The following is a 52,499-nucleotide window of genomic DNA, read 5'->3' on the forward strand; positions in this document are numbered from 1 at the left end:
GTCCTGGACGGGGCGCGCCACCTGGCGCTGCTGGAGAGCCTGCACGCCCTCCTGGCGGACCCGCCGCTGGCCGCCGCGGCGAGCCGCCCGCCGGCCCGGACGATGACGAAGGCCGTGCTCAAGGACTACCGGCGGCTTGACGGGCGGATCACGGCCGCGCTGGCACTGCCGCCCGGCGCGGAGCGCGACGAGGCCCTGCACGGTGCCCGCAAGGCGGCCAAGCGGGTGCGGTACGCGGCGGAGGCGGCCGGCCCGGCGCTGGGCCGCCCGGCGGAGAAGTTCGCCACCCGTATGAAGCGGGTGCAGCAGCTGCTCGGCGACCACCAGGACAGCGTGCTGGCCCGTGAGGCGCTGCGCGACCTGGCCGTACAGGCGCACGGCGCGGGGGAGGGCGGATTCAGTTTCGGACTGCTGTACGGGCGGGAGGAAGCGGCGGCGGCCGCCCGGGAGCGGGAGCTGCCCGAGGTGTGGCGCAAGGCGTCGAAGCCGGGCCACCGCAGGAAGCTGCGCGGGTGACGCGCCGCGCGTGCGGCGGCCGTTCACCGCCGCACGCGCCGGTGACCCACCGTCCGCATGTGGTCACCCTTTGCCCACCGGGGCGGTACCCGTCAACAGGGCCGCGCTCCCGGGGTACGCTGGATGGTCACCCCTGCCAGCTCATGAAAGACGCCGCGATGCCTGTCGAGACGGTCTTCCCGCGCCTGGAAGCGCTTCTCCCGCATGTCCAGAAGCCCATCCAGTACGTCGGTGGAGAGCTCAACTCCACCGTCAAAGACTGGGATTCCTGCGATGTGCGCTGGTCGCTGATGTACCCGGACGCCTACGAGGTCGGGCTGCCCAACCAGGGCGTCATGATCCTCTACGAGGTCCTCAACGAGCGCGAGGGCGTGCTCGCCGAACGCACGTACAGCGTGTGGCCGGACCTCGAAGCGCTGATGCGCGAGCACGGCGTACCGCAGTTCACGGTCGACGCGCACCGCCCGGTGAGCGCCTTCGACGTCCTCGGCGTCTCGTTCTCCACCGAGCTGGGCTACACCAACCTGCTCACCGCCCTGGACCTGTCGGGCATCCCGATCGAGGCCAAGGACCGCACGGAGGACCACCCGCTGATCCTCGCGGGCGGCCACGCGGCGTTCAACCCGGAGCCGATCGCCGACTTCCTGGACTGCGCGGTGGTCGGCGACGGCGAGCAGGCCGTGCTGGAGATCAGCGACATCATCCGCGCCTGGAAGGCCGAGGGCCGGCCGGGCGGCCGTGACGAGCTGCTGTTCCGCCTGGCGCGGACCGGCAGTGTGTACGTCCCCAAGTTCTACGACGTGGAGTACCTGGCCGACGGGCGCATCTCGCGCGTCGTGCCCAACCGCTCCGGCGTCCCGTGGCGGGTGTCCAAGCACACCGTCATGGACCTGGACGAGTGGCCCTACCCCAAGCAGCCCCTCGTCCCCCTGGCCGAGACCGTCCACGAACGGATGTCGGTCGAGATCTTCCGTGGCTGCACCCGCGGCTGCCGTTTCTGCCAGGCCGGCATGATCACGCGCCCCGTGCGGGAGCGAAGCATCACCGGCATCGGCGAGATGGTGGACAAGGGCCTGAAGGCCACGGGATTCGAGGAGGTCGGCCTGCTGTCGCTGTCCTCCGCGGACCACACCGAGATCGGCGACATCGCCAAGGGGCTCGCCGACCGGTACGAGGAAGACAAGATCGGCCTGTCGCTGCCGTCGACCCGCGTCGACGCCTTCAACGTCGATCTTGCCAACGAGCTGACGCGCAACGGCCGTCGCTCGGGACTGACCTTCGCGCCCGAGGGCGGCAGCGAGCGGATGCGCAAGGTCATCAACAAGATGGTCTCGGAAGAGGACCTGATCCGTACGGTCGCCACGGCCTACGGCAACGGCTGGCGGCAGGTGAAGCTGTACTTCATGTGCGGTCTGCCCACCGAGACCGACGAGGACGTGCTCCAGATCGGTGACATGGCGGTCAACGTGATCGCCAAGGGCCGCCAGGTCGCCAACTCCAACGACATCCGGTGCACCGTCTCCATCGGCGGCTTCGTGCCCAAGCCGCACACGCCGTTCCAGTGGGCGCCGCAGCTGTCCGCCGAGGAGACCGACGCGCGCCTGGAGAAGCTGCGCGACAAGATCCGCGGCGACAAGAAGTACGGCCGCTCCATCGGCTTCCGCTACCACGACGGCAAGCCCGGCATCGTCGAGGGCCTGCTCTCGCGCGGCGACCGCCGCGTCGGCTCGGTCATCCGCGCCGTCTACGAGGGCGGCGGCCGCTTCGACGGCTGGCGCGAGCACTTCTCGTACGACCGCTGGATGAAGGCCGCCGAGGAGACGCTGCCCGAGTACGGCGTGGACGTCGCCTGGTACACCACCCGCGAGCGCACGTACGAGGAGGTCCTGCCCTGGGACCACCTCGACTCCGGCCTGGACAAGGACTGGCTCTGGGAGGACTGGCAGGACGCCCTCGACGAGACCGAGGTCGAGGACTGCCGCTGGACCCCGTGCTTCGACTGCGGCGTCTGCCCGCAGATGGACACCGAGATCCAGATCGGCCCGACGGGCAAGAAGCTGCTGCCGCTCAGCGTCGTCAAGTAAGCGTTACCGGCACCCGCCCCGGCCCGGCCCCCGCAGCGATGCGGCGGCCGGGCCGCGGCATGTGCGCGTCAGTGCCCATAACGGGCGCGAGGGGGAAGAAGCCGCATGGAGCCCACCGACGGTCCTTCACTGGCCAAGGGGCATGAGCTGCCCAAGGGGCACGAGCCGTCCAAGAGGCGCGAAGGGCACCGGGTGCCCGACCGCTACGCACCGGGGGAGGGCTGTCTGACCCGGCTGGTCCGGATGCCGGTGCGCATCGTCGTACTGGTGCTCGTGGTGCCGGTACGGATGGTCTGGGACGTCCTCGCAGGCTGCGGCCGGGCCCTGCACCGTGGGGTGCTGCGCCCGGTGGGCCGCGGCCTCGCCCGGCTGGGACACGCCCTGGTCGTCGTGCCCCTGACCTGGGTGTACCGATGGTTCCTCACACCGGTCGGGCACGGCATCGCCTGGACGGCACGGGCCTTCGGTACGGCACTGGCCTGGCTGGCCAAGGCGCTCTTCTACTGGCCGTGGGCCGCTCTGTGGCGGTACGTCCTGGTGCCCCTCGGCGTGGGCACCGGCGTGGCCGTGGCCTGGCTGGTCCGGTACCTGATCGTGGTTCCTGCGCTCTGGCTGTACCGCTGGGTGCTCACCCCGGTGGGACACGCCTTCGCGTGGCTGGGCGGCGGCCTCGCCCGGCTGGCCCGCGGGCTCGGCGCGGGCATGGCCTGGCTCGGCCGTCACCTGATCGTGCTGCCCGCCCAGTGGCTCCACCGCCACGTACTGACGCCGGTCGGGCACGGTATCGCCTGGCTGGCCCGCGGCATCGTGGCCGTCGCCGCCGCACTCGTACGGTGGACGGTCGTCGTGCCGGCCGTCGCGGTGTGGCGGTACGTCCTCGCCCCCGTGGGCCGGGCGGTCGGCGCCGCGGCGACCGTCCTGGCGCGCGAGACCGGCGCGGCGTTCGCGCACTGCTGGCGGGTGGCCGGGCACGTCTCCCGGGCCGTCGGCCGCTTCCTCGGCACACTCCTGCGGTGGATCTTCGTCGAGCCGTTCCGCTGGGTGTACCGCACGGTCCTCACCCCGCTGGGCCATGCCGTGCGCGACGGCCTGTGGCGCCCGGTGCGGGGCGCGGTACGGGTGGCGGGCCGGTCCGTGCGCCGCGCGCTGGCCGCCGCCCGGCAGTCCGTACGCCAGACCCGCGGGGAGATCCGGCGGGCCCTGTTCGGGGCACCGCGGACGCCCGAGCGCGCCGTGGTGCCGGAGCCCCGGCGGGAACCGGCCGTACCGCAGGCACGTACTCTAGGTAAGACGTCCGGGCGCGATGTGTCCCCGCCCTCGCGGGGGCCCGGACCGGGCGACGCCGGATAGGTGTCATCCGGGACCATCCCCGCCCCGCGCGGGGTGACGTCCGGCAGCGCCCTCATACCAAGGAGAAGTAACACTGGGCAAGCGACAGCCCGAAGGCCCGCCGCCCGCACCGGCGGTGCAGCGCATCCGACTGCGCTACACCAAGCGCGGCCGCCTCCGGTTCACCAGCCACCGCGACTTCCAGCGCGCTTTCGAGCGGGCGCTGCGCCGCGCCGAGGTCCCCATGGCCTATTCGGCGGGCTTCACCCCGCACCCCAAGGTGTCGTACGCCAACGCCGCGCCGACCGGTACCGGCAGCGAGGCCGAGTACCTGGAGATCCAGCTCGCCGAGCGCCGCGACCCGGCCATGCTCCGCGAACTGCTGGACGTGTCGCTGCCCGCCGGTCTGGACATCACCGACGCGGTGGAGGCCCACACCTCCGGGCTCGCCGACCGGCTCCAGGCCTCGGTGTGGGAGCTGCGGCTCGACGGCGTCGCGCCCGACGAGGCGGCGAAGGCCGTCGAGGCCTTCCTCGCCGCCGAGGAAGTGCAGGTCGAACGCCGTACGAAGAACGGTATGCGGACCTTCGACGCGCGGGCCGCGGTCGCCCGCCTCGAAGCCGCCGCCTTCGAGGGCGATAGGCCGGACGGCAAAGCCTGTGCGATACTGCGGCTGGTTGTTCGGCATTTGACACCTGCCGTACGACCCGACGACGTCCTGTCCGGCCTCCGAGCTACGGCCGACCTGGCGCCGCCGGTCCCCGCAGCGGTGACCAGGCTGGCGCAGGGGCTGCTCGATGAGGAGACCGGCGCGGTGACCGACCCGCTCGCGCCCGACCGCGACGCTGCCGAGGCCGGCACGACAACGGCCGCCGGCTGAGCGCCGCGAGGCGCCGGACGGTCCTGCTCAGGATCGCCGTCGTCGCGTCGCCGACCAACCAGGGAGCCACCCCGGTCCGGCAGGCGCACTGACCAGCAGACTTTCGCCGGTCCTCGACATAAGGACCCGGCGAGCGAGACGACAGCTCCCGTGCGGCGCCCGCGCCCCGGAGGGCGGCACCGCGCACTACACGCGGGCCGCGTCCGGAACAAGGCGCGGCGCCCGGGAGCGTGACGGGAGAACCGCCCGAATGCTCGAACCCATTGAGCCCAACGAACCCGGCGGCCCTGCGGAGCAGTCCTCCGAGGGCAGCACCCCCAGCGACACGCTGCCGCCGCGCCGTCGGCGCCGCGCCGCCTCCCGGCCGGCCGGCCCGCCCTCGGCGGCGAGCGCTGCCACCGAGTCCGCGGTGACCGCCGACAGCGGCGCCGCGGCGAACGGCACCAAGGCCGCGGGCGCCGCACAGGACGACCCGGCCGACGCCTCCACGGTCGTCTCCGGCGACGACGCCAAGCCGGCGCGCACGCGCCGCCGTGCCACCCGTAAGGCCACCGCTCCCACGGGCTCCCCGCAGGCCGCCGAGGCCGTGGAGACCGCCCCCGAGGTACCGGCCGCCACCCCGGCCCCGCAGGAGACGCAGCAGGCCACCGAGGACGCGGCGCCGAGCGCCCGCCCCCGCCGCCGCGCCACCCGCCGCGCCTCCGCACCGGCCGGCTCGCCCGCCGCCGAGGCGCCCGCGGCCGCGCCTGCCGCACCGGCGCCGCAGGCCGCCTCCGCCGACGAGGACACCGAGCCCGCCGCGGAGCAGCCCGCCACACCGGCACAGCCCGCGTCCGACGACGCCAAGCCTGCCCGTACGCGCCGCCGTGCCACCCGTAAGGCCACGGCCCCCGCGGGCTCCCCGCAGGCCGCCGAGCAGCCGGCCGCGGCTGCCCCGGCACCGGCACCGGCCGAGGACGAGGCCGAGGAGACCGACGAGAGCGCGGAGGCCGCCGCGGCCCCGGCGCCCGAGGAGACCCCGGCCGCACCCGCCGAGGACACCAAGCCTGCCCGTACGCGCCGCCGTGCCACCCGTAAGGCCACCGCCTCCGCGGGCTCCCCGCAGGCGGGCGACGCCGCGGAGAGCGCCCCGGCCGCCGCTGCCGGGACCCCGGCCGACGAGCAGCCCGCCGCCACGGCCGGTGACGCGCCGCGCCGCCGCGCGCGCCGCCGGAGCGACCGCGCTGCCGAGGCCGCGCAGCCGGAGCAGCCCGCCGCCGAGCAGCCGCGCGCCGAGGCCGAGGCCGCGCCGGAGGAGCCCGTCCGAGGCTCCCGCCGCCGCGAGCGTCGCGCGCCGACGGCCGTGTTCCAGGCGCCGGTCTTCACCGAGCCGATGTTCCAGACCCCGGAGACCGCCGCTGCCGCCGCGGCAGCCGCCGCCGAGCAGGCCGCCGAGGAGCCCGCCGCCGAGCAGGACGAGCAGCCCGCGGCCGGTGGCCGCCGCCGTCGCCGCCGGGGCGACCGCGCCGCCGACGCCGAGCAGCAGCAGGCCGTCTCCGCCGAGCAGACGCCGGCCCAGGACGTCCAGGCCGCGCAGGACGCGCAGGACGAGGACGACACCGAGGACGACACCGACGACGAGCGTGGCGAGGCCGCGCAGGGCGACGACGAGTCGGGCGACCGCCCCTCGCGCCGCCGTCGTCGAGGTGGCCGCCGCCGTCGTCGCGGTGAGGCCGCCGACGGCAGCGACGAGCAGACCGGCGAGGTCCGGCAGCCCGACGCCGGGCAGCCCGCCGCCGAGGAGGAGCAGGCCGAGCAGGGCGCGCCCGCCGAGGAGGACGACGAGCAGCAGGGCGGCGGCTCCAGCAGCAGCCGCCGGCGCCGTCGCCGCCGGCGCCGCAGCGGTGACCTCGGCGACGGGGACGCCGCCCAGGGCGGCGACGACCCGGAGCGTACGGTCGTCAAGGTCCGCGAGCCGCGCAAGAAGGACGAGCCGTCCGACGAGGTCCAGTCCATCAAGGGCTCGACGCGTCTGGAGGCCAAGAAGCAGCGCCGCCGCGAGGGCCGCGAGCAGGGCCGCCGCCGGGTGCCGATCATCACCGAGGCGGAGTTCCTGGCGCGCCGCGAGGCCGTCGAGCGCGTCATGGTCGTCCGCCAGAGCGGCGAGCGCACCCAGATCGGCGTCCTGGAGGACGACGTGCTCGTCGAGCACTTCGTCAACAAGGAGCAGGCGACGTCGTACGTCGGCAACGTCTACCTCGGCAAGGTGCAGAACGTCCTGCCCTCGATGGAGGCCGCCTTCGTCGACATCGGCAAGGGCCGCAACGCCGTGCTGTACGCGGGCGAGGTCAACTTCGAGGCGCTCGGCATGGCCAACGGGCCGCGCCGCATCGAGACCGCGCTGAAGTCCGGCCAGTCCGTGCTGGTGCAGGTCACCAAGGACCCGATCGGCCACAAGGGCGCCCGCCTGACCAGCCAGGTCTCGCTGCCCGGCCGCTACCTGGTCTACGTGCCCGAGGGCTCGATGACCGGCATCAGCCGCAAGCTGCCGGACACCGAGCGGGCGCGGCTGAAGCAGATCCTGAAGAAGATCGTCCCCGAGGACGCGGGCGTCATCGTCCGTACCGCCGCCGAGGGCGCCAGCGAGGACGAGCTGCGCCGCGACGTGGAGCGCCTGCAGGCGCAGTGGGAGGACATCCAGAAGAAGGCCAAGGCGGGCTCCACCAGCTCGCCGAGCCTGCTGTACGGCGAGCCCGACATGACCGTCCGGGTCGTCCGCGACATCTTCAACGAGGACTTCTCCAAGGTCATCGTCAGCGGTGACGAGGCCTGGGAGACCATCCACGGCTATGTCTCGCACGTGGCGCCGGACCTGGCCGACCGCCTCCAGAAGTGGACCTCGGACGTCGACGTCTTCGCGACGTACCGCATCGACGAGCAGCTGATGAAGGCGCTGGACCGCAAGGTCTGGCTGCCCTCCGGCGGTTCGCTGGTGATCGACAAGACCGAGGCCATGGTGGTCATCGACGTCAACACCGGCAAGTTCACCGGCCAGGGCGGCAACCTCGAAGAGACCGTCACCAGGAACAACCTGGAGGCGGCCGAGGAGATCGTGCGCCAGCTGCGGCTGCGCGACCTGGGCGGCATCGTCGTCATCGACTTCATCGACATGGTGCTGGAGTCCAACCGGGATCTGGTGCTGCGGCGGATGCTGGAGTGCCTGGGCCGCGACCGCACGAAGCACCAGGTCGCCGAGGTCACCTCGCTGGGCCTGGTCCAGATGACCCGTAAGCGGGTCGGCCAGGGCCTGCTGGAGTCCTTCTCCGAGCCGTGCGTGCACTGCAACGGCCGCGGCGTCATCGTCCACATGGACCAGCCGTCCACGGCCGGTGGCGGCGGTGGCGGCAAGCGCAAGAAGAAGGGCAAGTCCGGCGGCTCCGGCCAGGACCACCAGCAGCACGACCACCAGCACCACGACGAGCGGCAGGACGCGGAGACCGCGCGGGCCGACGAGCACCCGGAGCTGGAGCCGGTCGCGGTGACCGAGGCCGAGCTGCAGCCCGCGGTGGCCGACACCGACGAGTGGTTCGGCAGCGCGGCGGAGGCCGAGGCGGCAGCCGGTGGCGTACGCGGCCGCGGCCGTCGTCGCGCCAGCCGCAAGGTGTCCGCCCCGGCGGGCGCGCCCAAGGCCTCCGAGGCCGCTGCGATCGTGGTGGAGTCCGAGCCCGCGCCGGCACCGGCCCCCGAGCCGGAGCCCGCCGAGGCGCCGGCACCGGCCGCGGAGCCCGCGCCGGCCAGGCCGCGCCGTCGTGCGACCCGTAAGGCGTCCGCTCCGGCGGGCTCGCCCAAGGCCGCCGAGGACGCTCCGGTGGCCGAAGCCGCGCCCGAGCCCGTCGCCGAACCGGCCGCCGAGCCGGTCGTCGAGGCGACCGTCGACGCCGCCGCGCCCACGGACGCCGCCCCGGCGGACGAGGCCGTGAGCACGGACGCCGCCGAGGTTGCCGAGGAGGCCGCCGAGGAGGCGCCCGCCAAGAAGACCGCGGCGAAGAAGGCGGCCAAGAAGGCGCCTGCCAAGAAGACCGCGGCCAAGAAGGCGACCACGGCCAAGAAGACGGCGGCGAAGAAGACCACCGCCAAGAAGGCCACGGCGGAGAAGGCTCCCGCCAAGAAGGCCACCACCAAGAAGACCACCGCGAAGAAGACCACGACGAAGAAGGCGGCGGCCAAGAAGACCGCTGCCGCCGAGCAGGCCCCGGCCGCGTCGGTGTCGGCTTCGACGGAGGACTGAACCGGCCGGACCGTGTCCCCGGGCCGTGCGCGGCCCGGGGCCGGTTTGACCCCCCGGTCAAGGCCCCGTAACCTTGACCACCGGCGTCTGTAGCGCGCCAAACCCCTGAGCAAACACCTCCCGGTCCGCCGGGAGAGGCCGCTCGTCCACTCGGATTCCACGGGATCGTCACGAACCCGTGTGAGCGGCTGGCATCAGAGGTCCCGTTCCTAGCGAGAGAGAGTTCCGCGTGTACGCGATCGTGCGCACCGGCGGCCGGCAGCAGAAGGTTGCTGTCGGTGACGTCATCGAGGTAGACCGCATTTCCACCAGCAAGGTCGGCGAGACCGTCGAGCTCTCCACGCTGCTGGTCGTCGACGGTGACGCGGTCACCAGCGACCCGTGGGTCCTGGCCGGCGTGAAGGTTCAGGCCGAGGTTGTCGACCACCACAAGGGCGACAAGATCCGGATCCAGAAGTACAAGAACAAGACCGGTTACAAGAAGCGGATCGGCCACCGCCAGCTGCACACGGCGCTGAAGATCACCGGCATCGACGCTCCGGCGAAGTAAGGGACTGAGGAGACATGGCACACAAGAAGGGCGCATCGTCCACTCGGAACGGTCGCGATTCCAACGCTCAGCGGCTCGGCGTGAAGCGCTTCGGCGGTCAGGCCGTCCTCGCCGGTGAGATCCTGGTCCGCCAGCGCGGCACCCACTTCCACCCGGGCACGGGCGTCGGCCGCGGCGGCGACGACACCCTGTTCGCCCTGGCCGAGGGTGCGGTGCAGTTCGGCACCCACCGTGGCCGCAAGGTCGTGAACATCGTCCCGATCGCTGAGTGACCCACCACCTCAGCATCGAGCGATAGCTCAGCAGCACCACATCCGAGGGCGGACCGCCTCTCCCCGCAGTACGCGGGAAGGCCGGTCCGCCCTTGGCGTGTTAGTACAGAGACATTCCCGTCGTATCTGGAGGCATCCCCACCATGACCACCTTCGTGGACCGCGTCGAGCTGCACGTCGCCGCGGGTAACGGAGGCCACGGCGTGGCCTCCGTGATGCGCGAGAAGTTCAAGCCGCTCGGCGGCCCGGACGGCGGCAACGGCGGCCGCGGCGGCGATGTGACCCTGGTCGTCGACCAGGACGTCACCACGCTCCTCGAATACCACCACCACCCGCACCGCAAGGCCACCAACGGCCAGCCCGGCGCCGGCGACCACCGCGCCGGCAAGAACGGCCAGGACCTCGTCCTGCCCGTCCCGGACGGCACCGTCGTCCTGGACCGCGCGGGCAACGTGCTCGCCGACCTGGTCGGCCAGGGCACCACCTTCGTCGCGGGGCAGGGCGGCCGCGGCGGCCTCGGCAACGCCGCGCTGGCCTCCGCCCGCCGCAAGGCCCCCGGCTTCGCGCTGCTCGGCGAGCCCGGCGAGGCCCGCGACATCGTGCTGGAGCTCAAGACCGTCGCGGACGTCGCGCTGGTCGGCTACCCGAGCGCCGGCAAGTCCTCGCTGATCTCGGTGCTCTCGGCCGCCAAGCCGAAGATCGCCGACTACCCCTTCACCACCCTGGTGCCCAACCTCGGTGTGGTGACGGCCGGTTCGACCGTCTACACCATCGCGGACGTGCCCGGCCTGATCCCCGGCGCCAGCCAGGGCAAGGGCCTGGGCCTGGAGTTCCTGCGGCACGTCGAGCGCTGCGAGGTGCTGGTGCACGTCCTGGACACCGCGACCCTGGAGTCCGACCGCGACCCGGTCTCCGACCTCGACATCATCGAGGCGGAGCTGGCCCAGTACGGCGGCCTGGACGACCGGCCGCGGGTGGTCGTCCTCAACAAGATCGACATCCCGGACGGGCAGGACCTCGCCGACATGATCCGCCCCGACCTGGAGGAGCGCGGCTACCGCGTCTTCGAGGTCTCGGCCGTCGCGCGCACCGGCCTCAAGGAGCTGTCGTACGCGCTGGCCGGCATCGTCGCCGAGGCCCGCGCCGCCAAGCCCGTACAGGAAGCCACCCGCATCGTCATCCGCCCGAAGGCCGTGGACGACGCGGGCTTCACGGTCACGCCGGAGGGCGAGGGCTTCTTCCGCGTACGGGGCGAGAAGCCCGAGCGCTGGGTGCGCCAGACGGACTTCAACAACGACGAGGCCGTCGGCTACCTCGCCGACCGTCTCAACCGACTCGGCGTCGAGGACGAGCTGCGCAAGGCCGGCGCGCACGCCGGCGACGGCATCGCGATCGGCCCCGAGGACAACGCGGTCGTCTTCGACTGGGAGCCGATGATGGCGGCGGGCGCCGAGATGCTCGGCCGCCGCGGCGAGGACCACCGCATGGAGGCGCCGCGGCCCGCCGCGCAGCGCCGCCGCGACCGCGAGGCGGCGCGGGACGAGGCGGAGGACGAGTACCAGGACTTCCGTCCGTTCTAGTCGCCGCCCGGCGCACAGCCGACGGCACGGGAAACCGGCGGGCATCCGCCGGTTCCCCTGCCGTAGATTGCGGTGGTACGGAAAACACCCGTACGGAAGCTCCGCACACGGAGACGTCCCGTAGGGGGACCGTCCCGTACACGGAGCCGTCCCGTACGCGGCGGTGCACAGGCGAGCACAGGGGTAGGCAGTGGCAGGCGCAAGGCAGGACGTGACGGACGCCCGCAGGATCGTGGTCAAGGTCGGTTCGTCCTCGCTGACCACGGCGAGCGGCGGCCTGGACGCCGACCGGGTGGACGCCCTGGTGGACGTGCTGGCCAAGCACCAGGACAAGGAGATCGTGCTGGTCTCCTCCGGTGCCATCGCGGCCGGCCTGGCGCCGCTGGGCCTCGACCGGCGCCCGCGCGACCTGGCCCGGCAGCAGGCCGCCGCCAGCGTCGGCCAGGGCCTGCTGGTCGCCCGCTACACCGCCTCCTTCGCGCGCTACGGCCGCCGCGTCGGCCAGGTCCTGCTCACCTCGGACGACACCAGCCGCCGCGCCCACTACCGCAACGCCTACCGCACCCTGGACCAGCTGCTGGCCATGGGCGCCGTGCCGATCGTCAACGAGAACGACACCGTCGCCACCGACGAGATCCGCTTCGGCGACAACGACCGGCTCGCCGCCCTGGTCGCCCACCTCGTACGGGCCGACCTGCTCGTGCTGCTCTCGGACGTGGACGGGCTCTACGACGGCGACCCGAGCACCCCCGGCACCTCCCGTATAGCCGAGGTACGCGGCCCGGCCGACCTGGAGGGCATCTCGATCGGCAGCGCGGGCCGGGCCGGCGTCGGCACCGGCGGCATGGTCACCAAGGTCGAGGCGGCCCGGATCGCCGCCGCGGCCGGCGTCCCGGTCGTGCTGACCTCCGCCGTGCACGCCGCCGACGCGCTGGCCGGCGGCTCCACCGGCACCCACTTCCTGCGCACCGGCCGGCGCTCCGCCGACCGGCTGCTGTGGCTCGCGCACGCCTCCACCCCGCGCGGCGCGCTGGTCCTGGACGAGGGCGCCGTGCAGGCCGTGGTCGAGCGGCACTCCTCGCTGCTGCCGGCCGGTATCGCCGCGGTCGAAGGGGAGTTCAGCGCCGGCGATCCCGTCGAACTGCGGGACCCCGAGGGGCGCGCCGTCGCGCGCGGCCTGGTCAACTTCGACGCGCGGGAGATTCCGCGGCTGATCGGCCGCTCCACCCGCGACCTCGCCCGAGAGCTGGGGCCCGCGTACGAACGCGAGGTCGTGCACCGCGACGATCTGGTCGTATTGCACCACTGACGGCCGTCACAACAGGAAAACAAGTGGCAGGGAAAGGTCCAAAGACCAGCCTTTCCACGGAGACCTTCTCGAAAATGCCCCCGCGACGGCCCGCGGGCTGGTCAACTTTGTTGCGGGGACGGCGTCAGGGGAGCGCCGTCCGCCGCGCGCGAGTGCGCGCTGGGCGCAGCAGTGCCGGACACTGCCGATCGGCTCCGCCCCCGTACGAGCGGAGCGATACGCATAACAGGAGGCCGCCGGTGAGACGAGGGCGCTCAGGGGCGCTGCCCCGAGGGACGGCGGAGCGCACACTGACCAGCGTCGGGACCGCCGGACCGGCCGGCGGCCCCGCATCCGACGACCGTGCCGGGCCGGACCCGTCGGCGGCCGAGCGGCCGGCGGCCGAGCGGCGCGAGGCGTCCCGCCTGTGGCACGTCACCCTCAGCGTCTCGGGGGCCGAGGCCCCCGTACAGGAGGTCCGGCGGGCCCTCGAACAGCTCGCCCACGACCACCCCTTCCTGCTGACCAGCCGCTACGCCGGCGACCACGCCGAGATCCGCTACTGGGAAGAGGCCCGCGACCTGCACGACGCGGCGGCGGTCGCGCTGCGGCTGTGGGGCGAGCACCGCTCGACGGCCGGGCTGCCGCCGTGGGAGATCGTGGGCCTGGAGGTCGTCGACCGGGAGACCTATCACCAGCGCGTTGCCGAGGGGTACGGGCCGCCGCCCGCTTCCCGGGTGGGCGTGCATCCGTACTGAGGCTGTCGGGGTGGGGGCGCGTCCGTACCGGGCCCGCTCCGGCGGGCGTACTGAATCCGCTCCGGCGGGCGTGCGTCCCTACTGACACGCGTACGGGCGTGCGGCCGTACGGGCGCGTGGCGACCCGTCTACGGGCGGGCCACGGACCGCCGCGTCCCGTCAGGTGGAACACGGCGGGGCCGCGGTCCGCCGCCCGGCTAGGCTTTCCGCCATGACCAGCGAATCAGCGCACTCCTCACCCGTCACCGAAACCGCCCGGCGCGCCAAGGAGGCGGCGGCCGTCCTGGCGCCGCAGCCGCGCACCGCGCGCGACGGCGCGCTGCTCGCCATCGCCGACGCCCTGGTGGCCCGTACCGAAGAGATCGTCGCCGCCAACGCCGGGGACATCGCCAAGGCACGGGCCGCGGGCACCGGCGAGTCCCTCGTGGACCGGCTCACCCTCACCCCGGAGCGGGTCACCGCGATGGCCGCCGACGTCCGGGACGTGGTGGCGCTGCCCGACCCGGTGGGCGAGGTGGTGCGCGGCTCCACGCTGCCCAACGGCCTCGACCTGCGGCAGATCCGCGTCCCGCTGGGCGTCGTCGGGATCATCTACGAGGCCCGGCCGAACGTGACCGTGGACGCCGCCGCGCTGTGCCTGAAGGCCGGCAACGCGGTGCTGCTGCGCGGCTCGTCCTCCGCCTACGCCTCGAACACCGCCCTCGTGGAGGTGCTGCGGGACGCGGTGGCGAGCGTCGGCCTGCCCGCCGACGTCGTGCAGCTGGTGCCGGGGGAGAGCCGCGACTCGGTGCGCGAGCTGATGCGGGCGCGCGGCCTGGTCGACGTGCTGATCCCGCGCGGCGGCGCCTCGCTGATCCGTACGGTCGTCGAGGAGTCCACGGTCCCGGTGATCGAGACCGGCACCGGCAACTGCCATGTGTACGTGGACGAGCACGCCGACATCGACATGGCGCTGGACATCCTGATCAACTCCAAGGCCCAGCGGCCGAGCGTCTGCAACGCCGCCGAGACGGTCCTGGTGCACGCCGGCATCGCCGAGACGTTCCTGCCCCGGGCGCTGGAGGCGCTGACCCAGGCCGGGGTGATCGTGCACGGCGACACGGCGTGGCAGCAGGCCGGCCCCGGCCTGGTCGCGCCCGCCACGGACGAGGACTGGGCGGCCGAGTACCTCTCGTACGACATCGCCGCGGCCGTCGTGCAGGACCTGGACGCCGCGGTGGCGCACATCCGGCGCTGGTCCTCCGGCCATACCGAGGCGATCGTCACCACCTCGCAGCCGGCGGCCCGCCGCTTCACCCAGCTCGTGGACGCGACGACCGTCGCGGTCAACGCGTCCACCCGCTTCACCGACGGCAGTCAGTTCGGGTTCGGCGCCGAGATCGGCATCTCGACGCAGAAGCTGCACGCCCGCGGACCGATGGGGCTGCCCGAGCTGACCTCGACGAAGTACATCGTCACGGGAGACGGCCACACGCGCTGAAGCACGTCGGCGCGCGAGACGGCCCCATGCCCTGAAGCATGTCGTCACGGGGGACGGCCCCGTGCCCTGACGGTACGGGCGGGGAGCGCGGCGGCCCGCGGCCGAATTCCCGTGCTCCCCGCCCAAAAACGCCCGCCCCGGGCTAGTCTGGACGGGTGCCGGACGACGTGGGGGGCAAGCCGTTCCCGGACGGCGAGGAGCCCGACGAGCACAGTCAGCCGAGCCACGGGGAAGCGGACGAGGAGTTCGCCGCCGTGGTCCTCGACGAGGACTTCGTGCGGTCCGCGCGCTTCCACGAACCCACCGCGGTGGAGCGGTTGCTCGCCGCCGCCCAGGCCCGCGCCGAGGCCGACGCGGCCCGCGCCCGCCCCGGCTACGGCGCCGACCCCGACGACCCGGACGCCCGGCCGCGCACCACCGGCCGCCGCTTCGGCCGGGACCCCGGCGACGCCCGCCGGGACGGCCAGGACCCGGACGCCCACGGCCCGTACGGCCCGTATGGTCCGTACGGCGGGGCCCTGCGCCCGTACCGCGGCAGCGTCCGCTGGCACCGCCCGATGGCCTGGGTGCTCGCCGTCATCATGGGCATCGGCCTGGTCGCGCTCGCCTTCTCCGCGGTCTACCGCGGCGCGTCCGGCGGCCGCACGCAGAACCCTTCGCCACCGCCCGCGACCAGCGGTATGGACGGCGTACCGCCCGCCCGCTCCAGCGTGCTGCCCTCGGCGTCCGCTTCGGCCGAGTCGACGCCGCCGCCCGCGCCGGCCACGCCGCGCGCGCACTGAACGGCTCCGCCGGGCTGCACGGCCCCGGAGGGCTGTTCGGGTCTGGTGAACCGACCGGTTCCGGTGTGCCGAGCAGGGCCGGAGAGCTGAACGGTTCCGGTGTGCTGAGCGGATCGGTGCGTTGGCGGGGGCGGCTGCCCCCGCGCCCGGCGCGCCGCAAGCGGGGGGCGCAGCTCCGCTAGGACGGGCCCCGGAATCCGCCGAACTTGTCCCGTACCAGGGCGTTTATCGACGCCTCCGCAGACCTACTCTTGTGGTATGGCCGGTGCTGGTGACCCTCCCGAAGGGACCCCCGAGGGCGCCGCGGGAGGCGGAGAGGACGAATACCGATCCGTCGTCTTCGACGAATCGTTCGTACGGGCTGCACGCCTTCAGGAGTACTCGGCGAGGGAGCGCATGGAGGACCACGCGCGGGCCGTCCGCACCCGGCACGCCTGGGCACGGCTCGGCGGCGCCCGGCAGGCCGTACTCCTCGCCCTGCTCATCGTCATCGCCTTCGGCACCGCGATCTACATGGGCGTCCGCCACCCCTACCGGCCCCCCGAGCCGATGGCGGCGGAGCCGCTGCGGTCCACGGTCGTGCCGCTGGCGCCGACCGGCGCCGTACCGGGCGGAAAACCGGCCGACCTCTTCGCGCGTAGCCCCGCGGCGCAGTACCGCGTGGGCGCGGCGGGCGTCAACCTGCCCGTCGTCGAACGGACCGAGCACTTCTCCGACGGCCAGGTCGTCTCCGCCCTGACCCTCGCCAAGGACTACATCGTGCGCTCCTCGATCGACCCGGCCACCCTGACGGGCGGGTCCGTCCGGCCGGTGGGGCTGCTGGTCGAACCGGGCCAACTCGACCAGTTCGACCGGAGTCTGGCGCATCCGGCCGACGACGGGCGGCACGCGGCCACCGGCTGGCTGCTGCGCTTCGACCCGGCGCGGGTGGAGCTGGCCGATCCCAACGTACGGGTGAGCGGCACCCTTTCGGCCACCGAGGCCGGCTCGGACGCGCTGGAGATCAGCGCCGACTTCACCTTCGCCTACGCCGTGCGCCCGGCCGCCGCCAAGGGCAGCGCGGCGCAACAGGCCGCGGCTGCCTCGCTGTTCACCGTCCGCCGGGAGCTGCGCTTCCGCGTCGGCCGCGACGACCTGGGCGAGCACCGCCTGGAGGTGCTGCAGAGCAACCTCCAGGCGGGGCCGATGTCCTGCTCCGCCGACGCGGCGAGCGCGCTGCGCCCGCTGCTCGCGGGGCAGCGCGCCACGGACACCGGGCCGCAGGGCACCGACCCGTACGCCCGCGACCGGTCGAACACCGGGCTGTGCGGGAAGCTGGCTACTTCCCGGCCGAGTCCGGCCCCTGCGACCCGTTAGAGCCGTCCGAGCCGTTCGTACCGCCCGAGCCACCCGTACCACCGGAGCCGCCGGGCCGGGAGCCGCCGCGGAAGACCGTGTCCCGCAGCTTGCCGCCGAGGTCGCCGGCGCCGCCGGCGATGTCGCGCACCAGGCCCATCAGCGGGTCCTTGCTCGTGCGCACCGACTCCGCGTAGTGGGCGGCGGACTCGCGGAAGGAGTCGGAGACCGAGGTGTCCTTGTCCTCGTCCTTGCGCGGGTAGTGGCCGTCCATGATGCGCTGGTAGTCGCGGCTGGCCGCCCACTTCTTCAGCTCGGCCGCCCGCACCGTGGTGAAGGGGTGGCTGCGCGGCAGCATGTTCAGCACCTTCAGCACGGAGTCGCGCAGGTCGCCGCCGGCCTCGTACTCCTCGGCCTGCTTGAGGAAGGCGTCCACGTTCATCTCGTGGAGGTGGTTGCCGCCGGCCAGCTTCATCAGGCCGCGCATGGAGGCCTGCAGGTCCTGCCCGACCAGCAGACCGGCCCGGTCCGCCGACAGCTCCGACTTGCGGAACCACTCGCGCAGCGCCGTCACGATCGCCATGATCGCGACGTTGCCCAGCGGAATCCAGGCGACCTTCAGCGCGAGGTTCGTCAGGAACAGCAGGATCGTGCGGTACACCGCGTGGCCGGACAGGGCGTGGCCGACCTCGTGGCCGATGACCGCGCGCATCTCCTCCTCGTCGAGCAGCTCGACGAGACCGGTGGTCAAGACGATGATCGGCTCGTCCAGGCCGATGCACATCGCGTTCGGCTGGGGGTCCTGGTTCACGTACATCGGCGGGACCTTCTCCAGGTCCAGTATGTAACAGGCGTCCCGCAGCATGTCGTTGAGATGCGTGAACTGCTGGTCGCCGACGCGCACCGAGTCCGACAGGAACAGCAGCCGCAGGCTGCGCTCCGGCAACAGGCCGCTGAGCGTCTTGAAGACGGTGTCGAACCCGCTCAGCTTGCGCAGGGCCACGAGCGCGGAACGGTCCGCCGGGTGCTCGTAGGCGCGGGACGAGATCCCCGGGAACCGCCTGCGGTCCCGGCCCGGTACGCGCTCGCTGCCGCCTGGGCTCTCCGTCATTGGGGCCTCCCCCTGTTCGACTGCGTGTGTCTCAGACTAGAGGACGCCGCTGACAGTGATTTGGATGCCCAGGCGTACGCTGGCGAGCGCACCAGGGCCCGCAGATGCCCACATGCCCGTACAAAGGGAGCGCTTCAGTCATGCCGAACACGAGCGTGCTGCTCGCCGCCGCGGCGGAGACCTCGAAGAACGACGGGCCGGGGTGGATCCTGCGCACCGTTCTGATCGTCGGCGTCCTCGGCGCGGTGTTCCTCGCGTGGGTCCTGCTGCGCAATTACGGGAAGGACAACGACGACGGCCGGGAGTGACCCCGCCCCCGCCCGGCCGGCCCACCCGTCCGACGGCCCGGCGCGGCCCCGCGGACGGACGTCCGCACGCCCTCCCGGCGGAGTCGGCGTGAGACGCGGGTGAGCTCGCGCATACGATGTGGCGGAAGTCTCTGTCCGACCCCATCCCGGATTGGTTCTGCCGACGATGAGCCTGCACACCACCGCACAGCACCTGGTCACCCTCGCCGAAGGCGGTCAGGAGGGCGGCGCGCACGAGAGCCTCAACCCGTTCGTCACGGGCGGCGGCGCGCTGATCGCCCTGCTCCTGCTGCTCTGGATCACCACCCGCTTCAACCGGGACCGCTGAGGGCGGGCACCGGGACCCCGGCACCGTGCTGCGCCCAGTAGGGTCTGCACGCATGGGAGAGCAGACAGGGCCCGTGAAGCGGCGGCTCGGAGTGATGGGCGGGACGTTCGACCCGATCCACCACGGACACCTGGTCGCCGCCAGCGAGGTGGCCAGCCAGTTCCACCTCGACGAGGTCATATTCGTGCCGACGGGGGAGCCGTGGCAGAAGAGCCACAAGACCGTTTCACCGGCCGAGGACCGCTATCTGATGACGGTCATCGCGACCGCGTCCAATCCGCAGTTCTCCGTCAGCCGCATCGACATCGACCGCGGCGGCAAGACGTACACCATCGACACGCTGCGGGAGCTGCACGACCAGCACCGTGACGCGGACCTTTTCTTCATCACCGGCGCCGACGCGCTCGGCCAGATCCTGACCTGGCACGACGCGCCGGAGCTCTTCTCGCTCGCCCACTTCATCGGGGTGACCAGGCCCGGGCACATACTCGCCGACCCCGGGCTTCCCGAAGGGGCGGTGTCCCTGGTCGAGGTGCCGGCCCTGGCCATCTCCTCGACCGACTGCCGGGCGCGCGTCGCCCAGGGGGATCCGGTCTGGTACCTGGTGCCGGACGGCGTCGTGCGCTACATCGACAAGCGCGAGCTGTACCGCGAGGACCTGACCGGCCACGACGGCCGTTGACAGTTGACAACAGCTGCCGACGGCCGCTGACGACGACCGCCGACGGGGCTCACGGAAAGGGGCACCGGTGAACGACCGACACGACCCGTACGTGCCGCGGGACCCGTATGCCCAGGGCCAGCAGGGCCAGCAGGGCCAGCAGGGACAGCAGGGACAGCAGGGGTACACCTACGACGCCTATGGGCGGCCCGTGTACCAGGAGGCGCCGCAGCAGGCCGCGTACGACCAGTACGGGCAGCCGGTGGCCTACGACCCGTACGGCAGCCAGGCTCCGTACGACCCGTACGACCCGTATGGTCCGCAGCAGCACGGCGGGCAGCCGGGTGCCGGGCAGCAGATTCCGGGACAGCAGGGGGCGGGCCAGCAGGGCGCGGGGTATCAGGGCGCTGGGCAGCAGGGATACGGGTACGACCCGTACGGCCACCAGCAGGTGCCCCAGCAGGCGCAGTACCCGCAGCATCCCCAGAACCCCCAGCAGTACGACCCGTACGGCCAGCCGCAGCAGCCTCACCAGCCCCAGCAGCAACAGCAGCAGGGCTGGATTCCCCAGCAGTCGGCGCAGCCCTCGTACGAGCAGGTCTCCTACCAGGAGCCGGACCACCAGCCGGACCACCGGCCGTCCGGGCAGACCGCTCAGGAGACCGGCGCGCAGGCGCCGCGGGGCGGGGCGGCGGGCACGGCCGACCGGACGCCGGGCCCCGGGGCCGCACCGGGCTCCGCGGGCGACCAGGCCCCGGACTACCGCACCGAGCAGTTCTCGTTCATCGAGGAGCCGGCCGAGGACTCCGAGGACGTCATCGACTGGCTCAAGTTCACCGAGAGCCGTACCGAGCGGCGCGAGGAGGCCAAGCGGCGCGGACGCAGCCGCAAGGTCATGCTGATCGTGCTGCTGGTCCTGCTCCTCCTGGGCGGTGTCGGCTATCTGTGGTGGGCGGGCAAGCTGCCCGGCCTCGCGGGCGCCGACGCGGGCAAGGAGGACGGGGGCGCCGGACAGAAGCGCGACGTGCTCGTGGTGCACCTGAAGGACCCCAAGGGCAACAGCTCCACCGCGCTCCTGGTGGACAACGAGAGCACCCACAAGGGCACCACCGTCCTGCTCCCCAACAACCTGGCGGTCGCCACCGACGACGGCGGGTCCACGACGCTGGCCAAGTCCGTCAAGGACCAGGGCATCGACCCCACCAGGGAAGCCCTGAACACCCTCTTCGGCGCCGACATCAAGGCCAGCTGGCGGCTGGACACCCCGTACCTGGAGAACCTGGTCGAGACGACCGGCGGTGTCACGCTGGACACCGACGCCACCGTGCCCGCCGCCAAGAAGGGTGAGGAACCCCTCGTCAAGCAGGGCAAGGCCCAGGTCCTGAACGGCCAGGCGGCCGTCGCGTACGCCACCTACCAGGCGGCCGGCGAACCGCAGACCAAGCAGCTGGAGCGCTTCGGCCAGGTGATGCAGGCCACTTTGAAGAAGGTCTCCAGCGACGCGGACGGCGCCACGGCCACCGTGAAGTCGCTGCTCCAGGTCCTGGACCCGCCGCTCACCGAAGCGCAGCTGGGCAGCTCGCTCGCCCAGCGCGCCGACCTGGCGAAGTCCGGCGCCTACGGGACCACGCTGCTGCCGGTGCAGCAGGACGGCACGCTCAGTCAGCAGGCGGCGGACGGCGTGGTCAAGGAGGTGCTGGGCGGCACGGTCAAGAAGACCGACCCCAGCTCGACCCCGCGGATCAGCGTCCAGAACGCCACCGGCAAGAAGGACGCGACCGGCAAGGCGCGGATCGCCCTGGTCAACGGCGGGTACTCGTTCGTCGACGGCGGCACCGCCGCGGCGGCCCGGCCCGCCTCCGAGGTGACGTACGCGGACGCCGCCCAGAAGGCGAAGGCCGAGGAGGCCGCCAAGACGCTGGGGCTGCCGGCCGGCGCGGTCAAGCAGGGCAAGGCCGCGCAGAACGCGGACGTGACGGTGGTGCTGGGGCAGGACTACAAGGGCTGAGGGGGCGCAGGGGCGGAAACCGGGGCCAGGGGCCGGTACGGGACCTCTCGGAGGCCGTACGGGCGCCCGGAGGCGGCACGGGCCGCCGGGGGAGGGCGCGAACCCCGGGCCCGGCCACCCGTCCCGCCAGGCGGCGCGGGGGCCGCCTGTCCCGCCCTTTTCGCGTCAGCGGGGAGTGTCGGTGGTCCGTGAGACCCTTGGTGGGTACCTGACCACCGATCCCGAAAGCTGGATTGTGACCGCCACCGACCGCTCCATCGAGCTCATCCAGGCCGCCGCGCTGGCGGCCGCCGACAAGCTCGCGCACGACATCATCGCGTACGACGTCAGCGACGTGCTCTCGATCACCGACGCGTTCCTGCTGGCCTCGGCCCCCAACGACCGCCAGGTCAAGTCGATCGTCGACGAGATCGAGGAGCGGCTGAACAAGGACCTGGGCGCCAAGCCGGTGCGCCGCGAGGGCGACCGCGAGGCCCGCTGGGTGCTGCTCGACTACGTGGACATCGTCATCCACGTCCAGCACAGCGAAGAGCGCGTCTTCTACGCCCTTGAGCGCCTCTGGAAGGACTGCCCCGAGCTGGACCTCCCCGAGGAGGCCAAGGCCACCCGCGGCAAGGCCGCCGCGCACGCCGAGGCCACGTCGGCCGAGCAGGACGGAGACCTGAGCTGAACGGCACCCGGAGCGGCCGGGGCCGCCGGATAGTCCTGTGGCGGCACGGTCAGACGGCGTGGAATCTGGAGCGCCGCTTCCAGGGCTCGACGGACATCGAGCTGACCGACGAGGGCGTGGCGCAGGCGCGGCGCGCCGCCCGCCTGCTCGCGGCCCTCGAACCAGACATGATCATCGCCTCCGACCTGCGGCGGGCCGCCGCCACGGCGCGTGAGCTGGCGGCCGTCACGGGTCTGGAGGTCACGCACGACGAAGCGCTGCGCGAGACGTACGCGGGCTCCTGGCAGGGCCTGACCCACGAGGAGATCGTGGCGCAGTACGGGGAGCAGTACGCGGCGTGGAAGCGCGGCGAGCCCGTACGGCGCGGCGGCGGCGAACTGGAGACCGAGGTCGCCGACCGCGCGGCCCCCGTCGTGGAGCGCGGCGCCGACAAGCTGCCCGACGGCGGCACCCTCGTCGTCGTCAGCCATGGCGGCACGATCCGTACGACCATCGGGCGGCTGCTGGGCCTGGAGTCCCACCACTGGGAAGGGCTGGGCGGCCTGTCGAACTGCTGCTGGTCCGTCCTGGGCGAGGGCGCCCGCGGCTGGCGCCTGCTGGAGCACAACGCCGGCACGCTGCCCGAACCGGTGCTCGGCGACGACGACTGAGCGGTTCCGCGGCCCGCCGAGCGGGGCCTGCGGACCGCCCCGCCGCGGGCCCGGGGGGACCGGATTTCACATCCGGGCAGGTCGCAGGCTATTGTTCTTCTTGTTCGCGGCGCCGCCGGGGAAAACCCCGGAGGAGCGGAACAAGACCCGGGGCTATAGCTCAGTTGGTAGAGCGCCTGCATGGCATGCAGGAGGTCAGGAGTTCAATTCTCCTTAGCTCCACACCTCGGATGATCCCGTCTCCCGCTCTGGGAGGCGGGATCATTTCGTACCCGGACGCGCGCACGAACCGGCGCGTACCGGGGTAGACCTCGTCCGGGACGCGCGGCGCGAGGCCGTACGGCGGGTCCGCGTTCGACCGCGGCGCCCTCGGTGCTCCGGGCGCGGTACGGCGGTGTGCTGGCACAACGGGTGCGGCGGCGGGACTGACCCGGTCGGCGGTCCGTGGCAGAATTCGGACGGCGCCGGCAGGGGAGGAGAGAACGCGATGCCCACGAGCATCTTGGAGGAGGTCGACGACCTGCTCGATGCGGCCACCCCCGCGCGGAGCGCCGGCCCGCTGCCCGAGGATGCTTCCCGCCCCGGCCACCCCGCCCGCCCCGCCGCCCCGCGCGACACGGCCGGTGCCGTGCTCCAGTGCCCGACCTGCGGCTCGCCCCACGTGGCGCAGGTGCTGGGCGACAACGGCGGCATCTCGTTCGTGTGTACGGCCTGCGGCCACAGCTGGAGCTGACAGATGGGCGCTCACAGCAGGAAATGCGACTGGTGCGGCAGCGGGACGCCGATCGTCCGGGACATGGAACCGGTCAACGCCGACTACCAGTACTGGTGCGAGGAATGCGCCCGTGCCCTCGTCATAAAAGGCGATCCGATCGAGACGTACCGCGAGCTGGACGGTGAGCCGATCTACGGGCGTCTGCTCGACGAGCACTGCACGCTGAAGCGTTTCTATTCCTTCGCGACCGCCTGACGATTTCTCAGCTTTGGCCAAGGATGGTGTCGTATCTACCGGGTGAGCCGGTGTTGTGGGCATCAGTGCGAATTTTCCCGTTGAAGGCGGAACTCCGTGCGCAGGGCGGGGCGTTGTCGGTGTGAAGCTGCTGCCGGAGACGGCCGGTGGCACGGGGGAAGCGACACGGGGGTCGCATCGTGAGCGATATGACGATTCATCCGGTCCGGGAGGCGCCGGCGGTCCAGCCGCCGCACGCGCCGCAGAAGCGGGCTGCCGCCGCCGGGCTGACACCCTTCATGGACGAGCTGCGCGTCCCGCCCGTCCTGCGGCCCGGCCGCAAGGAGGGCCTGCGCGGCATCGACATCGACCAGACCACCACCTGGGTCCGGCTGCACTCCGAGCTCCCGCCGACGAAGGTGTGGGCGTACGGGGGCCACTACCCGGGCCCGACGATCGAGGTGCGCCGCGGCCACCGGCTGCGCGTCAATTGGAACAACCGCCTCACCGGCGCCTACCCGGTCACCGCCGTCGAGGCGGAGCGGTTACCGGGCGCGCCCCTGCCCACCGACGAGCCGGGCCGTGGGAAGAGCACCCTCGTGGAGGGCGTCGCCGCCCTCCCGCCCTGGACGGTCACGCATCTGCACGGCGCGGTAACCGGCGGCGGCAACGACGGCTGGTCGGAGAACGCGGTCTCGCCCGGCGACTCCCAGTTCTCGGAGTATCCCAACGACCACCGCGCGACCTCCTGGTGGTATCACGACCACGCCATGGACATCACGCGGTGGAACGTCTTCGCGGGCCTCGCCGGGATGTACCTGGTCCGCGACGACGAGGAGGACATGCTGCAACTGCCCTCCGGGGGCCGGGAAATACCGCTCGTCATCCAGGACCGCAACCTGGACACGGACGAGGACGGCCGCCTGACGGGCCGTCTGCTGCACAAGACGCAGATCGTGACCCGGGACAAGGACGGCAAGAACGTCACCCTGCCCTTCAGCGGCCCCTACACCCTCGTCAACGGAGTGATCTGGCCCTATGCGGACGTGGCCGCCTGCTGGTACCGCTTCCGCGTGCTGAACGCGGCGAACAGCCGCACCTTCGCCCTCCAGCTGGTCGACGACGCGACCGGCGCGCCGGTGACGGACGCGGTGTGGCAGATCGGCTCGGACGGCGGCCTGCTGCCGCGGCCGGTCCCGGTGGACGGCGCGCTGTCCGTGGCGTCCGCCGAGCGGCTGGACCTGCTGATCGACTTCGGCCGGCTGCGCGGCCGGACGCTCCGCCTCGTCAATGCCGCCCCTGGCGTGACGTATCCGGACGTGATGCAGTTCCGGGTGGGCTCCGCGAGGGTGCGCGACCCGTTCGTGCTCCCGCAGGTGATCTCCCCGTCCTTCGAGCGGCTCACCCACGCCACGGCGCCGGGGCACGAGCACCGGCTCGTCGTCCTGACCCCGCCCGGGCCGGTCGGCAACTTCCACCCGGAGATGTGGGAGATGCGGCAGATCCCCGACGCGGGTGTGCCGATGCCCACCGAAGGGATCATCCAGATCCGCGGCGCGGACGGCACGGTGCGCACCTACCGCCGTACGGCCCGGATGTTCGACGACACACTCGGCCATCTGGTCCGGCACGGCGACTGGGAGCAGTGGAGCTTTCTGAACCTGGGCGGCGCCGGCACCCACCCGATGCATATCCACCTCGTCGACTTCCAGGTCCTGAGCCGGGACCGCTATCCCGCGGCCCCGGACAGCCCGTACGACAACGAGGTCGGCGGCACCCGCACCCCGCTCGAATACGGCGGCGCCGAGCCGATATCCCCCGGCGACCAGGGCTGGAAGGACGTCATCCAGGTCCCGCCGGGCCAGATGGTGAACGTGCTCGGCCGCTTCCAGGGCGCCCAGGGCCGTTTCATGTACCACTGCCATCTGCTGGAGCACGAGGACATGGGGATGATGCGGCCGTTCGTCGTCATGCCGCGTGAGGTGCTGAAGTTCCATCACCACCAGCCCGGCGGGCACGGCCACGGCGCACGCCGGGCCTGAGCCGGGGCCGGGCCGGCTCGGGGGACCGGCCCGGCTCCCCGGCCCGCTGCCGGCCCTCGGCCCGCTCAGCGAGCCGTGGCCGGCTCCGCGCGGTCCCGCCACACCAGTACGGCGGTCAGGGCCAGGAAGACCAGCCCGGCGATCGGATAGATCCCGGACAGCAGCATCTGGCCGCCGTTCTGGTGGAGTTCCTCGTGGTGGTGGTAGCGGTGCGGCACGAACCACAGCGCGTACGAACAAAAGAGGAGGCCCATCGCGAGCGTCCCCGCCCACCACCGCCTACCGGTCCGGCTGCCGAAACCGCCGCGGCCGATCGCCTCCGAGCCGAGCAGGATCAGCATCGGTACGCCCCACACCCAGTGGTGCGACCAGGAGATCGGGCTGACCAGCAGAGCGGTCACCGCGCAGGCGACGGCCGCCCAGGCCCGCCGGCCACGCAGCAGCGCGCCCACCGCGACGGTCAGCCCGAGGACGGCGACGGCGACCGCGGCCACCAGCCACCACAGGCCGGGGTCGTGGGTGTGCAGCAGCCGGGCCAGCGCGCCGCGCAGCGACTGGTTGGCGGTGATCTCCACCTCGCCGACCCGGTCAGCGGCGAAGATGATCTCCGTCCAGAAGCGGCGGGAGTCGTGCGGCAGGACGATCGCGGACAGCAGCGCGGTGCCCAGGAAGGTGAGGCAGGCGACGGTGGCCTGCCGCAGCCACGGGTTCCACGCGCCCCGCGGACCCGCTCCCGCGCGCAGCCGCTGCCCGGCCCGTACGAGCCCGGCCAGCGCCAGGAACACGGCGAACAGGGCCGGGGTGAGCTTGATGCCCGCCGCCAGCCCGATACCGATACCGGCCCACCGGTTGGTGTCCCTGCGGGTGAGGTCCCACAGGACCAGCAGGGCGAGCAGCAGATTGATCTGCCCGTAGCGCAGCGTCGTCCACACCGGCTCGCACCAGACCAGCACCGCGGACACGGCCAGTGCCGCGGCGAGCGGCGGCACCCGCTTAGGCCGCCCCACGAGCCGCAGGCCGAGGTGCACGACGGCGACCAGCAGCAGGAGGTTGCCGAGCGTGGCGAGCGTGCGCATCTCCGGCACACCGACCAGCGTCAGCGGGACGAACAGCAGGGCCGCGAAGGGCGGGTAGGTGTTGGGCAGGTTCGCCGAGGTCGCGACCATGTCGTAGAGGTCCTCGCCGTTGCGGGCGGTCGAGCCCTCCGCGCGGTAGACCATGAGGTCGATCATCGTCACGTGCGCCAGTCGCTGCACGACCCAGAAGGCCGCGAAGGAGACGAGACACCCGACGACCGCCGTCAACAGCGGACGGCGGCGGACGAAGCTCCTCAGCGGGGCGCCGCCGCCGGGTGCAGCGGACTGTTCCAGCTCCAGCGCGGACACGGCGTACAGCTCCCCAGGACGAATCGGGCACGGCCCGCCGACAGTACATCGGCCCGCTCCCGGGGACCGCCCACAACCGATTTGGCAGAAGGCGGGGAGGGCCGTGTAATGTAGGCGATGCCGCAGCGGGGAGCCGCCAGGAAAACCGCGGCGGAGCAAGGCAAGGGGCTATAGCTCAGTTGGTAGAGCGCCTGCATGGCATGCAGGAGGTCAGGAGTTCAATTCTCCTTAGCTCCACAGAAGAGCCGTAAGTGAGTCGACTCACAGGTGGTTCGCAAGATCCCGTCCGGTCTGGTTGATCGGGCGGGATCTTTGGTTTTCTTGAACGTGGCCCCGCGAGCGCCCGTAGGACGCGATGCTCGCATCCGGCTTTCCCGGGGCCACGAACGCCCGGATGAGGGCGCGGGGTTCGCGGGGGCCGGAGAAATCGTTGCGCGGGCGCTGCGCGGTGGCAGGAGCGGGCCCGTCGACCATCCGGCCAATCTGGCATGTACACGCTGGTGGCGGGCGGCTTCTCCGAGGCGTTTGCGGAGCAGGTGCGCCGTCTCCGTGACGGCGGCAGCAGCAGCCGGTCGGCGTCAGGGCTTTTCCAGGCGCAGGGCGAGGGCGGGGCAGCGGCGGACCGCGCGTTGGGCGCGGTTGTGGAGCCGGGCCGGGAGGGCGGTGTCCGTGATCAGCGGGTAGCCGTCCGGGTCGAGGCGTACGGCTTCCGGGAGCAGCTTCGCGCACAGCCCGTGGCCCTCGCAGAGGGTCCAGTCCACCGCCAGTCGGCCCGCGGCAGCCGTCGGGCTCGCGGTTCCCGTGCCCGTACTGCCGGCCGCGTCCACCGTTTCCGGCGCCGGGAGGGGCAGCACTCCGGCGGTCTCCCGGCCGCATCCGCCGCCCAGGACGTGCGCCGCGAGGTCGTCCGCGAAGGCGGTCAGTGCGGAGAGGACGAACCGCACGGCGCCGTCCGGGTGTTTGCACGCGCCGCGCCCGTTCACGGTCTGTGCGGCGCGCCGTACGGTTTCCAGGGCCTCCTGGCCGCCGCCCGCCAAGGTGTCGGCCAGCGCGCTGGCCATGGAGGGCAGGCCCAGGCGGCAGGGGCCGCACTGCCCCGACGACTCGGCGGCGAGCCAGCGCGCTACGTGCAGGGTCTCGCCGAGCGGGCAGGTGGCGGCGGGCACGGGCAGCACCGCGCCCGCGCCCAGCGCTCCGCCACCGGCCGCGAGCGCTTCGCGGGTGACCACTGTCCCGTACGCGGTCGCGGCGTCCAGCCAGGCGCCGTGGTAGCCGCCCACCAGGACGCCGCCGGGGGCGGGGTCGGCGGCACACATCTGGAGGACGTACGGAAGCGGCACCCCGCTCGGGACCTCGACGACGGTGGGGGAGGGCACCGCCCCGGACACGGTCAGAAGCAGGGTGCCGGGCTCCGAGGGCGCCCCGGTCGCGGCGTACCGGTGCGCGCCCAGCCGGGCCGCGACGGCGAGTTGGGCGAACGTCTCGGCATTGGACAAGAGCGTGGGCACGCCGCCGAGCCCGGACTCGGCGGCCCGCACGCGCCGCCCCGGCGGCAGCGAGGGCCCGCCCTCGGCCGCCCGGATCAGCGCGGACGCCTCTCCGGAGACCAGCCGTTCCGGTACGCGGACGAGCCGGGCGCGCAGCGACCGCCCGCGCCGGCGGTCGCTCAGACCGCGCTCGGCCAGCGCGTCCCGCACCGACCGCTCGGCCGTCTCCTTGGTCACGCCGACCACCAGCGTGCGGGCGCCCAGGGCGTCGGCGGCGAGCAGCGCACCGTCCAGCACCAGATGCGGCGCGCGGCACAGCAGGACGGTGTCCTTGCGGCAGGCGGGCTCGCCCTCACAGCCGTTGACGACGACGGCGGGCCGCACGCCGGAGCGCCGCGCGTGGTGGGCCACCGCCTCCAGTTTCCGTACGAGGGGGAAGCCCGCGCCGCCGCGCCCGCGCAGCGCGATGGCGTCGGCCAGCTCCACCAGCCGGTCCGCCGGTACGGACGGCGGGGAGCCGTGGGTGAGCAGGTGCGCCCGTCGGTCGAGGCGTTCGGCCTGGTCGAAGCCGGCGGTCAGCCGGGGCGGCCCGATGGCGTGGACAGGCGGCACGTCGGGCAGCGGGCCGGTCACGGACGGCTCCGGCCGTGGTAGGCGGGCTGGGCGGGCGCAGGGCGGAGAGCGGGGCTTCCGTAGGGCGGCGTGGGGGCCAGGGGCAGGTGGGGCGGCGGGGGCGGAGGCTGGGCAGGTGGCGGGGCGGTGGCAGTACCGGCGCGCAGGCGGGCCCGTAGTACGTGGGGGAGGAAGGCGCGCGCCAGTAGGGCGGCGGCGACGGCTGCCAGGCAGAGCACGTATGCGGCGGTGACCCAGCCCGAGGGACTGCGGCCCGACTTGAGGCCGTGTACGAGCGCCAGGCACCAGGCCGGATACGCGCAGGCGTGCAGCGCGCGCCAGCGTTCCGAGGCGCGGCCGCGGCCGGCGAAGGCACTGCGGAGCGCGCCGGTCGCGGCCGCCAGCAGCATCAGGTAACCGGCCGTGGCCCCGAAGCCGATCAGTACGGAGGCGCCCGGGGCGGGCGTCGCAGTGAAGGGCAGCAGCGCGTTCAGGGCATGCGCGTGCTCCTCGGCGACCTTGACCGCGATGTGCAGGACCAGGAAGCCGAGCGAGGAGGTGGCCAGGGCCCGGTGGACGCCCTGGGCGAGCAGTCGGCTGCGGGGCAGCAGGACCGTACGGCCGGCGGCGACCAGTCCCCAGACGACGGCGGCCGTGAGGGAGACGAGGGACAGTACGCCGCCCGTGAAGTCGAGGAAGCCGCGCAGCGGGTCCGTGCCGGAGAGCAGGAGGAGGACGAGCGCGGCGACGGCTCCGCCGGTGAGCGCGGGGTGGCGGCGCAGTCGGGGCAGGCGCAGAAGACGGGAGAGGAGAGAGAGGGAGGAGAGGAGGGAACGGGAAGAAAGTCGGGAGTGATGGGAGAGGCGGGCGCGGTTCAGCGTCGGGGCCGTCGCCGGGCCTGGCGGGGGCGGGCGTCGGGGGCCGCCCGAGGGCGCCGCGCGGCGCAGGCCGGAGGGCGGGCGGGGTAAGCCGGGGACGCGGAGGCGGGGTAAGCCGGGGAGGCGCGGGCCGGGGGCGGCGCGGCTCTTGCGGTGGGGACGCATGGGGGAAAAGTAGGGGGGCGCGGGGCCGGGGCGGCGGGCTTTCCGTAAGCGGGGTGGTGCGGGGCGGCGCGCTGCTACCGTCAGGCGCCGGACTTGTTCGGAGGGGCTGCCAGGGGCTGCTGCGAAGGGGCTGTGAGGGGCTGGACGGGGCTGCGAGGGGCTGCCTCGAAGGACTCCGGGGACCTTGAGAGCTTCGGGGGCTTTGGAGGGCGCTTCGAGCGCTCCTGGGCTTCGGAAGGCTCGGGGGGCCGGGGGTGGGCAGGGCTTCGGAGGGGCGTGGTGCGCGTCTCCGGGTGCGCTGATCGACTGCTCCTCCGGACCCTTCAGGCCATCCCCGGCCGCCACGGCGGCCCCCACCTGCCTCCGCCTGCCAAGCCGCCACCTCCGTCGGCCGGGCCGCCGCCCGCTCCGCGGTTGGACGGCTCGCAGCGGGCCCGGCGCCCCCTGCGGTACCCTGGCGCCATGCGTGCCGTACGCCTTCTGCTTAGCGGGCCGCGCTGATCAGTACCGACCGGTGAGCTTCCGGTCGGCATCGGCGCGGCGTCCCCTCCTGTGCGAGGGGTCTTTTTGTTTCCGCAAAAATTCGCACTTTTCGCAGTAGCCGCAGGCAGAGACGACCGATGGAGCTTTGAGGACGATGAGCGAGACGACTTCGGCTGCCGAGGTGGCAGCGCCGCACCGCTATACGGCAGCGCTGGCCGCCGACATCGAGGCGCGCTGGCAGGACTTCTGGGAGGCCGAGGGGACGTACGAGGCCCCGAACCCGAAGGGCGACCTGGCCGGCGACCCGGAGCTGGTGGCCAAGCCGAAGAAGTTCGTCATGGACATGTTCCCGTACCCCTCGGGTGCGGGGCTGCACGTGGGCCACCCGCTGGGCTTCATCGCGACCGACGTCTACGCCCGTCACCTGCGTATGACCGGCCACAACGTGCTGCACACCCTGGGCTTCGACGCTTTCGGCCTGCCCGCCGAGCAGTACGCCGTGCAGACCGGCACGCACCCGCGGGTCTCCACCGAGGCCAACATCGTCAACATGCGGCGCCAGCTGCGCCGGCTGGGCCTGGGCCACGACCTGCGCCGTTCGGTCGAGACGATCGACCCGGACTACTACAAGTGGACCCAGTGGATCTTCGTCCAGATCTTCAACTCCTGGTACGACGCCGACGCGAAGAAGGCCCGCCCCATCGGTGAGCTGGTGGCGCAGTTCGAGGCCGGAGAGCGTACGACTCCGGACGAGCGCCCCTGGAGCGCGCTGAGCGCTGCCGAGCGCGCCGAGGTCCTGGGCGAGTACCGCCTGGCGTACGCCTCGGACGCGCCGGTCAACTGGTGCCCCGGCCTGGGCACCGTGCTGGCCAACGAGGAGGTCACCGCCGAGGGCCGGTCCGAGCGCGGGAACTACCCGGTCTTCAAGGCCAAGCTGCGCCAGTGGAACATGCGCATCACCGCCTACGCGGACCGCCTGCTGGAGGACCTGGACGGGCTGGACTGGCCGGAGGCCATCAAGCTGCAGCAGCGCAACTGGATCGGCCGGTCCGAAGGCGCACGCGTGGACTTCCCCGTCGGCGACGAGAAGATCACCGTCTTCACCACCCGCCAGGACACCCTGTTCGGCGCCACCTACATGGTGCTGGCGCCCGAGCACGAGCTGGTCTCCGGCGAGCGCTCGATCGTCCCCGACGCCTGGCCCGAGGGCACCCACGACGTCTGGACCGGCGGATACGGCAGCCCGGCCGAGGCCGTCGCCGCGTACCGCAAGCAGGCCGCGGCCAAGTCGGACGTCGAGCGGCAGGCCGAGGCCAAGGACAAGACCGGCGTCTTCACCGGCGCGTACGCGACCAACCCGGTCAGCGGCGAGCGCGTCCCGGTCTTCATCGCCGACTATGTCCTGATGGGCTACGGCACCGGCGCGATCATGGCCGTCCCGGCGCACGACAGCCGTGACTTCGCCTTCGCGCGCGCCTTCGAGCTGGCCATGCGCTGCGTGGTGGAGCCCTCGGACGACCGCGGACAGGACCCTGCCACCTGGGACGACGCCTTCGACTCGTACGACGCGAAGATCGTCAACTCGGCCGGCGCCGACATCGCGCTGGACGGCCTGACCGTCCCGGACGCCAAGATCAAGATCACCGAGTGGCTGGCGGCCCGCGGCATCGGCGAGGGCACGGTCAACTTCCGGCTGCGCGACTGGCTGTTCAGCCGCCAGCGCTACTGGGGCGAGCCGTTCCCGATCGTCTACGACGAGAACGGCGTCGCGCACGCGCTGCCCGAGTCGATGCTGCCGCTGGAACTGCCCGAGGTCGACGACTACTCGCCGCGCACCTTCGACCCGGACGACGCCGACACCCAGCCCGAGACCCCGCTGTCCCGTAACGAGGACTGGGTCAACGTCGAGCTGGACCTGGGCGACGGCCCGAAGAAGTACCGCCGCGAGACCAACACCATGCCCAACTGGGCGGGTTCCTGCTGGTACGAACTGCGCTACACCGACCCGCGCAACGACCGGACGCTGGTCGACCCCGAGGTCGAGCAGTACTGGATGGGCCCGCGCGAGGGGCAGCCGCACGGCGGCGTCGACCTGTACGTGGGCGGCCAGGAGCACGCCGTACTGCACCTGCTGTACGCGCGGTTCTGGTCCAAGGTGCTGCACGACCTGGGGCACATCGCCTCCTCGGAGCCGTTCCACAAGCTGTACAACCAGGGCATGATCCAGGCGTTCGTCTACCGGGACAGCCGCGGCATCGCCGTCCCGGCCGCCGAGGTCGAAGAGCGCGACGGCGCGTACTACTACCAGGGCGAGAAGGTCAGCCGCGTCCTGGGCAAGATGGGCAAGTCCCTGAAGAACGCCGTCACGCCGGACGAGATCTGCGCGGAGTACGGCGCGGACACGCTGCGCCTGTACGAGATGGCGATGGGCCCGCTGGACGTCTCGCGGCCGTGGGACACCCGCGCCGTGGTCGGCCAGTACCGCCTGCTGCAGCGACTGTGGCGCAACGTCGTGGACGAGGCGACCGGCGGGCTCACCGTCGTCGACGCGGAGCCGGACGAGGACGCGCTGCGCGCGCTGCACAAGGCGATCGACGGCGTCGGCCAGGACCTGGCCAACCTGCGCTTCAACACCGCCATCGCCAAGGTGACGGAGCTGAACAACCACCTGACGAAGGCGGGCGGCCCGGTCGCGCGCTCGGTGGCCGAGCGCCTGGTGCTGCTGGTCGCGCCCCTGGCGCCGCACATCGCCGAGGAACTGTGGCGCAAGCTGGGCCACACCGACTCGGTGGTCCACCAGGACTTCCCCGTCGCCGACCCGGCGTACGTGGTCGACGAGACGGTGACCTGCGTCGTACAGATCAAGGGCAAGGTCAAGGCGCGCCTGGAGGTCTCGCCGTCCGTCTCCGACGCGGACCTGGAGGCGGCGGCGCTGGCCGACCCGGCGGTCGTGGCGGCGCTGGGCGGGGCGGGCATCCGCAAGGTGATCGTGCGGGCGCCGAAGCTGGTGAACATCGTTCCCGCGTGAGGCGCCGTGCCCATGGCCTGAGCCCTTCGCCGGGCGTGGCTAAGGGATGACCACTACGGGCAGGTTGGGGGTTCGAAGGGAACCCCCGACCTGCCCGTTGCGTTTACGGTGGAAGAGCCGGAACCCCGGCGCCTTCGCCACCATGCCGTCGCCCGACGAGGAGAAACCATGGAAGCCGTCGCCGCGATCTTCGGGCTCCTCTTCCTGCTGTTCGTCGCGGCCGGCGTCTTCGTCACGGTCAAGGCCGTCAAGGCCGCCAAGCGAGGGGTGGACCGCGGGGTGGCCCAGGCGCGGCGGACGGTCGAGGACACCACCCTCAGGGCCCGCCAGTTCACCCAGCCCGGCGTGGCCGGCGAGCTGGCCCAGCTGCGGCTGTCGCTGCGTACGTCCATGCGGGCCACCCAGGACGCGCTGCACACCGGCGCGGCGGAGGACGCCTCGCTGACCGAGGCCCTGGGCCTCTTCGAGCGCCTCAGCGCCCACGGCCACGAGCTCGACGACGAGCTCAAGCGGCTGGAGCGGGAGCCCGACAAGGCCAACGTCACCTCCCGGCTGCCCGAGCTGCGCGAGCGGCTGCAGCGCATCACGCATTCCGCGGAGTCGCTGCGGTGGGCCGCCCGGGACCGCGCCCGGCAGTTCGCGGACGACGACCTGACCGCGCTCGGTGAACAGATCGACATGGAGGCGGGGGCGCTGCGGCACTGGTCGAAGGAGCCCTTGGAGGAGCGCATCCAGGCGTCGGAGGGCGAGGCCTCCGGGGGCGCGTCGGCGGCCGGAGCCGGGGCTTCCGCGGCTGGGGCGTCCGGTACCGCCACGTCCGGTGCCGCCGCTGCCGCTTCCTCCGGAGGCGCGGCGGGGCGGAAGTCCTGGGGTGCCACCGAGGACGAGAAGCCCGCCATCACGGCCCGGGACCCGCGTACGCAGCCCTCGTATCCGTGGCAGAAGGCGCCGCGTACGGAGCGGACGATCTGAGCCGGGTTGGGCTGGGCTGATCTGGACTGATCCGGGTTGGGTCGGGCTGACCTGGGTGGGGCTGGTTCGGTGGGGCTGCGGGCCGGGCGTCGGGCCGGGTACCGGGGGCGGGGCGGGAGCGCGTAGGCACTTTTGGTGCGTCCTTGGCCAAGCCTGGGGGATCATGAAAGGGGCCCGCACTGTCGGGCGCCGGGTTCCCCGGATAACCTCCCAGTCATGTCCCGCCATGTCGCGATCGTCACCGATTCAACGGCCTACCTGCCGCGGGCGGCACTCCGGCGCCACCAGATCACGGCGGTACCGCTCACCGTCGTCCTCGGGGACGAGGCACTGGAGGAGGGCACCGAGATCTCGGCGAGATCGGTCGCGCAGGCCCTCCAGAAGCGCCGGTACGTGACGACATCGCGCCCCAGCCCGGAAACGTTCGCCGCCACCTACCGGGATTTGGCCAAGGCGGGCGCTCGGAGCATCGTCTCGCTGCACCTGTCCTCGGAGTTCTCCGGTACGTACGACGCGGCGGTGCTGGCGGCCGACGAGGCTCCCGTGCCGGTGCGCGTCGTGGACACCGGCATGGTCGCCATGGCGCTCGGCTTCTGTGCCCTGGCGGCGGCCGAGGCGGCGGAGTCCGGCGGCAGCCTGGACGAGGCGGTGGCCGCCGCCGAGAAGCGCGCCGAGCAGACGTCCGCCTACTTCTACGTCGACACCCTCGACTATCTGCGACGGGGCGGCCGGATCGGGGCGGCGCAGGCGCTCCTCGGCTCGGCCCTCGCCGTCAAGCCGCTGCTCCAGCTCGCCGACGGGCGTATCGACCTGCTGGAGAAGGTCCGTACGGCGTCCAAGGCGATCGCCCGGCTGGAGGAGATCGCCGTGGAGCGGGCGGGGGAGGGGCAGGTGGACATTGCCGTGCACCACCTCGCGGCGGCCGAACGCGCGGACGCACTGGCCGAGCGGCTGCGGGAGCGGGTGCCTGGGCTGGCCGAGCTGCACGTGAGCGAGGTGGGTGCGGTGATCGGCGCGCATACGGGGCCGGGGTTGCTGGGAGCGGTGGTTTCGCCGCGGTAGCGGGGCAGGGAGGGAGCGAGCCGGAAGAGCGGGGGAGGGTGAGGTGCGAGGAAGCCGCGTGGTGGAGGCGCGAAGTCACTCCTCAGGGTGACGCGGTTATCCACAACTGGTGGGTTATCCCCGGGATTTGACGGCTCGCGGCGAGATCGGCACGAGGTGCCTAACGTCGTTGGGCATGACGCAGAAATCACGCTCCGTAATCGATCGGCCTGGCGGTGCAACCGGCCTCGGTCCTGTCGCCGATCAAGGCCCTGCCGCCCAGTCTGATTTTGTCTCGGGCCCTGGCCTTGGTCCTGGTCCTGGTGCCGGACCTGGTCCCGGTCCTGGTTCAGGATTCCTTTCGGCTCCTGGTTCCGGTTCCGGCTTCGCTTCGGCCTGCGACCCGGATTTCGGTGCCGGTCTTCCTGCCTCCAGCTCCGGCCCCGGCTTCCACTCCGACCGGCCTCGCCGTCGGAGGACCGTGCGGGATGCGATGCGCGGGCGGGCTGCCCGGCGCGCGGAAACCGCCGCGGCAGTGCGCACCCGGGCCGAGGCACTCTTCCGCGGTCCGCCCGACCCGGGCCTGCGTACGGACCAGGCGGAGCCGAGCGGCAGCCCACCGCCCGGCCACCACGTGACGAGCCCCGGTGCCATGGCCGCTGACAAGCCTCCTGCCGTCGAACCAGCCGGTCCTTCCGAACCGGGCACATCAGCCGAACCAGTTGAACCAGCTGCATCAGCCGCACCAGTCGAACCGGATGAACCGGCAGGAGGCCAACCCCACGGCTTCGCGGACGGTGGGCACCGCGGCCGGGCGACCCGCATAGGGCTTGCCGTGCGGGAGCGGCTGCCGCTATGGGTGCAGTCGAGATGCGCGACCGACCCGAAAGCGCTGTCCGCCCTGGTCGTGGTGTTCGTGGTGGCGGTGGCCTTCGCGGTCCACCACTTCTGGGTGGCCCAACCCCAGCCCGTACGAGCACCGGCCGCCGCCAGGCCCACGGCGTTCCCGAGCCCGGCTCCCGCCCCGGCCCCTGGCCCGCAGTCGCAGGCGGCGCCGACTCCGGCAGGCGCGCCGCCGGCCGCGGGGCGGCTTCTCGTGGTCGATGTCGTCGGTAAGGTGCGGCTTCCCGGCATCCATCGACTGCCGCAAGGGGCCCGGGTCGCCGACGCGTTGCGGGCGGCGGGCGGTGTGCTGGACGGCGCGAGCATCCGCGGGCTGAACCGGGCGCGTCTGCTGGTCGACGGCGAACAGATCGCCGTGGACGTCCCAGGCGCAGGACCGGGAGCGGTGCCGGGCGCGGCGGGCCAGGGCACGGGCCCCGGAGCGGCAGTGGGCGCCGGGGCCGGGGCGGGCACCGGCGGTGGGGCGTCCTCCGGCAGCGTCGGAGGACCCGGTGGTACGGGCGCCGGAGCCGCCGCTCCCGTCAGCCTGAACTCCGCGACCGCGGAACAGCTCGACGGTCTCCCCGGCGTCGGCCCTGTCCTGGCCCGGCACATCATCGAATACCGCACCGCACACGGCGGCTTCACGTCCGTGGAACAACTCCGCGAGGTGAACGGTATCGGTGACCGTCGCTTCGCCGACCTGCGTCCCTTGGTCCAGCCGTGACCCCCGACCGCGCCGCGCCGCCTTCCCCGCCGCCCGGCACCACCCACACCCCGGCCCCCATCGCCACTACCGCCCGCGCCACTACCGATCCCGTCAGCCTCGATCACGCTGCCCCTGATCACCCCAACCCCGATCACGCCGCCGCCACCCGCACCGCCGTCCATGAGGCCGCGTCCTCCCCCTACGGTGCCGCCGACCCCCGCCGGGAGAGCGAAGTCGTCGATCTTCGTCTGGTGGGGCCCGCGCTGGCCGCGTGGGGAGCGGCGGCACTGGCCCTGGGGTGGTCCGGCGGTGCGGTGGCGGTGGCTTGTGCCGCGGCCGCGGTGTTCGCGGCGATAGGGATGGTCGCCGTGGCGCGTCGGCCGGACCGGCGGGGCGCCGGGGTTCTGGTGGCCCTCGCCGCGGCGTTGCTGAGCGCGGTCGCCGGAGCCGCGTCCGCCGCTCTGCACGCGGCGGACGTGCGGCGCGGCCCGCTGCCGGAGCTGGCGCGCCGCTACGCCCCGGTCACGGCCGAGGTGGAACTGACCGGCGATCCGCGGCTGACCCGCCCGCGGGTGCGCGGCGCGCAACAGGCACCGCCCGCCCTCGTGTTCACCGCCGACGCGCTCCGCGTCACCGCTCCGGACGGAACGGTCACCGCCACCCGCACCCCCGTCCTGGTCGTCGTCCACCGTACGAAACACCTCGCCGACTGGCAGCGCCTCCTGCCGTCGACCCGCGTCCGTGTCGCGGCCCGCGCGACACTGCCCCTCCAGTCGGCCGACCGTGCCGCCGCCGCCCTGCGGGTCACCGCGGGCCCCGGCCCTCAGGTGGTCGGTGCGCCCGATGCCCTGCAACGACTCGCCGGCGGCCTGCGCAACGGCCTCCGGGAGGCCACCGACGGCCTGAGCCCCGACGCCCGCGCTCTCCTGCCGGGCCTGGTGGTCGGTGACACCTCGCGCGTCCCGCCCGACCTCGACGACGCCTTCCGCACCACCGACCTGACCCACCTGCTCGCCGTCTCCGGCAGCAACCTGACCATCCTGCTCGTCCTGCTGATCGGCCCGCCCCACCTCGCCGTACGGGCCGAACGCCGCGGCCTGGCACCGCTCCTGGGCCTCTCGCTGCGCACCACCGCCCTGATCGGCGGCTCGATCGCGCTGGCCTTCGTCGTCGTCTGCCGTCCCGACCCCAGCGTGCTGCGCGCCGCCGCCTGCGGCCTGATCACCCTGCTCGCCATCGGGACGGGCCGCCGCCGTTCTCTCGTCCCCGCGCTCGCCGCCGCGGTCCTGGTGCTCGTGCTCTACGACCCCTGGCTGGCCCGCAGTTACGGCTTCCTGCTCTCCGTACTGGCCACCGGCGCCCTGCTCACCCTCGCCCCCCGCTGGAGCGCGGCCCTGCAACGCCGCCGGGTGCCGCCCCGCCTCGCCGAGGTGCTCGCCGCCGCGGCCGCGGCACAGACGGTCTGCGCGCCGGTCATCGTGGTGCTCGCCGCCCGCGTCGGCCTCGTCGCCATCCCCTGCAATCTGCTGGCGGAACTGGCCGTCGCCCCGGCCACCGTCCTGGGGTTCGCCGCGCTCGCCACCGCTCCGGTCGTCCCTCCCCTGGCCCACGCGCTGGCCTGGTGCGCGGGCTGGCCGACCGAATGGATCGCCGGCGTCGCCCGTACGGGAGCGGGACTGCCCGGCGCGGAGTTGGACTGGCCGGGCGGCTGGTCCGGTGCGCTGCTGCTGGCGGCCGTCACGGTGGTGTCCGTCTTAGTGGGGCGACGGCTGCTGCGCCGCCCCTGGCTGTGCGTCCTCGGCGTCCTGGCGCTGCTCGTGGCGATTCTGCGGCCGGCCCCGATCACCCGCGTCATCACCGGATGGCCGCCCCCGGACTGGCGCGCGGTGGCCTGCGATGTGGGACAGGGCGACGGCTTGGTGATCGCGGCCGGGGACGGCACGGCCCTGGTCGTGGACACCGGCCCGGAGCCGGCCGCCATCGACCGCTGCCTGACCGACTTGGGCGTGCGCCGCATCCCGCTCCTCGTCCTCACACACTTCCACGCCGACCACGTCAGCGGGTTGCCCGGAGTGCTGCGCGGGCGCTCGGTCGGCGCCATCGAGACCACGACCCTGCCCGAACCGCCCGGTCAGGCCGCCTTCGTACACCGCACGGCAGCGGCAGCGGGTGTGCCGGTGACCGGTTCCGCGCCGGGGGAGCGGCGCAGCATCGGCCCGCTCAGCTGGCAGGTCCTGTGGCCGCCCGCCACCGACCCCGGCCATCCCTCCGCCGTCTCCTCCCGCGCCGTGGAAGGTCCCAACGACGCCAGCGTCACGCTGCTGCTGCGCACCGCCGGCCTGACCTTCCTCCTCCTCGGCGACCTCGAACCGGTCTCCCAGCAAGCCCTGCTGGCCACGCTTTCCGATCTGCCCACCGTGGACGTCCTCAAGGTCGCCCACCACGGTTCCGCCTACCAGGACCCGCAGCTCATACGCCGCCTGGCGCCGCGCATCGCCCTGATCAGCTGTGGCGCGGACAATCCGTACGGCCATCCGGCGCCGCGCACCGTCCAGGCACTGCGTTCCCAGGGCGCCCGGGTGCTGCGTACGGACACCGACGGCGATCTCGCGGTGCTGGGCGGCCGGGACGGGCCGGCCACCGCCGTCAGGGGCGGCAGACGGAGCCGGGCACCCTGGCCTGGTCGGCGCAGGGCACGTGCTTGTACTTGCGCAGGATGTTCTTCGCCGTGTCGGAGTCCATGAACGCCCGGAACTTCGCGGTGAGCGAGCCGTCCTCGGGCTCCCCGTACGTGTAGAGGTACTCCACCGTCCAGAAGGGATAGGCACGTTGTCCACCCCACTCGATGTCGGGCTCGCGCCCGTTCAGCCGGATGCCGGTCACCCGCGGGTGCTTGGCCGCCGCGTAGACCTCCGCGTACCCGATCGCGCCCGGCACGCGGCCGACCGCGTCCAGCAGGCTGCCGGTGCTGTTCACCTCGCAGCGCGTGACGCGTGCCGTCGCGTCGCGGTCCTTGCCGCTGCAGTCGTACGACGACACCGTGCCCGGCTCCGAGCCGCGCAGCACGGACGTCTCGAACGCGCGACGGCTGCCCGAGGCCGCGTCCCGGCCGACGATGCGCACCGGCAGGTTGTTGCCGCCGAGCTGCTCCCAGTTGGTGTACCGGCCGTCGTAGATGCCGCGCAGCTGCTCGGAGGTGAGGTTGTCGACGCCGGTCCGGTCGTTCACGACCAGGCCCAGCAGGATGATCGCGACGCGTCGGCCCGCCAGCTTGCGGTAGATGGACGGCGCGGCGACGTCCGACACTGCGAGGCGGGCGGGTCCGCCGGCCGGCGCGGACCTGCCCGCCCGGCTCAGCCGCCCCAGCCCGGCCAGGCTGCCGCTCTCCGCCACCTCGATCTCGGCGCCCCGGCAGCGTGCCGCGTACTGCCGGGCGATCTCCCGCATCGGCGGCGCGAAGGCGCTGGAACCGTCGATGGTCAGCCGCCCGGTCGCACACTCCCCGTCCGCCACCGCCGTGCGCCCGTTGAGCAGCAGACCGCCCAGCAGGCCGACCAGGATGATGCAGACGCCGCCCAGGGCGAGGCTCAGTTTGCGGGGACCCCAGCGCTGCGTGTTGCGCCGGATCCGCCCGCCGCTGATGAACCCGCCGACCACGACCTCGCCCGGCCGCCCGCCGCCCGCACCCTCGGGGCGGCTCCGGCTTGCCCCGCCCTCGTCGTCCGCCGACAGCAGTACCAGCAGCTTGAAGTGGTTGCGCTTGTTCAGCGGCACCTTGGGCACGACGAGCCGGCCGCCGCTGTACCGCAGGCCGCCGCCGTTGCGGGTCAGCATCCCCATCAGGTCGGGCGGGTTGGCGTCCGGCACCTCCACCCCGATGACCGTGCGCCCGGTGAACTCGACGGACAGCGGCTCCTGATAGTCCTGCCGCACGATGTCCTTGCCGCCGTCGTTCTCGAACCGCAGCAGTGCCAGGGTGGCGTCGGTGATCTCCTGGTCCTGCCTGAGCAGCCGCAGCTGTACGAGACTGTGCGCGTCCCGCGGGTTCATGCCGATCGCGGTGTCCATCTGGACGCGGTAGCCGATGCGCTTGCGGCCCGGCAGAAACCGCTCTACGGCCCAGAGCACGGCCGTGACGACGACCCCCGCCGCGGCGAGGAGCGTCTCGGTGTCCGGCAGGGTCACGACTACCTCGCACAGCTGATCGGATGGCCGAATGTCAGCAATGTAGGGAGGCCGGAGTGCGCCCGGGACGGCTTCGGCATCCCGTCACCAGAGGTTCATCCGCCGTCCGTACGGCCGGTGACGGCGGTGGGCCCGCAGCGTTCGGGAGCCCCCGTAATCCGGACCTGTAGACTCCAGAAATATGAGGATGAGCGAGGGCGTCGAGTGGGCCCTGCACTGCTGCGTAACCCTGGCCTCGCTCGGCGACGAGCGGCCCGTGTCGACAGCCCGGCTGGCCGCCTCCTTCGATCTGCCCCAGGCTTATCTGAACAAGCGCCTGCAGTCCCTGGTCCGGGCCGGCATCCTGACCTCGACCCCGGGCGCCCGCGGCGGCTTCCGGCTGGCCCGGCCGCCCGAGCGGATCTCTCTGATGGACGTCGTCGCCGCCATCGAGGGCACCGACGACGTCTTCCGGTGCACCGAGATCCGCCGCCAGGGTCCCGGCTCCGAAGCGCCCGACCGGGACTTCCGCCGCCCCTGCGGCATCTCCACCGCGATGCGCAGGGCCGAGCTGGCCTGGCGCCGCGAGCTGGCCAAACAGACCGTCGCCGATCTCCTGACGGGCATCCCGGGAGCAGCGGCGGAGCGCACTCGCCGCTGGTTCGCGACCGAGAGGACGAGCACCTGATGGACATCCCGCAGGCACCATCCGAGTCGGCACCACGGGAAGGGCGGGAACGGCAGGAAGGAGGGGAGGGGCGGGAACCTCAGGCGTCGGAGACGTCACAGGCGGCACACCCGCCGCAGCCCGGCGACGGAGCGCCGCAGCCCGGCGACGAAGTGCCACAGTCGGACGGCGGAGCACCGAAGCCGGCCGACGGAGCACCGCAGTCCGCCGACGGAGCACCGCAGTCGGACGGCGGAGCGTCGCCCGCCCGGCCCTCGGACGCCGAGCGGATGCGTGCCGAACCGCTCGACCCGACACGTACCGACGCCTACCTCCGGCGCATCGGCGCCGCCCGCCCGGCCGGCCCCGACGCCGAGGCGCTGCGCGACCTGCACCTTCGGCATCTGAGAGCCGTGCCGTTCGAGAACCTCTCCGTCCACCTCGGCGAGGATGTGGAGCTGCGCCCCCAGGCGCTGGTGGACAAGATCGTCGGTGCCTCGCGCGGCGGCTTCTGCTACGAACTCAACGGCGCTTTCGCCGCCCTGCTCCGCGCCCTCGGCTACCGGGTCGACCTCCTCGCCGCCCGGGTCTTCGGCCCCGAGGGCCCCGGCATTCCGTACGACCACCTCGCGCTGCGCGTCCACGGTGGCGACGGGTGCGACGGGCCGTGGCTCGCCGACATCGGCTTCGGGAAGAACAGCCACCACCCGCTGCGCCTGGACAGCCGCGACGAACAGGCCGACCCCGCCGGGGTGTTCCGTATCGAGGAGACCGCCGACGGCGACCTCGACGTACTGCGGGACGGTGTGCCGCAGTACCGGCTGGAACAGCGGCCGCGCGCCCTGGCCGACTTCGTGGCGGGCTGCTGGTACCACCGCACCTCGCCGGACTCGCACTTCACCCGGTCGCTGGTCTGCTCCCTGCTGACGGAGACCGGCCGCGTCACGCTCTCCGGCCGTACGCTCGTGATCACGGACGCCGACGGTGGCCGGACGGAGCGGGAACTGACCGACGACGAGGTGCTCCCCGCGTACCGGACCCACTTCGGCATCACACTGGACCGGATACCGGAACCGCGGGGCTGACGCGCGCCACCAAGGCGCGGGGACGCCGCCGCCCGGCCCCGGCGGGCCTGCCGCCCGCCTGCCCGGCAGGCGGCTGACCGCTACTCGGCCTCCAGCCACCCCTCGTACTCGTCCGCGAGGGCGTCCAGCTTCGCCGGGTCGTGGACGCCTGCCGGGTCCTCGACGACCACCAGCCACTGGGCGTCCTCGGCGTCGTCCTCACCCGCCAGGGCGTCCCGTACGAGCTGGGGTTCCTCCGTGACGCCGAAGCGCTCGGCCAGCGCTTCGGCGACCTCCTCGGCGGAGTCGCGGTCGGGCAGCACCAGAACATGTCGTACATCGCTCACCGGGCCATTGTCCGGCAGCCGGGGGGCGGGGACCGAACGCCGCTGTCAGTGGGGCGTGGGATGCTGGAGCGCGATGGCCAGGAAAGCAGCAAACGACGACCCGCTCGCACCGCTCACGCTCGCCGTGGGCCAGGAGGACCTGCTCCTGGACCGCGCCGTGCAGCAGGTGGTGGCGGCGGCCCGCGCCGCCGACGCGGACACCGATGTCCGGGACCTCGCGCCCGACCAGCTCCAGCCCGGCACGCTCGCCGAGCTGACCAGCCCCTCGCTGTTCGCCGAGCGCAAGGTCGTGGTGGTCCGCAACTCCCAGGACCTGTCCGCCGACTCGGTCAAGGACGTGAAGAAGTACCTCGGCTCCCCGGTCGAGGAGATCACCCTCGTGCTGCTGCACGCCGGCGGCGCCAAGGGCAAGGGCCTGCTGGACGCCGCCCGCAAGGCCGGTGCGCGGGAGGTCGCCTGCGCCAAGATGACCAAGCCCGCCGACCGCCTCGCGTTCGTGCGCGGCGAGTTCCGCGCGGCGGGCCGCTCCGCCACCCCGGAGGCGTGCCAGGCGCTGGTGGACGCGATCGGCAGCGACCTGCGCGAGCTGGCCTCGGCCTGTTCGCAGCTCGTCGCCGACATCGAGGGCACCATCGACGACGCCATCGTCGCCCGCTACTACCGCGGCCGTGCCGAGGCGTCGAGCTTCACCGTCGCGGACCGTGCCGTGGAGGGCCGGGCCGCCGAAGCCCTGGAGGCGCTGCGCTGGGCCATGTCGACGGGCGTCGCACCCGTCATGATCACGAGCGCGCTCGCCCAGGGTGTCCGCGCCATCGGCAAGCTGGCCTCCGCCCCGCGCGGTGCCCGCCCCGGTGACCTCGCCCGCGAGCTGGGTATGCCGCCCTGGAAGATCGACCGGGTGCGGCAGCAGATGCGCGGCTGGTCGGCGGACGGTGTCGCGACGGCGCTGCGCGCGGTGGCCGAGGCCGACGCGGGCGTCAAGGGCGGCGGCGACGATCCCGAATACGCACTGGAAAAGGCCGTCGTCACCATCGCCCGCGCCGCCCGCTCCCGCTGACGGGGCGAGGCGGGGCGGGGCCGGAAACCGCCCGTGCCGGGTGGGCCTGGGCCCGGTTGCCGTTGTCCGGGCGCTGACCTGCTCCCACTGACCAGACGCCGTCCTGCCTTCGTCGGCCGGGCGCCGGTCTGCTCGTGTCGGGGGGCGACGGTCAGGTGCTCGTTGTCCGGGCATGGGTCTGCTCGTGCCGGTGGGCGTCGGCCCGGTTTCCGTAACCCGGGCGTCGGTCTGCTCACGCAGGGCGGGAGTAGGCCCGGTTCCCGTAGCCTGGGCGGCGGCCTGCTCGCACCGGGTGGGCGTCGGCCCCCCGGGGATCGGCCTGTCCCATCAGTCGGCCGGGACCGCCCCGCTCGCGGCGGCTGCTCCACCGGCCAGCCCCCGCAGCCCGGACGTCAACCGAATCCCGCGGGTCGACACGCGCTCGCCGTCCGGACCCGGGCCTGCTCTCGCGCCCGCCGCCCGTACCGTCCCCGGGACGCCCCCCCAGCCCCTCCCGACCGAGCAGCCCCGCCAGCCCCCCGACGGGACCAGAACGGAAGACCAACCCGGCCAACCCCGCCAACCCCGACCGGGGCCGGACCGGATCAGACCAGAGGGCCGATCTCAACCGGACCGGAAGACCAGTCCCGCCTCCCCCTACCGCCCCCGGGCCTCACTCCCCCCGTAGCTTGCGGAGGGTCTCCGTGGCGCTGGACTTGAGCATGCCCGTGACCTGCTCGGTCGTCGGGGGCTTGGTCGAGCTGGTGCGCGAGGTGTAGCTCGACCAGGTGATCTGGTACGTCGCCCAGCCGTCGCGGACGCCGAGAATCACGTACGAGCCGCTGCTGTCGTCGGACCGGCTGACGACGTACGCCTCGTCGCCGAGGCCCGGCACCGGCGTGACCTTGTACGAGATCGAGCTGCGCTGGCTCTCGTACGCGCGGTAGTTGTCCGCGAACTCCGGCGCCGGGTCGGTCTTCTTGTGCAGGGTGGCGCTGCTGTAGACCCAGGTCGAGGAGTAGTCGCCGCTGTCGGCGCCCGAGGGCTTCAGTTCGGCGTTGCACCACATCGAGTCGAGCGCGCCTTGCTGGACGCCGCTGTACTGCGGATTCTGCGCGCCGCCGCCGGATGCGCCCGACGACGAGGAAGAGCTCCCGGCCGGTTTGATCTTGAAGTTCGCGCTCTCGAACGGGGTGAACGAGGTCCGGTCGCAGAGGTCGGACGTGTACGAGTAGCCCGCCAGGTCCGGGTCGGGCCGTGCGTCCCCGAAAGCACCGACGGCGAAGAGGAGCGCGCCGCCCATCGCCGATGCGGCCACCGCCCCGCCGAGCGCCCACAGCCAGTGCTGTGCACTTCCGCCCCCGGAGCCGCCGGTCCCGCCGCCCCCGCCGGACACCGATCCGCCGGTCCCGGCCGGGACCACGCCCGGCTGCTGCGGCCCGCCCGCCGCCGGGAATCCGTACGCGCCGCCTGCGCCGGGCCCCGGATCGTACGGGCCCTGCTGCGGCACCCCGGAACCGTACGGTCCAGGACTCACCGGCCCCGGACTCACCGGCCCCGGACTCACCGGCCCCGGGCCCACCGGCCCCGGGCCCACCGGCCCCGGGCCCACCGGCCCCGGGCCCACCGGCCCCGGGCCCACCGGCCCCGGACCCACTGCCCCGGGCCCTTGCTGGGCCGCGTCCGATGCCGGCTGGGCGGTCAGCGGGGGAGACGGCGGCTGGGAGGGAGTGGGTGGCTGTGGCTGCGCGTAGGGATGGTGCTGATCCCCCGGAATCGACATGCGCGGCAGCGTAGCGGACCGGAACAGACCGCAGGGCCGCAATGGTGATCTGCGCCACAGGGGGACCTGAGGGCGGCGGTCGATGGGGCCCCGCCCGGAGAGCCGCAGTACAGAGGCCCGTTGCCCGTCTCTCCCGCACGACGAAAGACCCCGCAACCCCCGGGGAAGGGTGGTCACGAGGTCTTTCGTCTCAAGCTGTGTGTGCGCCGCACCCGCGTGGCGAACGCAGGCCGTGTGCGGCGCGGTGGTGCACCGGAAGGAGCGGAGAGAGGGGCCGCTGGGCCCTTACCGGCAGGGGTGAAGCGTGAAGAACAGGTCAGGCCTTGAGGGCCGCGACCTTCTTGGCCAGCGCCGACTTCTTGTTGGCGGCGGCGTTCTTGTGGATGACACCCTTGCTGACGGCCTTGTCGAGCTTCTTGGCGGCCAGGGCCTGGGCGGCGGTGGCCTTCTGCAGGTCACCGGTCTCCACGGCCTCGCGGGTGCGACGGATCGCGGTGCTCAGAGCGGACTTGGCAGCCTTGTTGCGCTGACGAGCCTTCTCGTTGGTCTTGATCCGCTTCATCTGGGACTTGATGTTCGCCACGAAAGAGCCTTTTCAGGTTCGTTGGAATTTCGAGTCGCGCTTCGTACGAGAGGGCACAAAGCGCAGTGGACCAGGCTACCAGCCGCTTCCTCGGCCTCCCAAACCGGACCAGGACCGCCGCGCATGGGACCATGGGGGAGACGAAAAACAACCGAGTCCCGCCTACCCGCGTTCTCTGAATGGACCCTGCGTGCCCGCGACCCCTACGAACGTGCCGGAGCCGAGCCGTACCGACCCGGCTCTCATCCGTAACTTTTGCATCATCGCGCACATCGACCACGGCAAGTCCACACTCGCCGACCGGATGCTCCAGCTGACCGGCGTCGTCGACCAGCGGCAGATGCGCGCGCAGTACCTCGACCGCATGGACATCGAGCGCGAGCGCGGCATCACGATCAAGTCCCAGGCGGTCCGCCTGCCCTGGGCGCCCACCGACGAGGACAGTGGCGCGACCCGCATCCTCAACATGATCGACACTCCGGGCCACGTGGACTTCACGTACGAGGTCTCGCGCTCCCTCGCCGCGTGCGAGGGCTGCATCCTCCTCGTGGACGCGGCCCAGGGCATCGAGGCACAGACCCTCGCCAACCTGTACCTGGCGATGGAGCACGACCTTGTGATCATCCCGGTGCTCAACAAGATCGACCTGCCGGCCGCGCAGCCCGAGAAGTTCGCCAAGGAGCTGGCCAACCTCGTCGGCTGCGAGCCCGAGGACGTGCTGAAGGTCTCCGCCAAGACCGGCGTCGGCGTCCCCGAGCTGCTGGACAAGGTCGTCCGCGAGGTGCCGGCCCCGGTCGGCGTCAAGGACGCGCCCGCCCGCGCGATGATCTTCGACTCGGTCTACGACGCGTACCGCGGTGTCGTGACGTACGTGAAGGTCGTCGACGGCACGCTCAGCAAGCGCGAGCGGATCAAGATGATGTCCACCGGCGCCGCCCACGAGCTGCTGGAGATCGGTACGAACTCGCCCGAGATGAAGGCCGCCGACGGCCTGTCCGTGGGCGAGGTCGGCTACCTGATCACCGGCGTGAAGGACGTCCGCCAGTCCAAGGTCGGCGACACCATCACCCAGCTCAGCAAGGGTGCCGAAGAGCCGCTCGGCGGCTACAAGGACCCCAAGCCGATGGTCTTCTCCGGCCTGTACCCGCTCGACGGCTCCGACTACCCGGAGCTGCGCGACGCCCTGGACAAGCTCCAGCTCAACGACGCCGCGCTGGTCTACGAGCCGGAGACCTCCGCGGCCCTCGGCTTCGGCTTCCGCGTCGGCTTCCTGGGCCTGCTCCACCTGGAGGTCATCCGCGAGCGCCTGGAGCGTGAGTTCGGCCTCGACCTGATCGCCACCGCCCCCAACGTGGTCTACCGCGTGGACATGGAGGACGGCGCCGAGCACGAGGTCACCAACCCGAGCGAGTTCCCGACCGGCAAGATCGACAAGGTCCACGAGCCGGTCGTACGGGCCACGATCCTGGCCCCCAGCGAGTTCATCGGCTCGATCATGGAGCTGTGCCAGAACCGGCGCGGCAACCTGCTCGGCATGGACTACCTCTCCGAGGACCGGGTCGAGATCCGCTACACCCTGCCGCTCGCCGAGGTCGTCTTCGACTTCTTCGACCAGCTGAAGTCCAAGACCCGTGGCTACGCCTCGCTGGACTACGAGCCCACCGGCGAGCAGGTCGCCGACCTGGTCAAGGTCGACATCCTGCTGCACGGCGACAAGGTCGACGCGTTCTCCGCGATCTGCCACAAGGACAAGGCGTACGCGTACGGCGTGCGGCTGGTCGCCAAGCTGCGCGAGCTGATCCCGCGGCAGAGCTTCGAGGTGCCGATCCAGGCCGCCATCGGCAGCCGGGTCATCGCCCGTGAGACGGTCCGCGCGATCCGCAAGGACGTGCTCGCCAAGTGCTACGGCGGTGACATCTCCCGTAAGCGGAAGCTGCTGGAGAAGCAGAAGGAAGGCAAGAAGCGGATGAAGATGGTCGGCAGCGTGGAGGTTCCGCAGGAAGCCTTCATCGCGGTGCTGTCCTCCGACTCCGACGGCGACTCCAAGAGCAAGAAGTAGCGGTAGCAAGCGCTCCGTCGTTCCGTTCAGCCCCCGACCGATTCCGGGCCGGGGGCTGAATGCTGTCCTGGGGCGGTCCCCGCTCCCGGCGGCCCCCAGCGCACCCCCAGTGCCCCCGGCACCCCGGCCCTCGGTGGCCCCGCACCGCGTACGCCGCCCGCTCGGCCCTCGTGCGCCGTCCGCTCGGCTGTCCCTTGCGTACGGCATCCGGGGGTTCGAGCGGGAAATCGGCGGCCAGGCGGTTTCCGGGACCCGCCGGGCGCCGTTGTCGTGGTGGCAGCGGTGTTCCGGGCGGCCCAGGGGGCGTCCGGGCGGCATGAGTGCCGTGCCGCCGAGGAGGCCGCGCCAGAAAGGGATACGTATGAAGTACACCAAGGTCGCCGCGCTGCTGGCAGGGGCCGCGTTGTCCGTGGGTGTCGCCGCGCCCGCCTTCGCCGACCAGTCGGGGGCGGAGAAGTTCAGGAGTGGCGTCAAGGGGACGGTCGGCGGTGCGCAGACGGCCGTCACCCAGCTCGGCGGCGGGCTGAAGAAGATCAACGGGGCGCTGAAGGGCGACCAGCGGATCGGCCACATGGTCGGCGACTCGGCCTCGTCGAACGCGCCCAGCGCCGACGGCATCGGTCTCCAAGCCGCGTCATTGGGCCGCTGACCCCTTACGTCATCGGGCCGGTGACCTTGCGACGGCATCGGCCCGGTGCCCCTCCGATGACATAGGGCTGCTGCCCCGGAGGCACAGGGCTGCTTCCCGACGGCATCGGCCTCCAGGCCGCGTCACCGGGCCGCTGACCCGCCCGTCGTCGGGCCGTTGACCCGCCCATAACCGGGTCAATGGCCCCCCGCCCGCCACCGGGTCGCCGGCCCACCCGTATCCGGGCCCCTACCCCGCCGCCCGCACCCCGCACCACCCTCGTGCCCCCCGCCAGGGCGGACGCTCGGCGACCCGCCTCGTCCGGCGGCCCGCCCCGAACCATCCAAAGACCGGCGACAGCCCACGCTCACCAGCCCGAACGCCATCCCCCCGGCCCCCGCCCGGCCCTCCTCCGGCAGAAATGTGTACCGGGCACCCACCGCACTGGTCTCATCCTGAACCAGTCCGCCGCAGCCCCTTACGCCATGGCGCAACGCGCTCTAGTCTGATCACTGCTCGAAGGTTACTCGCGAGTCACCAGCAACGTAGCGGGCCCCGGAGGATGCCGTGACGGACACCCAGACGCTGATCGAGAACCGGCCACCTTCCGTGGCGACCCTCTTCCTGGAGCGTGTCGCAGCCACCCCCGACCACGAGGCGTACCGCTATCCGGTGCCGTCCGCCGAGGGCCGGGGACCCGATGACTGGAAGGTGCTGAGCTGGGCCGATGCCGCCCAGCGGGTGTACGCGGTGGCCGCCGGGCTGATCTCGCTGGGCGTCCGGCCCGAGGAGCGGGTGGCGCTCGCCTCCAGTACCCGCGTCGAGTGGATTCTCGCCGACCTCGGAGTGCTGTGTTCCGGCGCGGCCACCACGACCGTCTACCCCAGCACCAACGCGGACGAGACGGCGTTCATCCTCGCCGACTCCGGCAGCCGTGTGCTGATCGCCGAGGACGCGGGCCAGCTCGCCAAGGCCCGCGAGAAGCGCGCCGAGCTGCCGGACCTGGCCCATGTCGTGGTCGTCGACGAGGCCGGAGCGCAGTCGGCCGAGGGCGACCCGGAGGACTGGGTGCTCTCCCTGGCCGAGCTGGAACAGCGCGGCGCCGCCCATCTGGAGAAGAACCCGGACTGCGTGAAGGAGCAGGTCGGGGCCCTGCGCGCCGATCAGCTCGCGACGTTGATCTACACCTCGGGCACCACCGGTCGCCCCAAGGGCGTACGGCTGCCGCACGACTGCTGGTCGTACATGGCGCGGGCGATCCAGGCGACCGGCCTGGTCACCGAGGACGATGTGCAGTACCTGTGGCTGCCGCTGGCGCACGTCTTCGGGAAGGTGCTGACCGCGGGGCAGATCTCCGTCGGGCACGTGATCGCGGTGGACGGCCGGGTCGACAAGATCATCGAGAATCTGCCGGTGGTGCAGCCGACCTATATGGCGGCCGTGCCGCGGATCTTCGAGAAGGTCTACAACGGCGTGGTGTCCAAGGCCCGGGAGGGCGGCGCCGCCAAGTACAAGATCTTCCAGTGGGCGGCGGGCGTGGCCCGCGACTACGCCAAGGCGTCCCAGGAGAACTTCCGCCGTACGGGCAACGCCTCCGTCCCCTTCGCGCTCGGCGCCAAGCACAAGATCGCCGACGCGCTCGTCTACGCCAAGCTGCGCGAGGCCTTCGGCGGCCGGCTGCGCGCCGCGGTCTCCGGCTCCGCTGCCCTCGCCCCCGAGATCGGCTACTTCTTCGCCGGCGCCGGCATCCACATCCTGGAGGGGTACGGGCTCACCGAGTCCAGCGCGGCCAGCTTCGTGAACCCGGGCGAGGCGTACCGCACCGGTACGGTCGGCAAGCCGCTGCCCGGCACGGAGGTGCGGATCGCCGAGGACGGCGAGGTGCTGCTGCGCGGGCCGGGCATCATGGAGGGCTACCACGGGCTGCCGGAGAAGACGGCCGAGGTGCTGGAGTCGGACGGCTGGTTCCACACCGGCGACATCGGCGAGCTGTCCCCGGACGGCTATCTGCGGATCACCGACCGCAAGAAGGACCTGATCAAGACCTCCGGCGGCAAGTACATCGCGCCGGCCGAGGTCGAGGGGCAGTTCAAGGCGGTCTGCCCGTTCGTCTCCAATGTGCTGGTGCACGGCGCCAACCGGAACTTCTGCACCGCGCTGATCGCCCTCGACGAGCCGACGATCATGGGCTGGGCCGCCGAGCACGGCCTCAAGGGCATGCCGTACGCCGAGGTCGTGGGCGCGCCGCAGACCCGCGAGCTGATCGAGGGCTACGTGGAGCGGGTCAACGAGGGGCTCCAGCGCTGGCAGCAGATCCGCAAGTTCCGGCTGCTGCCGCGGGACCTGGACATCGAGCACGGCGAGGTCACCCCCAGCCTCAAGATCAAGCGACCGGTGGTGGAACGGGCCTTCAAGGGCCTGCTGGAGGAGATGTACGAGGGCGCCCGCGAGGCGTAGCGCCGGGCCACCACCGCGCCTCGCGGCGACCAGGCCCGACGGCCCGGCACCCAGACACGAGGCGCGGCACCCAGACACGAGGCGCGGCGACCGGACCCGGCGGCCCGGCGCCCAGCGGTCGCCCCGCCCCGGCAGCGTTCGCCCCGGCAGCGAGCGGTGGGGGCACCCGCGGCCCACCGGGGGCCCCCCCCCCCCCCCCCCGGCCCCCGCCCCCACGCGAC

General features: G+C 72.8%; 41 protein-coding genes and 2 tRNA genes (1 of these 43 only partly in view). 35 read left to right on the forward strand and 8 right to left on the reverse strand.

Features of this window, described 5'->3' with window-relative positions:
- The 13 genes from ACFV57_RS02120 to ACFV57_RS02180 all read left to right on the forward strand — a co-directional run.
- A protein-coding gene (locus ACFV57_RS02120; protein ID WP_385224717.1) for a CHAD domain-containing protein crosses the window boundary here: on the forward strand, window positions 1-516 show its final stretch. It extends 1,263 nt beyond the left edge of the window; only the last 516 of its 1,779 coding nucleotides appear in the window; the start codon falls outside the window, past its left edge; its stop codon occupies window positions 514-516.
- A 158-nt stretch (window positions 517-674) separates the two neighbouring features.
- On the forward strand, window positions 675-2,600 hold the full coding sequence (locus tag ACFV57_RS02125; protein WP_385224719.1) for a TIGR03960 family B12-binding radical SAM protein: 1,926 nt from the start codon (window positions 675-677) through the stop codon (window positions 2,598-2,600).
- A 105-nt stretch (window positions 2,601-2,705) separates the two neighbouring features.
- Window positions 2,706-3,950: a hypothetical protein gene (locus ACFV57_RS02130; protein WP_385224721.1), complete on the forward strand. Its 1,245-nt coding sequence runs from the start codon at window positions 2,706-2,708 to the stop codon at window positions 3,948-3,950.
- A 115-nt stretch (window positions 3,951-4,065) separates the two neighbouring features.
- Complete coding sequence (locus ACFV57_RS02135) at window positions 4,066-4,809, forward strand: TIGR03936 family radical SAM-associated protein (RefSeq protein ID WP_385224723.1); 744 nt, start codon at window positions 4,066-4,068, stop codon at window positions 4,807-4,809.
- A gap of 250 nt (window positions 4,810-5,059) precedes the next feature.
- Window positions 5,060-9,076, forward strand: coding sequence for a ribonuclease E/G (locus tag ACFV57_RS02140; RefSeq protein WP_385224725.1), 4,017 nt, complete (start codon window positions 5,060-5,062; stop codon window positions 9,074-9,076).
- 229 nt (window positions 9,077-9,305) lie between these two features.
- Complete coding sequence (gene rplU / locus ACFV57_RS02145; protein WP_351476150.1) at window positions 9,306-9,626, forward strand: 50S ribosomal protein L21; 321 nt, start codon at window positions 9,306-9,308, stop codon at window positions 9,624-9,626.
- Between the two features lie 14 nt (window positions 9,627-9,640).
- Entirely contained in the window at window positions 9,641-9,898 is a 258-nt protein-coding gene (gene rpmA / locus ACFV57_RS02150) for a 50S ribosomal protein L27 (protein ID WP_030020524.1), read from the forward strand.
- Window positions 9,899-10,041: 143 nt separating this feature from the next.
- On the forward strand, window positions 10,042-11,478 hold the full coding sequence (gene obgE / locus ACFV57_RS02155) for a GTPase ObgE (protein ID WP_385224727.1): 1,437 nt from the start codon (window positions 10,042-10,044) through the stop codon (window positions 11,476-11,478).
- A gap of 190 nt (window positions 11,479-11,668) precedes the next feature.
- On the forward strand, window positions 11,669-12,787 hold the full coding sequence (proB, locus tag ACFV57_RS02160) for a glutamate 5-kinase (protein ID WP_385224729.1): 1,119 nt from the start codon (window positions 11,669-11,671) through the stop codon (window positions 12,785-12,787).
- Between the two features lie 239 nt (window positions 12,788-13,026).
- Complete coding sequence (locus ACFV57_RS02165) at window positions 13,027-13,524, forward strand: hypothetical protein (protein ID WP_385224731.1); 498 nt, start codon at window positions 13,027-13,029, stop codon at window positions 13,522-13,524.
- 211 nt (window positions 13,525-13,735) lie between these two features.
- Window positions 13,736-15,004 carry a glutamate-5-semialdehyde dehydrogenase gene (locus tag ACFV57_RS02170; protein WP_385224732.1) on the forward strand — a complete coding sequence of 423 codons (1,269 nt, stop codon included), beginning with the start codon at window positions 13,736-13,738 and terminating at the stop codon, window positions 15,002-15,004.
- A 155-nt stretch (window positions 15,005-15,159) separates the two neighbouring features.
- A complete protein-coding gene (locus tag ACFV57_RS02175; RefSeq protein WP_385224734.1) occupies window positions 15,160-15,786 on the forward strand; it encodes a hypothetical protein in 627 nt (208 codons plus the stop codon).
- Window positions 15,787-16,044: 258 nt separating this feature from the next.
- A complete protein-coding gene (locus ACFV57_RS02180; protein ID WP_385224736.1) occupies window positions 16,045-17,142 on the forward strand; it encodes a hypothetical protein in 1,098 nt (365 codons plus the stop codon).
- On the opposite strand, the gene ACFV57_RS02185 is transcribed toward ACFV57_RS02180, so the two are convergent.
- Complete coding sequence (locus tag ACFV57_RS02185; RefSeq protein ID WP_385224738.1) at window positions 17,105-18,232, reverse strand: M48 family metallopeptidase; 1,128 nt, start codon at window positions 18,230-18,232, stop codon at window positions 17,105-17,107. The genes ACFV57_RS02180 and ACFV57_RS02185 overlap by 38 nt on opposite strands.
- A 140-nt stretch (window positions 18,233-18,372) precedes the next feature.
- Here ACFV57_RS02185 and ACFV57_RS02190 point away from each other — a divergent pair, with 140 nt between their 5' ends.
- From ACFV57_RS02190 to phsA, 10 genes are all read left to right on the forward strand, one after another.
- Window positions 18,373-18,540, forward strand: coding sequence for a hypothetical protein (locus ACFV57_RS02190; protein WP_385224740.1), 168 nt, complete (start codon window positions 18,373-18,375; stop codon window positions 18,538-18,540).
- Window positions 18,541-18,706: 166 nt separating this feature from the next.
- Window positions 18,707-18,868: a hypothetical protein gene (locus ACFV57_RS02195; protein WP_031001894.1), complete on the forward strand. Its 162-nt coding sequence runs from the start codon at window positions 18,707-18,709 to the stop codon at window positions 18,866-18,868.
- Window positions 18,869-18,920: 52 nt separating this feature from the next.
- Window positions 18,921-19,550, forward strand: a complete 630-nt coding sequence (gene nadD, locus ACFV57_RS02200) for a nicotinate-nucleotide adenylyltransferase (protein WP_385224742.1) — start codon at window positions 18,921-18,923, stop codon at window positions 19,548-19,550.
- A 67-nt stretch (window positions 19,551-19,617) separates the two neighbouring features.
- A complete protein-coding gene (locus ACFV57_RS02205) occupies window positions 19,618-21,537 on the forward strand; it encodes a LytR C-terminal domain-containing protein (RefSeq protein WP_385224743.1) in 1,920 nt (639 codons plus the stop codon).
- A 235-nt stretch (window positions 21,538-21,772) separates the two neighbouring features.
- Window positions 21,773-22,207 (forward strand): ribosome silencing factor, encoded by a 435-nt coding sequence (gene rsfS, locus ACFV57_RS02210; protein WP_385225128.1) that lies wholly within the window; start codon window positions 21,773-21,775, stop codon window positions 22,205-22,207.
- Window positions 22,204-22,857, forward strand: coding sequence for a histidine phosphatase family protein (locus tag ACFV57_RS02215; RefSeq protein ID WP_385225130.1), 654 nt, complete (start codon window positions 22,204-22,206; stop codon window positions 22,855-22,857). The genes rsfS and ACFV57_RS02215 overlap by 4 nt, the downstream gene beginning before the upstream one ends.
- Window positions 22,858-23,006: 149 nt before the next feature.
- Window positions 23,007-23,079, forward strand: a tRNA-Ala gene (locus ACFV57_RS02220).
- Window positions 23,080-23,344: 265 nt separating this feature from the next.
- Window positions 23,345-23,590 (forward strand): hypothetical protein, encoded by a 246-nt coding sequence (locus ACFV57_RS02225; protein WP_385224745.1) that lies wholly within the window; start codon window positions 23,345-23,347, stop codon window positions 23,588-23,590.
- Window positions 23,591-23,593: 3 nt separating this feature from the next.
- Window positions 23,594-23,827, forward strand: a complete 234-nt coding sequence (locus ACFV57_RS02230) for a hypothetical protein (protein WP_004571982.1) — start codon at window positions 23,594-23,596, stop codon at window positions 23,825-23,827.
- Window positions 23,828-24,015: 188 nt separating this feature from the next.
- Entirely contained in the window at window positions 24,016-25,848 is a 1,833-nt protein-coding gene (gene phsA, locus ACFV57_RS02235; protein WP_385224747.1) for an O-aminophenol oxidase PhsA, read from the forward strand.
- A gap of 65 nt (window positions 25,849-25,913) precedes the next feature.
- On the opposite strand, the gene ACFV57_RS02240 is transcribed toward phsA, so the two are convergent.
- Window positions 25,914-27,233, reverse strand: coding sequence for a glycosyltransferase 87 family protein (locus tag ACFV57_RS02240; RefSeq protein WP_385224749.1), 1,320 nt, complete (start codon window positions 27,231-27,233; stop codon window positions 25,914-25,916).
- A 164-nt stretch (window positions 27,234-27,397) separates the two neighbouring features.
- Here ACFV57_RS02240 and ACFV57_RS02245 point away from each other — a divergent pair.
- Window positions 27,398-27,470: transfer RNA gene (locus ACFV57_RS02245), tRNA-Ala, on the forward strand.
- Window positions 27,471-27,811: 341 nt separating this feature from the next.
- On the opposite strand, the gene ACFV57_RS02250 is transcribed toward ACFV57_RS02245, so the two are convergent.
- Window positions 27,812-29,353 (reverse strand): NADH-ubiquinone oxidoreductase-F iron-sulfur binding region domain-containing protein, encoded by a 1,542-nt coding sequence (locus ACFV57_RS02250; RefSeq protein ID WP_385224751.1) that lies wholly within the window; start codon window positions 29,351-29,353, stop codon window positions 27,812-27,814.
- Complete coding sequence (locus tag ACFV57_RS02255; RefSeq protein ID WP_385224753.1) at window positions 29,350-30,375, reverse strand: hypothetical protein; 1,026 nt, start codon at window positions 30,373-30,375, stop codon at window positions 29,350-29,352. Before ACFV57_RS02255 ends, ACFV57_RS02250 begins: the two co-directional genes overlap by 4 nt.
- Window positions 30,376-31,012: 637 nt before the next feature.
- On the opposite strand from ACFV57_RS02255, the gene leuS reads away from it, so the two are divergent.
- The 5 genes from leuS (at window position 31,013) to ACFV57_RS02280 (ending at window position 40,234) form a co-directional block, all read left to right on the forward strand.
- On the forward strand, window positions 31,013-33,886 hold the full coding sequence (gene leuS / locus ACFV57_RS02260) for a leucine--tRNA ligase (protein ID WP_385224755.1): 2,874 nt from the start codon (window positions 31,013-31,015) through the stop codon (window positions 33,884-33,886).
- A 168-nt stretch (window positions 33,887-34,054) separates the two neighbouring features.
- Window positions 34,055-34,858 carry a hypothetical protein gene (locus ACFV57_RS02265; protein WP_385224757.1) on the forward strand — a complete coding sequence of 268 codons (804 nt, stop codon included), beginning with the start codon at window positions 34,055-34,057 and terminating at the stop codon, window positions 34,856-34,858.
- 216 nt (window positions 34,859-35,074) lie between these two features.
- Window positions 35,075-35,920: a DegV family protein gene (locus ACFV57_RS02270; protein ID WP_385224759.1), complete on the forward strand. Its 846-nt coding sequence runs from the start codon at window positions 35,075-35,077 to the stop codon at window positions 35,918-35,920.
- 814 nt (window positions 35,921-36,734) lie between these two features.
- Window positions 36,735-37,508, forward strand: coding sequence for a helix-hairpin-helix domain-containing protein (locus tag ACFV57_RS02275; RefSeq protein ID WP_385224761.1), 774 nt, complete (start codon window positions 36,735-36,737; stop codon window positions 37,506-37,508).
- Window positions 37,505-40,234 (forward strand): ComEC/Rec2 family competence protein, encoded by a 2,730-nt coding sequence (locus ACFV57_RS02280; protein ID WP_385224763.1) that lies wholly within the window; start codon window positions 37,505-37,507, stop codon window positions 40,232-40,234. The genes ACFV57_RS02275 and ACFV57_RS02280 overlap by 4 nt, the downstream gene beginning before the upstream one ends.
- Here ACFV57_RS02280 and ACFV57_RS02285 read toward each other — a convergent pair.
- Window positions 40,137-41,675 (reverse strand): PstS family phosphate ABC transporter substrate-binding protein, encoded by a 1,539-nt coding sequence (locus ACFV57_RS02285; protein WP_385224765.1) that lies wholly within the window; start codon window positions 41,673-41,675, stop codon window positions 40,137-40,139. The two genes, ACFV57_RS02280 and ACFV57_RS02285, sit on opposite strands and share 98 nt — an antisense overlap.
- A 181-nt stretch (window positions 41,676-41,856) precedes the next feature.
- On the opposite strand from ACFV57_RS02285, the gene ACFV57_RS02290 reads away from it, so the two are divergent.
- Window positions 41,857-42,342: an RrF2 family transcriptional regulator gene (locus ACFV57_RS02290; RefSeq protein ID WP_385224767.1), complete on the forward strand. Its 486-nt coding sequence runs from the start codon at window positions 41,857-41,859 to the stop codon at window positions 42,340-42,342.
- Between the two features lie 269 nt (window positions 42,343-42,611).
- On the forward strand, window positions 42,612-43,406 hold the full coding sequence (locus ACFV57_RS02295) for an arylamine N-acetyltransferase (protein WP_385224769.1): 795 nt from the start codon (window positions 42,612-42,614) through the stop codon (window positions 43,404-43,406).
- 80 nt (window positions 43,407-43,486) lie between these two features.
- Here ACFV57_RS02295 and ACFV57_RS02300 read toward each other — a convergent pair whose 3' ends face one another.
- A complete protein-coding gene (locus ACFV57_RS02300; protein ID WP_030677859.1) occupies window positions 43,487-43,732 on the reverse strand; it encodes a hypothetical protein in 246 nt (81 codons plus the stop codon).
- Between the two features lie 73 nt (window positions 43,733-43,805).
- Here ACFV57_RS02300 and holA point away from each other — a divergent pair, with 73 nt between their 5' ends.
- The gene (gene holA / locus ACFV57_RS02305) at window positions 43,806-44,789 is read left to right on the forward strand and encodes a DNA polymerase III subunit delta (RefSeq protein ID WP_385224771.1); all 984 of its coding nucleotides are present in this window, start codon (window positions 43,806-43,808) and stop codon (window positions 44,787-44,789) included.
- A gap of 652 nt (window positions 44,790-45,441) precedes the next feature.
- On the opposite strand, the gene ACFV57_RS02310 is transcribed toward holA, so the two are convergent.
- Both ACFV57_RS02310 and rpsT read right to left on the reverse strand, forming a co-directional pair.
- A complete protein-coding gene (locus ACFV57_RS02310; protein WP_385224773.1) occupies window positions 45,442-46,278 on the reverse strand; it encodes a hypothetical protein in 837 nt (278 codons plus the stop codon).
- 589 nt (window positions 46,279-46,867) lie between these two features.
- Window positions 46,868-47,134 (reverse strand): 30S ribosomal protein S20, encoded by a 267-nt coding sequence (rpsT, locus tag ACFV57_RS02315; RefSeq protein ID WP_385224775.1) that lies wholly within the window; start codon window positions 47,132-47,134, stop codon window positions 46,868-46,870.
- 190 nt (window positions 47,135-47,324) lie between these two features.
- Here rpsT and lepA point away from each other — a divergent pair, with 190 nt between their 5' ends.
- The 3 genes from lepA to ACFV57_RS02330 all read left to right on the forward strand — a co-directional run bounded on the left by lepA (window position 47,325) and on the right by ACFV57_RS02330 (window position 52,278).
- A complete protein-coding gene (gene lepA / locus ACFV57_RS02320) occupies window positions 47,325-49,193 on the forward strand; it encodes a translation elongation factor 4 (RefSeq protein ID WP_385224777.1) in 1,869 nt (622 codons plus the stop codon).
- 361 nt (window positions 49,194-49,554) lie between these two features.
- The gene (locus tag ACFV57_RS02325; protein ID WP_385224779.1) at window positions 49,555-49,842 is read left to right on the forward strand and encodes a hypothetical protein; all 288 of its coding nucleotides are present in this window, start codon (window positions 49,555-49,557) and stop codon (window positions 49,840-49,842) included.
- 546 nt (window positions 49,843-50,388) lie between these two features.
- Window positions 50,389-52,278 carry an AMP-dependent synthetase/ligase gene (locus ACFV57_RS02330; RefSeq protein WP_385224781.1) on the forward strand — a complete coding sequence of 630 codons (1,890 nt, stop codon included), beginning with the start codon at window positions 50,389-50,391 and terminating at the stop codon, window positions 52,276-52,278.
- The last annotated feature ends 221 nt before the right edge of the window (window positions 52,279-52,499 follow it).

Origin of the sequence: Streptomyces sp. NPDC059788 (assembly GCF_042732265.1) — a bacterium.
Taxonomy (GTDB): domain Bacteria; phylum Actinomycetota; class Actinomycetes; order Streptomycetales; family Streptomycetaceae; genus Streptomyces.

Bases quoted from the DNA above. Each gene is read 5' to 3' on its own strand.
- ACFV57_RS02180 (WP_385224736.1), top strand. From the start codon at position 16,045: ATGGCCGGTGCTGGTGACCCTCCCGAAGGGACCCCCGAGGGCGCCGCG.
- ACFV57_RS02255 (WP_385224753.1), bottom strand. From the start codon at position 30,375: ATGCGTCCCCACCGCAAGAGCCGCGCCGCCCCCGGCCCGCGCCTCCCC.
- ACFV57_RS02230 (WP_004571982.1), top strand. From the start codon at position 23,594: ATGGGCGCTCACAGCAGGAAATGCGACTGGTGCGGCAGCGGGACGCCG.
- ACFV57_RS02140 (WP_385224725.1), top strand. From the start codon at position 5,060: ATGCTCGAACCCATTGAGCCCAACGAACCCGGCGGCCCTGCGGAGCAG.
- ACFV57_RS02290 (WP_385224767.1), top strand. From the start codon at position 41,857: ATGAGGATGAGCGAGGGCGTCGAGTGGGCCCTGCACTGCTGCGTAACC.
- rpmA (WP_030020524.1), top strand. From the start codon at position 9,641: ATGGCACACAAGAAGGGCGCATCGTCCACTCGGAACGGTCGCGATTCC.
- holA (WP_385224771.1), top strand. From the start codon at position 43,806: ATGGCCAGGAAAGCAGCAAACGACGACCCGCTCGCACCGCTCACGCTC.
- ACFV57_RS02185 (WP_385224738.1), bottom strand. From the start codon at position 18,232: ATGACGGAGAGCCCAGGCGGCAGCGAGCGCGTACCGGGCCGGGACCGC.
- nadD (WP_385224742.1), top strand. From the start codon at position 18,921: ATGGGAGAGCAGACAGGGCCCGTGAAGCGGCGGCTCGGAGTGATGGGC.
- ACFV57_RS02170 (WP_385224732.1), top strand. From the start codon at position 13,736: ATGACCAGCGAATCAGCGCACTCCTCACCCGTCACCGAAACCGCCCGG.
- ACFV57_RS02125 (WP_385224719.1), top strand. From the start codon at position 675: ATGCCTGTCGAGACGGTCTTCCCGCGCCTGGAAGCGCTTCTCCCGCAT.
- phsA (WP_385224747.1), top strand. From the start codon at position 24,016: ATGACGATTCATCCGGTCCGGGAGGCGCCGGCGGTCCAGCCGCCGCAC.
- ACFV57_RS02270 (WP_385224759.1), top strand. From the start codon at position 35,075: ATGTCCCGCCATGTCGCGATCGTCACCGATTCAACGGCCTACCTGCCG.
- ACFV57_RS02265 (WP_385224757.1), top strand. From the start codon at position 34,055: ATGGAAGCCGTCGCCGCGATCTTCGGGCTCCTCTTCCTGCTGTTCGTC.
- leuS (WP_385224755.1), top strand. From the start codon at position 31,013: ATGAGCGAGACGACTTCGGCTGCCGAGGTGGCAGCGCCGCACCGCTAT.
- ACFV57_RS02225 (WP_385224745.1), top strand. From the start codon at position 23,345: ATGCCCACGAGCATCTTGGAGGAGGTCGACGACCTGCTCGATGCGGCC.
- ACFV57_RS02325 (WP_385224779.1), top strand. From the start codon at position 49,555: ATGAAGTACACCAAGGTCGCCGCGCTGCTGGCAGGGGCCGCGTTGTCC.
- ACFV57_RS02190 (WP_385224740.1), top strand. From the start codon at position 18,373: ATGCCGAACACGAGCGTGCTGCTCGCCGCCGCGGCGGAGACCTCGAAG.
- ACFV57_RS02295 (WP_385224769.1), top strand. From the start codon at position 42,612: ATGCGTGCCGAACCGCTCGACCCGACACGTACCGACGCCTACCTCCGG.
- obgE (WP_385224727.1), top strand. From the start codon at position 10,042: ATGACCACCTTCGTGGACCGCGTCGAGCTGCACGTCGCCGCGGGTAAC.
- ACFV57_RS02195 (WP_031001894.1), top strand. From the start codon at position 18,707: ATGAGCCTGCACACCACCGCACAGCACCTGGTCACCCTCGCCGAAGGC.
- ACFV57_RS02130 (WP_385224721.1), top strand. From the start codon at position 2,706: ATGGAGCCCACCGACGGTCCTTCACTGGCCAAGGGGCATGAGCTGCCC.